The sequence below is a fragment of the Streptococcus cuniculi genome (genome assembly GCF_001921845.1).
Classification (GTDB): Bacteria; Bacillota; Bacilli; order Lactobacillales; family Streptococcaceae; genus Streptococcus; species Streptococcus cuniculi.
This window is the reverse complement of the sequence record NZ_MSJM01000008.1, coordinates 1-57,671: the sequence shown is the minus strand read 5'-3', so window position 1 is coordinate 57,671 and position 57,671 is coordinate 1. Positions and strand designations below refer to the sequence as shown.

Below are 57,671 nucleotides of genomic sequence, written 5' to 3'. Positions count from 1 at the left end.
AATGGCTTTTAAGGTACCATCTTCTTTCATTGCTTTGAGGGCTTCATCTAACTTTTCTTTCAAGCTAGTATCCGCCTTACTCATCACAATTCCTTGCTCGGTTGGATTGTACTTGGCCGTTCCCATTTTGACCTTAATATCTGGGAATTGCTGTGTGATGTATTTGACTGCAATCACTTGTGTGTAGTAATCGTTCGGGATAAAGTCTGTCCGCCCCGTCGATACATCGCGGAGGTAGACGTCGTTGGTCACATTGTCATAAATCACTGGCTCTGCACCGAGCTTTTCTGCAATCTTCATGTACTGGGTTCCTGCACCGCCACCAGCTTTCTTCCCTTTCCAATCGCTCAAATCTGCTGCTTCAATCCCAGATGAGCCATCTTCACGGACAATCATTCCACCGATTGAATATTTGTAAGGAATAGAGAAATTGTATTTTTCAAGACGTTCTTTAGTCGTATCAAAGTTGTTGACAGCGATGTCGACTTTGCCACTATCTACTGCGGTAAAGGCTTCTGCAACACCGATTTCTTGGTATTCAATCTTGATGTCCAAGCGTTTGCCAATTTCATCAAGCATCTCAATTTCATAGCCGACCAACTCATCTGCGTCATTGTGATAAGAGGTTGGGTAAAGAGTCCCTGGAGTGGCTACTTTCAAGACTCCGGCTTCCTTGACCCGTTCCCACTCTGTCTGATTTGCAGAAGAGGTTTTCGTCGTGTTTCCCGAACAAGCAACCAAGGCAAGCGAAGACACGAAGAGGGCTGATGCAACTAATTTTTTCAACATAATGATCTCCTTTTGGTTCATAATCTGACCTATAGACAAAAGGGTATCACAATGAAAGCCTTTTATCAATTATTTTAACTGAAAATTTAAAGCGCTTTACATATCAGTTTTCCTAGCTTTTCAAGCTCTTCTGCTACAGACAAGAGAATATCCTCTTGTCCTTTCGCAGCCGTCAACTGGACACCGATCGGTAGACCTTGTGCCGTTTGATAGACTGGCAGACTGATGGAGGGTTGACCCGTAAGATTTGCCTGTTGCGTAAAAGGAGTCCAAGAAAGGCTCTTTTCAAACATCTGCCAGATGAGTTCCTGCTGCTCCGCCATTTCATACTCGTCCATGTGCCGTAGTTTCTCTTCCAACTCCTGCTCTAAGGCAAATTGTCCATGCTTAGGAGCGACACTAGCCACCGTAGGAGTGAGCAAAAGATCATAATTCTCATGAAAGACAGCCATTTTCGCACTGTATTGATCCCAATCCTGCAACACCTGACTGTAACGATAGGCAGGAATGGTTAGCCCGCTGCGATAGATGGCCCAGGTCATCAATTCCATATCTGCTGGGGTCATTTTTCGTCCCAATCCTTGTTCAATACCAGTAAACATCTGCGCCGTCTCCACACTATTCATCACGTAATACGAACGCATAGCTTCAATACCGTCTAAGGGATATGCAGTCAACTCCGTTACCTGATGGCCTAATTCCTCTAGGGCAGGCAGAAGATTTAAAACTGCCTCTTGCGCTTCTGCCGATACAGGCGTCCCAATCGGTGACTGGAGCGAAAAAGCAATCTTGAGCGGGCTTCTTCGAGACTCAAACAAACTATCCCAAGACAAGGGCTGCAAAGGAAAGGGCGCTTCGACCTGATAGGCCTGCAAATGATAGAGGAGGCTCTTGGTGTCTCGGACAGATTTGGTCAAAGCAAAATGGACAGATGCACCCTGCCAGCCCCGATAGGAAGACGGTCCTACTGGTATCCGACCACGGCTGGTCTTTAAACCTATCAGACCATTAAAACTAGCTGGAATGCGGATGGAGCCTCCACCATCTGACGCTCCCGCCAAGGTCACCATACCAGACGATACGGCAGCGGCCGAACCACCACTAGACCCACCTGCATTGCGGGTCATATCTATTGGCAGATTGACAGGCCCGTGTAAGCGACTATCTGATATATTCTTAAAGCCAAATTCTGGAGTATTGGTTCGCCCAAGCACGATAAAACCTAGTTCTTCCATTCGTTGAGTATAACGATCACTTTTGGACGCTCGGTAATGGGCAAACAGACGAGAACCAGCTATGGACAATTCCCCTTTTTGTTCTTGCCCCAAATCTTTAAGTAAAATTGGAACACCTGCAAAAGGCTGAACGCCTATCTTGAGATTTCTAGCCCGCTCCAACGCTTGTTCATATTGGGTACTCACAACTGCGTTCAAGTCCGGGTTGAGCTTTTCAATCTTATCGACAGTCGCTTTCACGCACTCCTCTGCTGATACCTCCCTATTTCTGATAGCCTCTGCTATAGCTGTCGCATCTTGGTACATCGTATTTCTCCTTGCTTGACGATTCATTCTCCTTGCTTTTAGCCTATCATGAAATGCAACAATCAGCAAGCCTGACAACTTAAGAAAGCAATGGATGTAGCCAGCCAAAAAGAGCTTGAGACAGCCCCAAACTCTTCTTTTTTTATAAATCATCAAAGGCATCCTTGACCTTATCGAAAAATCCTTTTTTCTGTGGATGAACAGCGATATTTCCAGCAGCTGCAAAATCTTTCAAGGCTGCTTTTTGTTTGTCATTGAGATTGGTTGGAGTCACAACGTTAATCGTCACGTATTGATCTCCGACCATACCACCACGTAGGCTCGGAGCTCCTTTGCCTTTCAAGCGGAATTTCTTACCTGTTTGCGTTCCTTCAGGAATCACCAAGTCCACATCGCCATGGACAGTCGGCACATGTACCGTATCTCCCAAAGCTGCTTGAACGAAATTGAGATTGAGCTTGTAGTGAATGGTCGTCCCATCGCGCTCAAACTTGTCTGAAGCCTGCACTTGAATCACTACAAAGAGATCTCCGTAAGGACCACCATTAAATCCCGCTTCACCTTGACCTGAAAGACGGATTTTTTGACCTGTTTCAACCCCAGCTGGCACTTTTACAGTAACCGTATGGGCTTGCTTTTCATGACCTGTACCGTGGCAAGTGTGGCATGGGTCTTTGATTTCTTTTCCGCGGCCATGGCAGACATCACAGGTCACTTGACGGCGCATCATACCGAGCGGCGTTTGAGTATCGACATTGATGACCCCAGCACCATGACAGCGGCCACAGGTCACAGGACTGGTACCAGGTTTGGCACCAGAACCCGTACAGGTCCGACACGTTGCCTCACGATTGTAGCTAACCTCTTTTTCAGCTCCAAAAATCGCCTCTTCAAATTTCAAATTGATACGGTATTGAAGGTCATCACCTTGGCGCGGTGCATTGGGATTGCGGCTTGCCCCACCGCCTCCAAAGAAGCTAGAGAAGATGTCTTCAAAACCACCAAAAACTGCACCGTCAAAGCCACTAAAGCCTCCACCACCAAAACCACCTTGGGCACCAGCAGCCCCAAACTGATCATAGCTCGCCCGTTTTTGAGCATCGCTAAGCGTTTCATAAGCCTCTTGAATATCCTTATATTTTTGCTCCGCTCCAGCTTCTTTATTGATGTCTGGATGGTACTTCTTGGACATTTTCCGATAGGCCTTTTTAATCTCATCTTGCGAAGCGTCTTTTGACACCCCCAGACGATCGTAGAATTCTGTATTGTTCATATAAGATACCAAGCCCGTAAACGGCAAAGTCAAAATAGCAAATGTGACGAAGACGCTCGCGTCTAGGAAACGTTTGTCTTTTTGACACAGACGTTAGGGCGGGTTCAATTATAGTAAGATACCAAGCCCGTAAAAAGCAACGTGAAAATAGGAAATCGGCAGAAAATCCTGATTTTCGAGACGATTTATCTTTTTCACACAGCTTTTAGGGCGGATTCATTTACTTAAACCATATATCCTTTCTTATAAAATATTGGAATAGGAACAAGTTTTCCGCTCGCGTTCAATTACACCAAGATATTAAAGCGCTAAACACAAGCCAAAATAGAAGATTTGACAACGGACGTTTACGTCCTAGGAAAATCTATCTTTTTGGCACAGTCCGTAGCCCGTGTTCATTTCTGAACACTCTTATTCCTTTCTGTTAAATTTGATACAGGAAAGTTATTCCTATAGCATGTTAGGCAGGTTCAACTATACCAAGATATTAAGCCCTTAAACAAAAGGTAAAATAGGAATGTTGAATACCCCTCGTTCTATTTCTTACTAGCAAAGCAGGAGCCAAGAAATCCTCCCTAGCTCCTTGCTATCTTGTGTCTTGCGACGCCAATGTTTGTATGTACAGTAAGTCGACTATCAATAGTGAGTTCCGACTGTGTTCACGAGGGAGTGGGACAAAAATCGTGATTTCGAAGAAATCGATTATCCTCACTCCTTTATTTCTAGGTTCGGGCTAAAATAATCCACTGGATTATTTTACTCCCACCCCCGCAAGGTTGACTAGCTTTCACAATCAAGAATTGTGGAAGGTTGGAAATAAGGGTAGCGAAGAATTGTTCGCTAGCCTCTTCTAATAGAATGTTGATTTATCAACATTTTACAAACCAGACAACTACTGCGCCAAACTGTTAAAACTATGTAACTTAACGAGGTAAGGGACTTTTGTCCCAGCCTCTAAGTTGAACTCGGACTAAACGCTCGGGAAAAAGATAGATATTCCTATTTTTCTTTCGTTCTCTTTACCGTATCCTACGACACTCAAAAACAAAGTCGAGATTACTTTGTTTTTGAGTTAGTAAGACATCTAGGTTGACCGCCTAATAGCGGCAACCGTTAACTGACGAGGACTATATGTCCCGTCAGTTTTGGTGGGTTACTTCTCCGTAAACTCCCCATCAACAACATCATCGCCTGCTTGTCCTGGGTTGGCTGCGCCTTCTGCTCCTTGAGCGGCTTGTTGGGCTGCTGCAGCTTGTTCGTACATCTTAACAGCGAGGCCTTGTGCTTTTTCGTTCAAGTTTTCCAATTTCGCTTTCATGTCGTCCAAGTTGTTAGCTTCTTGAGCGGCTTTCAATTCGTCAAGAGCTGCTTGGGCTGCGTCACGTTCAGCGTCAAATCCTTTGCCTTCTGTTTCTTTGATTGTCTTTTCAGTCGCAAAAATTGCTTGATCCACTTCGTTGCGAAGGTCTACTTCTTCTTTGCGTTTCTTATCTGCTTCTGCGTTTGCTTCTGCATCTTTCATCATGCGGTCAATCTCTTCATCTGTCAAACCTGAATTTGATTGGATAACGATGGTTTGCTCTTTTTGAGTACCAAGGTCTTTGGCTTTAACAGATACGATACCGTTTTTGTCAATATCAAAGGTTACTTCAATTTGAGGAATTCCACGAGGTGCAGCTGGGATGTCTGTCAATTGGAAACGTCCAAGTGTTTTGTTGTCCGCTGCCATTGGGCGCTCACCTTGAAGAACGTGAATATCTACTGCTGGTTGATTGTCTGCTGCAGTTGAGAAGACTTGTGATTTAGAAGTTGGAATTGTGGTGTTGCGCTCAATCAGTTTTGTAAATACACCACCCATCGTTTCAATACCAAGTGACAATGGTGTTACGTCAAGAAGAACAACGTCTTTCACATCACCAGAGATAACCCCACCTTGGATAGCAGCACCCATTGCGACTACTTCGTCTGGGTTGACAGATTTGTTTGGTTCTTTACCAGTTTCAGCTTTCACAGCTTCCACAACAGCTGGAATACGAGTTGAACCACCGACAAGGATAACCTCGTCAATTTCTGAAATAGAAAGTCCTGCATCAGACAAAGCACGGCGAACTGGCTCTTTTGTACGCTCCACAAGGTCGCGTGTCAAATCATCAAATTTTGCACGAGTAAGGGTCATCTCCAAGTGAAGAGGTCCTGCTTCTCCTGCAGTGATAAATGGCAAGCTGATTTGAGTAGAAGTCACACCTGAAAGGTCTTTCTTGGCTTTTTCAGCCGCATCTTTCAAACGTTGCACCGCCATTTTATCTGCTGACAAGTCAATGCCGTTTTCTTTCTTGAATTCTGCCACCATGTGGTCGATGATTTTTTGGTCAAAGTCATCTCCACCAAGTTTGTTGTCCCCAGCAGTCGCAAGAACATCGAATACTCCATCACCTAATTCAAGGATTGAAACGTCAAATGTTCCTCCACCAAGGTCAAATACCAAGATTTTTTCTTCCTTATCTGTCTTATCAAGACCATACGCAAGGGCTGCTGCTGTTGGTTCGTTGACGATACGTTCTACTTCGAGCCCTGCAATTTTACCAGCATCTTTTGTCGCTTGACGTTGTGCATCGTTGAAGTAAGCAGGAACAGTGATAACCGCTTTAGTTACTTTTTCACCAAGGTATTCTTCTGCATAACCTTTCAAGTATTGAAGAATCATGGCAGAAATTTCTTGTGGAGTGTATTCTTTTCCGTTTGCAGCTACTTTTTCAGCGGTTCCCATTTTTGATTTGATAGAAATAATCGTATCTGGGTTTGTTACTGCTTGACGTTTTGCGGCATCACCAACGATGATTTCACCATTTTTGAAAGATACAACAGACGGAGTTGTACGATTTCCTTCTGGGTTTGCAATGATTTTGCTTTCTGTTCCTTCAAGAACAGCAACTGCAGAGTTTGTAGTTCCTAAGTCAATACCAATAATTTTAGACATGTTTTTACCTCTTTATAATTAAATTCCTATTTACAAGCTGATAACTTGTCATTTATTTTCATTTTAATGTATAGAAGTTTAAGGACATTTCGGTCACGCTTAAGCGTTTATCTTTTCTTTTAGCTAGGCAAGGCGGTGCAGGCATAACTGGAGTTAGGCAAACCGCCTTAACGCAGGGATAGAGCAAATGACAGAGCTAGTTATAGACGACCACCATCGCAGGACGCAACACCCTCTCATGCAACTTGTAGCCTTTTTGGAAGACTTGCGCGATGGTGTCAGCTGGGTGATCATCGTCTGCCGGCATGGTTTGAATGGCCATGTGGAAGTTAGGGTCAAATGCCCCGTCTGCTGCCACTTCTTCGATTCCCTCATCTTTGAGTGCTTGAATCAGACTTTCTTGGACCATCTCAAGGCCTTTTTTCACATCATCTGTCAAGCCTTCCACCGCCAAAGCACGCTCTAAGTTATCAAGCGATGGCAAGATTGCCTTAGCCAAGTCCTGACTGCGGTATTTTTGCAGGGTTTGGCGCTCTTCGCTACTGCGGCGTTGAATGTTTTGCATTTCAGCTACGGCACGCAGATACTTGTTTTCAAAGTCTTCTGCTCGCTCATTCGCCAGTTCTAATTCTGATTTTTCTTGAGGGGGTTCTTCTGAAACAACTTCTTCTGTTCCTTCCACTTCCTCAAGTTGTTCTTCTTTTTTAATTTCTTCGGTCACACGAAACCTCCTTTATATTCATTTTGGACTTTTTTACGCTCTCGTATCTTAATGCACCTCATAATGGTTACTGCTTAGATATCGATAGAAATCGGTGAGTTTCATCATGAGGACGCGGTTGACGAGGTTAATGAGACTCATCATGCGGTTGTAATCCACGTTGATCGGTCCGATAACAGACAAGAGACCAAATCCACGGTAGGGAATCAGAAACTTGGTCGTCACGACGGTTAGGCTAGAGAGCGATTGTTCTCGGCTATCGGCTACCTTGACGCTTTGCATTTCATCTTCTGCTAGGTTGCTTCGCATTTCAAGGGCTACCTTTTGCGGAAAATCAAAGAACTGATAGGCTCTGATATCTGCAAAATCCAGCAAGCGAATCTTTCCAGCAGTCACGACATCCTCTGTAAAGAGATCCGAGAAGATGTGTTCAAATAGCTGAAGTACATTATCTGTCGTTACGAAATGCCGTTGGATAATCTGCGGAATCTCGGTTCGGAGCTTATAGTGAATATCGAGCACCGATTTGCCAAGCAGGCGTTCTCGCACCAGGGTTCTGACTTCCATCAAATCTCCACGGAGGAAATTCTTAGGAATGGCGAATTGTCTGGTCAGCGTTTTCGACTCATCCAAGGTCATAACGGCTAAGGCCGCATGCTGACTAAGAACGACAATGTCAAAGGCTGTTAGCTTTTGCTGGCTAGGCTCAACATCGAGCACCGCCACCGTACAAGCTGTCAAGTCAGATAAAATGGTCGCCGCCGTCTGAAAAATATCATCCAAGCGGAAAAACTCTCTGTCAAAACGTCTGACAACCTGATAGACATCTTCTTCAGCCAGACTATCAAAGGTCAAGGAATGCTCGACAAAGTATTTAAACCCCTCTACGCTCGGCATTCGACCACTCGAGGTATGGGCTTTTTCAAGCAGCCCTTTTTTCTCGAGAGCAGCCATTTCATTTCGAATGGTTGCACTACTTGAGGCAATACTTTCTTGGAGAGCTTTTGATCCGACTGGCTCGTGTGTTTTTGTAAAGATTTCAACGATTAAATTGAGAATTTCATGTTGGCGCTCTGTTACCAAAACCTCACCTCCAATCAGGATTCTGTCATTAGCACTCTAACCTTACGAGTGCTAACTCATGATTCTATTATACACCGATTTATCTGATTGTCAAGGTCAAAAAGCCAAAAATTAGCACTCTTTTGATAAGAGTGCTAAAAATCAGTCTCAGGACCGAGATTATAGTCAAATGAATGAACTTTGATACATCGTCACTTTCGACTTGCCGTACTCAAGTACTGTCTGCGTCTCAGTTCCTTGTCTGAAAGTTAATTCATTTGACTATACCAACACCAAACTCCCTACTACCTTCAAAATATTCCAAAATGTTTTCTTCATGTTTTTCTCCCCTTATCCATTTTTACGAACTTCCACCAGCGATACAAGATAATCCCTATCAAGATAGGGTGAAGAAGGACAATCGTATCGGTGATCAGTTTTGTAGCCGTCAGTTGCTCAAACTGTAAGCGATGCAGATTGAGCAAAAAATTGATAACTAAAATAGGTACCACTCCGATAGCAGCTCTCTGATTTGTTTCCTTTTTCATTTTACCCCCTTTCCTCATAACGCTTTCTCAATTTGTAAAAACCAAGCCCGCAGTGCAACAATACAAACAGATAGGCACTTGCTAAGACTCTCCACATCCACAAGGACCAATCATTCACATCTCGAGGATAAAGAGCCTGCCAAAAGACAGTTAGCCCCATCAGCACGACAGCTACAAACCGCCACTTAAAAATTTGTCTAATCATATCAAGCTTCGTCTGTCTATCACTATAAATATCGACTGCTTCTCCGTCTGTGACAGCTTTACGGAAATAGGCAAAATTATTGCCAACACCAACACACTCCCAACCGTAGTCTGCATACAGTTGCTCATACACTTCTCTATCCTCGCCTAATCGTGGCTTAAAATCAAGACGGTAGACAACCTCTTCTGGCCTACAAGGTTCAAAGACAAAAAGACAGCCAAACCGTATTTCTTTAAATCTCCAACCCTTGCGGTGCATGGCTGCCAGGTAGTCTTCTTCCTCTTCAAAATCCGTCAGAAAGAACAGTTTCACTTCTTTTTTCATCATTACAACTCCTTTTTCAAGCGATACAGTGTCCAGAGCTGATAGGCTACAAAAGCAAGCCAGATCAATAAAATAGTACCACTCCAGGCAAATTCTTGCCATCTCCATTCAAAAATGCGCAAAACAGAAGGAAGAGACAAGCAAGGAATAATGAAGGTACTCAAAATGCGGTATCTCACAATTTTCTTCTGATACTGGTAGATACTGTCGCGGTCATTATAGAGGAGCGATTCATCTGGAAGGTCGACTGCGGCTGCAGGTTTTCGCCAAACGACATAAGGTGACATTCCGCAGACCATTTCCCAGCTCGCATCCCGAAAGAAACTCAAATAGTGGTCATCATACTCTGGGAAGAAGCCGACTTCTTTTTTACTAGGCTGATAAACATCAATCCGATAGACCATTTCTTCAGGCTTACAAGAGCTGAACTCCATCTTGCCACTCCAAGATGATACCTGCTTCAAAGCCTGACCCGATAGGTGCATGCGAGTTAAATATGCTTCCGTTTGACTAGGGTCGAATTTGTTAAATTTCTGCTGTTTCATATTTCTCACCTCGGCTGTTTCGATAGAGACGCTCAATCCTAGCTTTTTCGATTTCTAGAATCTCTCGTCCCAACTCCGTTATCAGATAGAGCTTGCGCTTTTCCTCCTCGCGGATAAAGGCAATCAAACCATCTTTTTCCATTTTAGAAAGGGTCCCATACATGGTACCTGGGCTAATTACGACCTGACCTCCTGTCAATTCCTTGGTCTTTTGGGTGATGTCATAGCCATGCCGCTCTTCCTGTAAGGCAAATAAAATATAAAATGCTGTTTCCGTCATTGGAAGATAGACTCGTCTGATTTTTTCTTCCATGCCATTTCTCCTTGTAGTGCGATACATCGAACCTCGATATATAAAGTATATCGCACCTCGATGTATTTGTCAAGAGGGACAAAGAAAAAACGCCAATCATGACGTTTTATTTCCTATCTTTTAATAAAGCAAGGTATTCTTCCAGAACCAAGTCGTGTTTTTCCATGTACTGGGCATTTTCAACCCCGACATAGCGGAAGTGCCAGCTTTCAAAATCAATTCCTGTGAGGTGGCTTTTCCCTTCTGGATAGCGCAAGATAAAGCCATACTGGGGTGCCAATGCTTTGATTTTTTCTGCTACCTCATCTAGTTGCCCTGCTTCCTCACTCATGTCAATGGCAAGACCAGTCTGGTGTTCGCTGGCACCTGGTAGTTGCACTTGAGAACGAACCCTAGCTTCTGCTTCTGCCCGATTAAACCCTCTCGCTTCTAACTCTGCAACTCTCTCGTTATAGAGCTGTTCTTGTTCAGCGCGACTTCTGTAGCCTGATAGCAAGACCTCATCGGGAACAATTACTTGAGCGGCTGCTAAAAAGTCTTTCGTAGCTGTCGCAATTCTGCTATCCACTTGAATATTCCCTACTGTCGCTAAGGATTTTGGCTCTGATTCGAACAAATGATCACGATTGACCAAGACCAATTCCCAGTCATCTAGAGAAGCAGACGCTAAGACATCTTCTTCGGACGAACGTGCAGCCTCCTTTGCTTCTATCGTCGCAAACTTATCAACCATACTTGCCGGATCCAAGTTCCAAAGAAAGAAATTGGTTGCCACAAGAGCAGGTAGGCAGACGATTAAACTCAGTTTAGTCATTTTCTGCTTATTCATCATGCGCTTGAATCACACTCGCTCCAACGTGTCGATAGGACATATCCCCAACTGCTTCGATGCTAAATTGACCATCTTCATATTTCAAAACGGTGACAGAGCCATTATCGAGCGCCAAGTTGGTTGGACGTTCTGGTGCCAATAAATTGACCAAGGTCGCAATGGTCATACCGTGGCTAACAATCAAGGCATTGCCTCCACCTTGCTTTTCAAGGTCTGCTGCAATACTTTCAAAGCCATTCAAAATGCGGTCTTTCAAGACATCCCAAGGCTCGGACCAGTTGGCTGAATCTGCTTCGTGGACACCATTTGCAATCTCTTCAAAGGTCATGGTTCCCGCATCAAGAATACCGCTGATACGTGGCAAGACACCGCTAAACAGTTCTGCATCGTACATGCCTTCAAAGCTACCAAAGCACCATTCGCGAATCCGCTTGTCTTGGTAGTAAGGGATTTTCCCTAAAATACCTAATTCTCTTTGGGCGATAGTAATGGTCTGCACAGTCCGTCCTAAATCGCTTGATACAGCTACTTTAAATTCCAAACCCGCTTCTTTCAAACCAAGCCCTAGCTCGCGAATACCTTCTTCACCAATTTTTGTTAAAGGCGTATCGCACCAACCTTGAATACGACCAATGGTATTAAACATGGTTTTTCCATGACGAGCAATGTATAATCTTGTTTCTGTCATTTTATTCCTCCTCATATTTCCTCATTCTATTATATCAAAAAACGACTGCCTAAGACAATCGTTTCCTATCTTCTAATTCTTAAAACTGTGAATTGGTGCTGGGATTTGTCCACCCCGTGCGATAAAGTCAGCAGATGATGCTTGGTTGACCTTCATGACGGGAGCTGTTCCCAACAAGCCGCCAAATTCAATCATGTCTCCTTCTTTGCCTTTTGGAATAATCCGTACAGCTGTGGTTTTCTGATTGATGACCCCAATCGCTGCTTCGTCCGCAATCATAGCCGCAATGGTTTCAGCAGGCGTTTCTTCTGGAATCGCAATCATATCCAGACCGACCGAGCAAATCGCTGTCATGGCTTCTAATTTTTCCAAATTGAGCGAGCCAGACTGAACGGCTGCAATCATGCCCTCATCTTCTGACACGGGAATGAAAGCACCTGACAGACCGCCGACTTGGTTGCAGGCCATGACGCCACCTTTTTTGACCTGGTCATTTAACAGAGCAAGGGCAGCCGTTGTCCCATGCGTTCCAACCGTTTCAAGCCCCATTTCTTCAAGGACACGCGCTACCGAGTCACCGACCGCCGGCGTTGGCGCAAGACTCAAATCGACAATCCCGAATTTCACACCGAGGCGCTCGCTCGCCATTTGACCGACCAATTGACCGATACGCGTGATTTTAAAGGCTGTCTTTTTAACGGTTTCAGCCACGACATCAAAACTTTCACCACGCACTTTTTCAAGAGCACGCTTAACGACACCAGGTCCTGAAACACCAACGTTGATGACTACATCTGCTTCACCAACGCCGTGAAAGGCCCCAGCCATGAAAGGATTATCCTCGACCGCATTGGCAAAGACGACGAGTTTTGCTGCGCCCATTTCAGAAAGACTGGCTGTTTCCTTGATAATTCGCCCCATGTCGCGCACGGCTGTCATGTTAATCCCCGTCTTGGTAGAGCCGATATTGACCGAGGAGCAGACCTTATCCGTCTCTGCCAGAGCTCGAGGAATAGAGTTGATTAGAATCTCGTCCCCTTTTTGATAGCCCTTTTGCACCAAGGCGGAAAAACCGCCGATGAAATCAACACCGATTTCTTTGGCCGCACGGTCAAGCGCCTTTGCTAGAGGTACATAGTCTGACGCATCAGTCGCTGCTCCAATCAGGGCAATCGGTGTCACGCTGACCCGCTTGTTGACAATGGGAATCCCCAACTCGGCCGCAATCTCATCTCCGACTGCTACCAAATCACGCGCCTTGGTCGTAATTTTTTGGTAAATCTTCTCAGCTGCCCGCTCAATGTCGGTATCAATACAGTCAAGGAGCGAAATGCCCATGGTAATGGTCCTGATGTCGAAATTCTGCTCCTCAATCATGGCGATGGTTTCTGTAACTTGTCTAATATCCATAGGCCACCTCTTAGATGTTATACATGGCTTCAAAAATCGCCGCGCTTTGAATGTTAATCTTGACATTCAAGGTCTCACCAAAGGCATCAAATTCACTGCGCAAGGCTGTAAAGTCTTGTTTCTCATCACTTGATACAACCGCCATCATAGTGAAAAATTCATCTAAGACCGTCTGGGAAATATCATCAATATTGAGCCCCAGCTCTGCAATCTTGGCAGATACCCCTGCCACAATCCCAGTCTTGTCCTTGCCAACAACAGTAATAATTGCTTTCATCCGTCGTTCCTCACGCTTCATTGTAATTTATCCCTACCATTGTAGCACAAAGCCTACCTGTCTGTATAGTTTAATGAAGAAATCCTAAGCAAATCACGGCAAAAACCAAACGTTTGCGGATAGGAGCAAAAAGAAGAAGAGTTTGGGACAAACCCCCACGAGGACAGTCAGGGGAGTGACTGTCAATACTCGAGCCTAAAAATTAGAAAGCGGGGTCTACGAAATCGAACTCTTACGAGTTACCGATTTCTGTCCCACTCCCTATTAGAAGAGGCTAGCGAACGATTCTTCGCTAGCCTTATTTCCAACCTTCCACAATTCTCAATTGTGGAAGCTAGTCACTCATGACAAACGATTTATTTGCCAACATAGGTATGCATTGGGTAGGTCAAGTATTCCACTTCGCGTGCTTTTTCACAGGTCACAAATCCAGCTGGTGCATCAAGAACCGTTGGAATTCGGTTGACAATGGTTGCACACGTATGCGCTACCGTATCAGGCTTATGGACAGAGAAGATCAAATCAGGCTCGCCGATGACTTCAAAATCACACATATCTCCATCTTCTGCACGGTAGACTTTTCCGATACATTCTACTTCTAGTTCGATGCCTTGATGGGTGTGGATGGTCGTTACTGCAGACATCCCGGTCACTTCTCCTGCTGGAATAGTTCGACCAAGCGTTTCAGAATAGATGTCCTCATCTAGGATATAAGGCACGCTCTTTTGGGAAATATCTTTGATGGTCCAGTTCATTTTTGAACAAATGCCTTCAGCAGCATTCCACATGTAAGATGGGAAGCTCTCGGCAGAGGCTATTTCCTTTTCAAAACGCTCCACATCATAGCCCGCACCATGTGCTTCTGCTAGCGCAAGACCGTAATCTTCCACATTGTAGCTAACAGCGCCCTTGATTTTAGTAATCTTGTTGACACCCGCCATCATGAGACACGGCATATTAATCCAGTAAATATCCTGCATGCCAGACCCCATGATGGTCACTCCATGCTCCTTAGCTAAGGTATCCAAGCGATTGGTTTCTGACGGAGAGGTTGTCCAAGGATAGATAGCTTCTTCACAGGTTGAAATGACATTGACCCCATGTTTAATCGCTGTTTCATAGAAATTATACATTTCAGGCATATAAGAGAAAATGGTGACAATGGCAATATCGGCATCGCAGCTTGAAAAGACTGCTTCTGCATCGTTTGAAATGATGACCCCTGTCTTATAGCCTAACTCTGCAAAATCACCGACATCTTGTCCGACAACTGCTGGATTGTTGTCAATCGCACCAACGATTTCTACCCCATGGTCCACCAGATAGCGGAACAACACTTTTGACATCTTGCCGCAGCCATATTGGACTGCACGTACTTTAGAAGTTCTCATGTGAATTCTCCTTTTATTGTTATTTTTTTCACAATTATAGTATAATGTCTCTAGTAACTAGAGAGTCAATAGAGAGTTTGCAAAAAAATGAAAAAAATTTTACGCATCGGAGAATTTTCCAACATCAACAATATTTCTATCCGCACCCTGCGTTTTTATGACCAAATCGGCTTGCTTCATCCCTATCAGATTGACCCTGAAACCAATTACCGCTACTACCACCTCAATCAATCGTCCATCGTAGACGCCATTCAGTACCTGCGCCAGCTTGATTTTTCCCTGGAAGACATCAAGGACATTTTGTCCGATAAGAGTAGCCCGCATCTCCACCAATTGATTGAAGAACGCTATCAGGAGTTGCTACGAGAAAAAGAGGCCTTGGAGCATCGCATTGCAGAAATTGACGCCTTTCGTTCGGGAGCCTTGCTCTATACAGAGCGTAAGACCAGCAAGGTCTTGGAAATAGCGGAAATGCCTGAACGGACAATTTGGACCTTTGACTTGTCGCAAAATATCTACCAGATGACCAAGGAAGAGTATGAGCTTCATCTCCGTTATTTAAAGCAGGAAATCTTCTCCTACAATCCTTTCTATGAACATTTTGGCAAGGTCGGCTCGCTCATGCAGGCAGAGGATTTCAAGCAGCAACGCTGGATTTCCACCCAGTTTGCCCTCCTCCATAATCCCTATCTCCAATCCCCTTCTGTCAAGGAAGTCACATTAGAGGCTGGTCCATATGCTGTCAGCTACTGCACCTCCTTCGAAGAAGAGGTCGAGCGCCTCCCACTCTTTTTTAAACTACTACAAGAAAAAGGACTAAAGCCAGTCGGTCCCTATATCTGTGAAGTAATCCACGAACAGCCAAACCTGTCCGAGCAAGAACGGGACATGTTTATCAAAATGCAGGTCGCAATAAAAACCTAGGTCAGCCTAGGTTTTTGCTATAATCTGTTTCTTATGACGTTTATAGAGAATTCCCAAGAAAAGCCAGCGAAAGGCATTATCCAAGAGCGTACCTGCCCAGATACCAGGAAGTCCGAGCTGCAAAGTCACCCCAAGAAGATAGCCCAGACCAATCCGAATCACCCACATGCCCATCGTTGTCGCATAAAAAGGGAGCTTCCCATTGCCCAAGCCCTGCCACACGGCGGTGTAGATGACTGTCCCAGCTGTAAAAGGCACCCCCAAGAGTGAAAAGAGGACGACAAGAAGACTTGCTGCGACTGCACCGCTATCCTGCGTATACAGATACGTTAAGGGTCTTCCAAAAGCAAACATCAACAGCGCAACAGGTAACATCAAGCCGATAGCAAGCCAGTAGGTCTTTCGTGCAGTTTGATCAATCGCCTCTTGATTTCCCTGCCCCAAGCTACGCGCCACCAAGAGAACGGTGGCTGTGGCAATCCCAAAGGCTGGCATGTAGTTAAACTGGGTCAGGACTTCGCCAATGGCATTTCCAGCCACCGCCTCTGTCCCAAAGCGCACCACCAGCGCAATGATGACCACATCACCCGCCCGCATCATGAGGCGTTCCCCCGCAGCAGGCAGGGACAGACTAAGCAAGTCCTTATCCAAGCCCCAGCTTGGTCGAGCAAAGGAAATGGAGAGTGACTTCCACAAGACAAGAACTCCAACCAAGCGTGCCAAAACAGTCCCTAGAGCCACACCAACAATGCCCCAATGCAGACCAAAGATAAAGAGGCTGGAGAAAATGGCATTGAGCAGATTGGTCAAGAGACTGACATACATGGGCAGTCGAGGATTGCCTGTCGTGCGCACCAAGGCACCAAGACTCGTCATGAGGCCCAAGAGGACAATGGTCCCACCTACAATGGCTAAAAAGAGACCACCCACCTCTGCTACTGCTGTCTCTGTCCCTAGTAGGCGCAACATATCCCGCCCAAAGATGAGAGAAATCAAGCCCAGCACAAGGCTTAAAAAGAAGGTGATTTTCAGAGCTTCTGTTGCGTGATAGGACTGCGAATCCGCATCACCTGCCCCCATACTACGTGCTAAAACACTTGAAATAGCGGCACCTAGAGCAATAAAAATCGCTTGATAAATGGCGATGATGTTGCCCGCAACTGATACACCCGAAATGGCTACCAAGCCGAGACTAGCCACAAGGTAACCATCCACCATGCCCATGAGCATTTGTAAAATATTTTCTGCCATGGCTGGCAGCGCAATTTGCATTATTTTTCGATTATCTACCATATCATAAAGGAGCTTGAAAAAGCTCCCTCCTTTTTATTCTTCGTTGACAAATGTGACGGATTTTTATCTCCTAAAGGCCTAGGTAGCGTTCCACTTCTGCCTGCATGTCACGCGCCGCAACAACTGTCTTGTGGCGGACGGTAGCTGTTTCTAAACCGTCCACTGCTAGTGGAAGTGCCACACCTGACAATTCCTGCAATTGCGCAAGCGCCGCAAAATCACTCAAGCCTGTCTCGCCTGTCACCGCTTCAACCGCAACGACTGGGAACTTATAAGGACTAGCCGTTGAGGCAATCACAGTCTTGGTTGCATCTTTTGTTTCAGCCACATATTTTTGGTACACGCTGGAAGCGACCGCTGTGTGCGGGTCTTCGATGTAGCGCGAGCTGTCATAGATCCGTTTGATTTCTAGAGCAGTCTCTTCTTCGGTCGCACATTCTGCTACAAACCAGTCAAATATCTCTGCTTCTACCGGCTGCACCTCATACTGACCATCTGCCGCCAAGGCGGCCATCAATTCAGCTGTTTTTTCGGCATCATTTCCCAAAAGGTGGAAAATCAAACGCTCCAAGTTGGACGAAACCAGAATATCCATGGACGGGCTCGTTGTCACCTTGAAGGCGCGTTTCTTGTCATACACCTTAGTCTTAAAGAAGTCTGTCAAGACATTGTTTTCGTTGGACGCACAAATCAGTTTTCCAACTGGCAAGCCAATCTGCTTTGCATAAAAGGCTGCTAAGATATTGCCAAAATTCCCTGTTGGCACGGTGAAGTTGACCGCCTCTCCTGCTACAATCTCACCTGCTTTGACCAACTGTGCGTAAGCATAGACATAATAGACAATCTGTGGCACGAGGCGCCCGATATTCATGGAGTTAGCAGATGAAAACTGCAATTGCTTGTCTGCTAACTTGGCACGCAAGGCCTCGTCATTAAACATCTCCTTGACATTGGTCTGCGCATCGTCAAAGTTCCCGTCAATCGCCACCACATGCGTATTGTCGCCAGTTTGAGTGGTCATCTGCAATTCCTGCACCTTGCTGACGCCGTCTTTTGGATAAAAGACGATAATCTCCGTTCCTGGAACATCAGCAAAACCAGCCATCGCCGCCTTTCCAGTATCGCCTGACGTCGCAGTCAAGATGACGATTTTGTTTTCCAAACCGTGTTTTTTAGCAGCAGTTGTCATCAAGTAAGGCAAGATAGACAAGGCCATGTCCTTGAAGGCAATGGTGGAGCCGTGGAACAATTCCAAGTTATACTGGCCGTCTAACTTGACCAAGGGCGCAATACGCGCATCGTCAAACTTGCTATCGTAGGCATTGTTGATACAGTAGTCTAGCTCTTCTGCCGTGAAATCGTCCAAGAAAGCCCCCAAAATCAGCTTGGCCACTTCCTGATAAGACAGGTCTTTCAAGCGATCAAAGTCGAGGGTTAGATGGGGATAGGTCAGGGGCGTGAAAAGGCCACCGTCTGTTGCCAATCCCTGCAAAATCGCTTGGCTAGCCGTTACTCGATTGTTCGCATCGCGTGTTGATTGATATACTAATGTCATGCTTTATCCTCAAACTCTTTTTTTCCATTTTATCATAATTTGTCAGAAAATTGAAAGAATCTAAGAAAAAACCAGATGAAAATCCGGTTTTTCATACAATTCTTCAAAAAAGATGCGTCACATGGACGAGCGTTTGCGAATCACACTTCCTAACACCCGTTTCTTGGGTACAGCAGGCGCAAGGCGCGTTCCAAAGATGATATTGCAGAGCCAGATAAAGAAAGCAAAGACCAATATCGGAATGATACAAGTCGTCACAATCAGCACAGCTACCGCATCCACCATATTGCCAAAGGCTGTCTCAAATTTCTCCAACAAGCCCTGAGCTGCTCCCGTCACCTTTTCCCAGAGAGAACTCTCGCTTTGCTCCGATGCCGTTTCCGACACTTCCTTGGCAGCCTCAATAGTCTGGTTAATCGAGGTCTGGTAGGTGGATTCTATCTTGTTTGACACAAAGACACTCGTAGGAATGATAAACAAAATGACTGCCGCAAAAAGAGACAGACGCACTGCCAGCTGCTTAAGCCTATCCTTTTTCAAATAGACATTCCCTGCAAACAGGACACAGGCCGCTGGAATCAGCCATTTAAAGGCTACAATACCGGTAATAGACACCAAATATTTTTGCAACCAAATGCCAGCATATACGATGAGGAGATAGTCTGCCAAGTCAGCTATATTTTCCGCTAGAGGAGTTCCAACGTCCCCAGGAATCAAGGTAATAGCTGTGGAAGTCGTCCCCGTCAGAGCTGTCAAGGTCAGAACCGTTTCTTTTTTCTCATCTAAGGACAAGATTGACTGGGCATTCATCTTTAGGATGAACTGAGAATCCGCTAGGATACACACAGAAATCAAGGCCAAACACAAGAAGAACCCCACCATCAGCTGCTTCTGATACCGAACTATCCAGTTTACAATTTGCATACACCATGCCTCCCATCTGTCGTTGATAAAGTAGCCCTAGTATATCATACCCGCTTTATTTCGTCTACTTGATGGGGTCTTTAATGGAGGTCTTTAATGCGCACCAATATGCTCTGCATATCTTTTTCATGGTAGTCTGCTTGCGATTGATCCACCGGCATCCGACTTTCCTCATAGGCAATGACTGCTAGACCTGCCGCTTTTGCTGCTGCAATTCCAAAGGCAGAATCTTCAATTGCCACCGCATCTTGGGCGGACACACCGAGCTTAGCCAAGGTCGCCAAATAAATAGCTGGATTGGGTTTACTTTCGGTAAAGGCTTCCCCGCTGACCAAGGTGTCGAAATAGGACAAAATACCACAGGCTTCTAACACTTCCTCAATATGGTCCTTGCGTGAGGACGAAGCAACTGCTAATTTGATGCCTTTTTCTTTGGCATAGTCCAAAATCGCCACTATATCTGCCCGAAACAAGGATGGATAATCCAACTGCTGGTAGCGTTCTTTGGCATAGTCCTCTAGCTGGTCACTGATGTCGGCCAAGGACAAATCGCTCCCTGACAAGTCCTTGATGGCCTGTGCCAAATGGGCATAGGAGCGCCCAACTAATGTTGGAAACGCGGCTTCATCGACTGCTCCCGCTACAGGAGAAATCCTTTTTACAAATTCTTTCTGAAGTTGAAAGTCGATATACTCCGTATCCACTATCACTCCATCCATATCAAATATTATCGCTTGAATCATCTTGTCCCTCTTATAGTCATTTCGTTTTAATCTATTACATCGTTAACTCGTCTTGCTTCTGAATAAACTTTGCTACATCGTCATTTTCGACTCGCCGTACTCACATACTGTCCGCGTCTTCCGTTCCTTATCTGAAAGTTCATTCATTGGACTATGCGTTTGTAATCGCTTTCTTATCATTATAACACAAAAAAAATGAGAGCAGAAGGTCTCTACATCTCATTTTCGTCTACATCTTCCGTCACTTGTAAGGCCGAGAGCGTGTTGGTGAATAATTTTACAGTAGGCTCTTCATTTAGTTAATTAAGGAAGGAAGAAAAGCATGCTCCTTTACTCACAAATGGCATCTAGCCAAAATGAAAAGACATACGGCTTAGTTGCTTCAAGTAAATATTCATCATGAACTGGTGCTCCCCATGAATTATCTCCTCCAACCCCCATTTGGGCTGCTAATAAGCGAATCCAAGTGAAACGGGACGGTGCCAACTCCTCTTGGTGGGTAGCTTGCTCTAACTCATAGGCACTATATGGCAGTACGCTCATTTCAAATGGGGTTTCTGCTGCGGTAAAACGTAAACCGCAGCCACGTGAATTCGTCACTTCTAACCATCGAACTTGACATCGATTGCCTGTTTCTTGGGGAACTAAATAGGGCTGTACATTTTGTTGAGCTGTTGTATCAAAAATCCCTAACCGTGCTCCGGAAAGCCGATCAATATAATTTTCTTCTGGTCCATAACCATAATAACGAACGTAGTTATAAGAAGATTTCACTTTAAAATCAATGCCATATAAGGGTAAACTTGGCAATCCTGCATAGCCCGGATATTCTCCCTTCACTCGAATACGACCATTCCTATCAACTGTATACGCAACCGTATGAAGAATGTTTTCTCCAAGTGGCAATTGATGAGTAAATTGAACCGTGACCTCGGTAGCAGATTCTTCTACAGAGAAATTGATACATTTTTGATATAAACTAGCCCCTAACCAGCTGCCTCTGTCAAATCCATGCTTCACTCCTCGGTCATTATCCGTTAGAGCACGCCAAAAGCTAGTTTTAGGAGTTCTGATAATAAATTCCGTACCATTTTTAACGTAAGAAACAAGACCTCCTTCAATGACCGAGAATAAAATGTCAAAATTATAGCCATGAACTCCAATATGTCCATCCCCTCTGACAACACGAAAATCGGCAGGATTTTCTTGGGAAGCTGCAGTTGCTTCTATACGATGTATCAATTGACCGCAACTCAATTCATGACCTTTAGAGGCCCATAAGGTATCTTTTTGTAAATGCTGAGTTACCTCATACGTATACTCTCCAGCTACTGTCTGTGTTGGATAATCGATCACTACGTGCTTTGTTTCTCCAGCTAAAACGGTGACTTGAAATTCAGTTTGCCAAATCAACTCTCCATCTCGCTTTAAGCTAGCTACGAAATAAGAGTCCGTTGTATCAGCAAACAGGCGTTGATTATGGATTGTCACTCCTTCTATATCTGGCTTTAAGACTATATTAGCATATAGTTGTTTCACCTCTTGTAATTTTGCAGTCGGTTTTCGATCCGCAAATACTAGACCATTTCCACAAAATTCAAAGTCTGTAGCACGATCTCCCCAATCACCACCGTAGGTGAGAACTTTTTCACCAAACTCGTTCTGTTTGAAAATCGCTTGGTCAATATAGTCCCAAATAAATCCACCCTGATACTGTGGATAGCGCTCCGCCAATTCGGTGTAAAGGTGTAGCCCCCCTAAAGAATTGCCCATGGCGTGCATATATTCACATAAAATAAACGGTTTTGAAGGATTTTCCTCAAGATATTTTATGACATGATGAGGCGTGGTGTACATTTGTGATTCAACATCACTTGCTTCATCAAACTCTCTGTTCCAAAAAACACCTTCATAATGAACAATTCGTGTATCATCTACCTCATGGAAAAAATCTGTCATCGCAGTGATACAGTCGCCTGCATAAGATTCATTCCCACAAGACCACATTAAAATGGACGGATGATTTTTATCTCGCTGGAACATATTGTTTGCACGATCTAACACATTCTCACGCCAAATCGGAATACTTCCAGGAACATTCCAAGAAGGTTCTACTCCAACAGGTTTTTGCCAAGAGCCATGACTTTCTAAGTTGGCCTCATCAATGACATACAAACCATATTCATCACAGAGCTCATACCAACGACTTTGATTTGGATAATGGGAGGTTCTAACAGCATTGATATTATGTTGCTTCATCAAGCGAATGTCCCAGAGCATCTCTTTTTCTGTTATCGCACGCCCTCTTTCAGGATGAAATTCATGACGATTCACTCCCTTAAAGACAATTCGCTTCCCATTCAAATACATGATGTTATCTTTGATTTCAAATGTTCTAAAACCGACTTGTTGTCGGACAACTTCTATGATTTTTCCATCTTGAACAAGTTGTAATTCCAGTTGATAAAGATGAGGACTTTCCGCACTCCAAGCCAGTACATTAGAAAGTTCTTGCTCTAAAACGATAGTTTCTTGAGCTGACTCATCCTGTTGATAGACAACCTCTCCGTCTGCATTTTTTAATGTTGCACAGAGCCGAACATTTGTCCTATCTCCGACAATCTGTGCTTTTACTTGCAAATATCCATCCTGATATTGATGAACCAAACTGGCTTTCACAAATAAATCTTGCACATGAACTTTTGGAATCGCATAGAGATAGACATCCCGAAAAATACCAGAGAATCTCCAAAAATCTTGATCTTCCAACCAGCTTGCACTCGAACGTTTATAAACTTCTACAGCTAGTTTATTTATTCCTTCTCTAAGGTAATCTGTAACATCAAATTCCGAAGGGGTAAACGAATCTTCACCATATCCTACAAATTGACCGTTTATCCATACATAAAAAGCAGTTTCTACACCTTGAAACGATAAAACTACTTGCTTCCCATGTAGTGCCTCCTCCAACTCAAACTCTTTTACATATGACCCTACTGGATTATACTCCCTTGAGATAAATGGAGGGCGTAACGCTTCTTGACCATCCCAAGGATAGAGAGAATTGATATATTGTGGTGTATCGTAACCCTGCAATTGTATATGCCCCGGCACCTGAATCGTATCAAAGGACCGAACATCATAGTCTAATGTATAAAAATCCTGAAGTCTCAAACTCGGATTTTTAGCATAGGCAAACTTCCAACTTCCATTCAACGATTGTTTTAATGGACATATCTTTGCATCTGCTTGCGCGACTGTCTCATAATACGAATGCGCCGAATGCGCCGGAAGGGTATTCACGCTAAATATTTCTGGATTCTCCAGCCACTCCAAACTAGCTTCGTCATATTTCATAATTTTCTCTTTCTAATATTTATTCATTAAACCTTTAAAAACATAGTGATTGAAATATCATTAAATGGATATTTTGCAACACATCCCTACTCTAACATCGAATTTGAAACAGTTTCTACACCTATCCAATCAGCTTTTTGCTAGCTATTTTCTTACAAAGCCCAATGCTCGATCGACTTGTTCTAGCTTAAAAGATGCTAATTTAATATAAGACAAATCTTGAGTAACTGCTCCAGACCAATTAGCTGAAAATTCTCTATCCCAATGCCCGTAAGAATTAAGTAAGAACAAACCGTCCGAAGTAACTGTTAATCCTGCATAACCAGTATCCCCAGACTTTGGACTATTCGTCCAATCTTCAGCAATTCTAATCCTGTATTGCCCCTCATGGCCATTCATTAAATCATCATAGGTGCCAATCCAAGCGATCCAATCTCCGGCTACCCAATCATCATTCTCCACTTCACCACTACAATTAACATCCAATATCATTTCGCGGAATGTTATGAGCAAACGCTGGCTACTTGGGTCATATATGATTTTGTGTCGCTCTCCCAGTAAAGCAGCAGAGACTTCTTTAGGTTTCGTCCACGTATCACCTTCATCATCAGAATAAAACATCACTGAACCATGACGATGACTCTGTGTCCGAGCTAATCCTACTATTCTTTTTCCGTCTGGCGAACGAAATAGTCCTACTTCACAAATTTGATATTCCTGTTCTAGATTCCGGTAATGAACTAAGTACGGTTCTGGAGTAGACCACTGTTCATTCCCTTCTGAATCAAATGTCAAATAAGTTCTGTAATTTACAAAATGGATATCATGGTATACTCCCATCCATTTATCCAATTTCCTCCCTTTAGCGTCCCTTAATTGAATTAAGCTCGCCATAGCAACTAACGAATGGTTTTGTTCACCAGTCTTAAGTGTAGGGTGAAAGGTACGATACTCCTCCCACGTTTGTCCCTTATCATGAGATAGAGAAGTCCTCCACCCCCCTTGATTATTTCCATGCCAATCAGGAAGGCCTGTGATCATGATTAATTTCGTCTGACCATTCAATAAATCTAATTTATATAGCGTAGGAGTTTCATATGAGGACTTCCACGAAAGAGGAAGATCCTTCTTTTCCTCCCAAGTTTGTCCACGATTGCGACTTATCCTCATCACTATCGGACCAGCACCATGACCAATAGGATAAACAGTTATCAAAGTCTCATCATCATCTAGTAACAGCATGTCCGGCTGCCCCAAATACTGTCGTTCCGTGCCAGGTGCTCTTTCAATATCTGATAAATTTTCTCTCGGCAGAGAATACTCTGGTATTGAAAAGCTATATTTCTTGTTTTCCTTATTGTTCATTACGATTCCATTTCCACAATACTTCATCTCATAGGATATTGTTCAAATATTCTATTATTTCATCAGCTACATCATGCAATTTTTGTTTAAACTCCCGCATATCCTCCGCTAACTCTTTTTTGCCTTTTTCAGTCAAGTATAAAGAATGATGTTCGTACGTAGGCTTTATCGTTTTTAATAACAGATTAATATGATTCTCATATATCGGTGCTATTTTCTTCAACATAAGTATCTTATTGACATCACGCACTCCTTCTGCCAGCTTTTCTAAGCGCAGACTCGACTTTGACCTAGGATGAGGCGCTGTTCTCTCATCTGGAAAAATTAAAAAAGTATCTCCAGCTTCAAAAGCATTGTGTGTCGTATCCTCTAACGGATTTTCAACCCAGGAATCATACGCCCATCGCAGATACCCTTTTACTCCAACCGAAGCAGCATATAGCATCGTCCAATAACTTTCACCAGGATCACTCAACGAGAAATTCCCAGGAATGTGTCCCGTACACGTGTACATTGTTGTCCGTAAATTTAACTTTTCACGTTCTTTTATCAGGTTTTCAAACTCAGTCAAATACGCCTTAATAGCAACTGAACCAACTGTTAAATCAGTCACTCTCATTGCTAAAGGTTTCTTACTGACAAAGCTATCCATCGCTCCAGCTATTTTAAAAGGTAGCCCGTCATCTCCTACTACACTCTCTATAAGGTCAAAAGCCTGCTCATGGAAACCACGTTCATCAATGCCGATGTAAATAAAATCCTTCCAGCCTTTTTCTTCTACATGACACATGAAATCCTTCAAAAACATTCGCCACACTATCTCATAAGCCGTTGTCCCAACTTGTACATCAAGCACTTTATAAGTCTGATGTCGCTCATCAAAATAACGAATGCTATTTGTCCAAGGTACCAAACTATAAGCAACAATCTTATCGCCTAACCCTAAGGTACGATTAAAAGTAACCCATTTATCAAAATCTGTATAATCAAAAGAAAAAGAGCCATCTATAGAGCATATCCACTTTACCATAGAGGGAAACTTTAACGTATTCTTACTATAAGTTTGTCCACCCCAAGCCTCATCAACTATTGTGACCGTAAGAGCGTGACCACCTATTTCCTTATATTTTTCCATATGCGGTCGAAGCACTGCAAAATGTTCTTCAGAAAACGGAAAAAGGTTGTAATATTCTGCTACTGCATAGGGATTTTGCCACAGCTCAATATCAAAACCTTCATTTTTGAAATCTACAACATCATATAAGACAAGATCTTGTACTTTTAAAGAATAGAAAAACTCTAATGGTTTTTTTAGCTCATCAGCTACAATCTTAATTTTCCCACAATAGTTCCCAGCAACTGTATCTTTTGGAATGTTTATCGTAATCCAAATATTTTGCAAATGATAGGCATGTATGTCAATCGGATGCGACGAATACAAAACTTCCGTAGCTTCTTCACGGTTCCCATCTGGTATCGGGCGTGTCGTACTACCATATCCTAACATACCCGTATACGCCATAACTGATTTTACAAAGGTTGCTGAAATATGTTCGGATGTCAAACATTTATGTCCATCTACAAAGTCATCTATCAAAACAGAAACATTGTGCAAATCCTGATCTTTAGCAACTACAGTGATCTGGGATACTGCTATATCATTTCTCCATGCTACTATTTGTTGTGAACGACAACTTTTCTCTACACAGCTATTGTAATCGACCTGGCGATATTGACGATTAGAATCTGTGAAACTCCCAACTAAGAGTTCCTGATTCTGCAATTCCTCCTGCGACTTCCTTGCAAAATCTTCCTTATCTTGCTCAATGGTTTTTGGGGTCATTATTTATATCATCCTTGCTAATACAATAACCTTAAAAAGGTATATCGAGTTATTCCGTCACTTGTAAGGCCGAGAGCGTGTTGGTGAATAATTTATGCCGCGCATCCCGATCCAAATCAATATAGTAGGCATAGAAAATATCAATGACCACGAGCACCGGAAACTGCGGGGAAATCATCGTGCCCTGCGCCAGATTTTTCTTGATGGCAACCAGCACCAATTCGTCACAATTATCACGCAATTCCTGCCGATTTTTTGAAGTCAAGAGAACCATACTAGCGCCAGCTTCACGCGCATCACGCACCGCATTGATAATGCTCATGGACTCACCTGAAACAGAAATGCCAATCACCAGACATTCTTCATTTAAGGTCACACGGTTCATCCGAATCATGTGGTCGTCGGTGACCGCCTTACAGGCCATTCCTAGCCGCATAAAGCGAAACTCAATTTCCCGCGCTACAAGACCTGAACTTCCCTGACCATAGATGTAGACCCGCTTGGCATTGTTCAAGAGATGTCCTACCCGCACAAACTGCTCTTCATCAATCAAGGAGTAGGTCTTATTCAACAGCTCACCATAATCCGACAAGACATGCTTGGTCAAATCTCGATTGACATGGGGCGAATCCGTCGTTGAACTGACTTCTTGAAAGGCATAGACAAACTGCCGATAGCCTGTAAAACCGCATTTCTGGGCAAAGCGTGTCAGAGAAGGCAGGGAGACATAGAGCTTTTCAGACACCGTTTTGGCAGACAAATCATCTTCTGCCACAGCTTCTGCGAGAAAATAATCCGCAATCTTCCGCTCAATATGCGTGAAATCACTGTAAACCGCTTCAATCATCGGAACCACATTTTTCTCTAATGATACCATGCCTCTTTCCTTTCTGACCTAATAACTAGGCTTTTCGAACTTCACTTTTCTGCTTGAAATGATAGTAAGCGCCAAACATACCAGCTGTATTCTGGTGTTGGGCAAAGACAATCTTGGTCTTTTCTGCGATACTTGATACGAGATTAGCTGTCAAAGCCTCTTGAATTTTCGGTTTCAAAATCGCTTCTTGTCCCATGATTCCACCGCCTAAAATCACAACCTCTGGATTGGCTACATAGCAAATATTGGCAATCCCTTTGGCAAGATAATGCACCATGCGATCCACACCTTGCTTGCAGAGCGGATTGCCCTTTTCAATTTCTTGGAAAATCCGTCGTCCGTTCCAATCTGCCACATCGTCCCCATGCGCTTCTGCAACGTAGCGAACCAAGGCAGTCGTTGAAGCCAAATCTTGGAAACTGCCTTCTGGCAGATGGAGATAACCCACCTCGCAGGCTGAATTGCTAAAGCCATGAAAGACTTGGGAGTCAATCAAGAGACAACCCCCGATGCCTGTTCCCACGGTCAAGCAAACCGCCACCTTTGCTCCCTTGCCACTACCCGAGATGACTTCTGCCAGCCCCGCGCAGTTGACATCATTTTCGATTTCACAAGGAATGCCAAACTGGGCTTCCAAGTCCTTTTTAAACTGGGTGCCAGCATAGTTTGGAATTTGCGGACCTGCATAGAAAATCTCTCCCTTATCAGGATCGACCATCCCTGCTGAGGAAATGCAAATCCCAGACAGACTGACTGTTTCAAGATAGCCAGATACAATCCCCGCCACCTTTTCCAAAATCGCAGGCCCACCCTTATGAGCCTCTGTCGGCATTTCATGGCTTTCAACCAACTGATCGTTTTCATCAATCAAACCGTATTTGATACTGGTCCCACCAATATCAATGGCAACATATGTTTTCATGAGCCACCTCTTCTTCTCACAGGAAACCAATTCCCGCAAGTTTTTTCTTATAAGAACCGTTCCTTGGTTTCACGAATCAAGCGTGCAGCTTCTTCAACAATCTCTTTATCGTCTTCACAAACTGGAGTAAGAGGCGAACGTACACTACCCAAATTCAAGCCTTCATTGATACGCAAGACTTCCTTGATAACGCCATACATATTGCCACGCGCAGCGGTCAAGCGTCCAATAATCGCGTTAATAGCAAATTGGAGTTCTTTAGCCGTCTCCAAGTCCTTATCCGCAATCAATTGATCGAGTTTGAGGAAGAGTTCTGGCATGGCACCATAGGTACCACCGATACCACCAGCAGCCCCCATCAAGCGACCGCCCAAGAACTGCTCATCTGGGCCGTTGAAGACCACATGGTCATCTCCACCAAGACTGGCAAAGGTTTGAATGTCCTGCACTGGCATAGAGGAATTTTTCACCCCGATGACGCGCTCGTTTTTGAGCATTTCCTTGTAAAGGCTCGGTGTCAACGCTACGCCCGCCAACTGCGGGATATTGTAAATCACAAAATCTGTATTTGGAGCTGCCGCGCTCATGTCATTCCAATACTGGGCAACCGAGTATTCTGGCAGGCGGAAGTAAATCGGCGGAATCGCTGCAATCGCATCAACCCCAAGGCTTTCTGCGTGACGTGCCAATTCGATACCGTCTTTAGTATTGTTGCAGGCAACATGGGCAATAATGGTTAGTTTGCCCTTGGCCACTGCCATGACTTCTTCTAAGACCACTTTCCGGTCTGCCACACTTTGGTAGATACATTCGCCAGAAGAGCCGTTGACATACAAACCTTGCACACCTTTTGCAATGAAGTACTCGGTCAAGCTACGAACACCTTCACGACTAATCTCACCATTTTCATCATAACACGCATAAAATGCGGGGATAATTCCATGATATTTTTCTAAGTTTTTCATTTATTTCTCATTTCTTATTATATTTTTAGAAAACAGCCACTTTAAACACTACTTTCTTAACTGGCAAGTCATTTACACGAATTTTAGGCTGGTGCAAATCCTCTGGAAATAGAATGATACAATCACCAACTTGCAACTGAATAACTTGTTCTGCAACACCATCATACAATTCAGCATCAATTTCTACATCATATGGATCACGAACAACAACTTTGTCTGCCGAGGTCACAGCAATACATTCTGTATTTTCCACCACTACATGAACATCTATATAATTGTGATGGCCTTCAAAAAAATCTCCTGTTGTTCCATCCGCAACATATCGAAAACAATTGCCGTACAAAAATTCCCCTAAAATATCTAAAGGACCTTCTTGAAAAGAAGACATATCACTTTCCTCTATAAATAAACCCAAGTCTTTAAAATATGGATTTAAATCAACATATCTGGAAAAATGACTCAATTTTGTAATTATCATCTTAACACCTCATTACCCCACCTTCCAAACATTACTGGAAAGGAAACGGGACAATACCTTTATAAATAATAGCTGTATAGCGTGGTCGTACTTCTACTTGAATTGTACCCAGTTGATCTCTATCAAGATCGTTTAACCAAGCTATTCCTTGAGATTGCTCAACAGATCTTATCTTACTCCCACTCTTATCAACAAGAGATAAGGTGATACTTCCAATAGGAACTTGCAACCTCTCTTCTAATTGCTGAATATTCACTCCTACATTTTCCTGTGAATGGAGCAACAATGCATCCACAATGTCAACATTTACAGTTGGAAGCTCTGCTCCATACCATGTATCAGAAAACAGACTTTCCTCCCATAACCCTAGTCCATCTAAAATATCCTTCGCCATCATGATATGACCATTCGGTCCCGGATGAAGAGGAGGACTATCACTCATGATGCAATACTTAGCATCCCATAAATAAGGATAGGTATCCAATATCGCCGAGAAGGTATCATAGTGATCAATGAGTATCACCTCTTCTTGAGTAGCTAATTTTTGTACCTGATTAGCATATTCAATGATATTCTCATATCTAAGGGAAGGAGGGGGAGTCCTTAAAATAATTGTACTCCCTCTTTTGCGTAACAAATGGACCAGTTCTTTCAGTTCGTTATAATAGGCAGCAGGCGAAATCTGTTGACTATCATTCGTTCCCAACATCAAACAAACAATATCTGGTTGATAACGATTGAATCGTTGCTCAAAGTGTGATAGTGTTTCAGAGATGGTCGAACCTGACACTGCTGTATTTAGAATGACATCTTCTCGCCTTCCCAATACATCATGTAAATACTTTTCAATAATCTGTGGTGTGCTGTCGTATCCAAAAGTCCACAAGGCTCCATGAGTAATGGAGTCTCCCATAAATAGCCAATTTAGAGACTCTTTGCTTCTAAACACACTCTCTAGGCTAGCAATTGTATTTTTTTGTTGGGGCAGACTTTCAGAAATACCGCCTGTTCCAAAAATTGTTTTTAGCTGAATTTGCCTCCCGCTAATCTTTGTTTTTAGCGTGTAGTCTCCGACTAAAAACTTTCTGGGGATAAACGCCTTATTTTCAATCCCCTTTTGCTGCACTTTCTGATTTCCTGTCTCAAGTACATACTCCCAGATTTCCGATTGAAACTCTTTTGGTAAGGAAACACAAATCCCATCGTCTGTAGGAGAAATCGTAGGAGAAATCGCTACATAGTGAGCCGTGTGGCAACGGTTAACGAACTCCAAAGATACATCTTTACCTGGATAATGCTCTGATGTCCCAATAGTTGCCTCACTAAGTTGTCTCCCTATCTCTAAGTGACCATACGCATTTAGATATAAATCATCTGTTAGACAAGTAGATTTAAAAGATTCTGTCTTTGTTAATTCATCATGACGAACAACCACAATGTTATCATAGGCTTTTTCACTCTTGTAACGATTAACAACAGCTAAAACAACTTGAGCATAGTCTGCAATTAAGCTATTGAACCATTCGTCTTTCGTTGAATGACAAATTTGAATAACCACTTTACAAGTTCTATACTCCAATGCTAAAACTCGCACTAAAAATTCGTCTAGTTCCTTTTGAAATTCTTGAAGGTAGTCTTTTCCCTTAAGAATATCTTCGTAGCCAATATGGTACGAAACAATATTTGGATGATATTGCTGAATATGTTTTTCAAAATTCCCTAGCAACTTTTTCAATGTCAATCCAGCTTTTGCAGAGTTAAAAACATATCGCTGCATCGTTGCAATTTGAGCAGAACGTTCTAAATCTTTAGCTCTCCGTTCCCAACGAAGGTATTCTTCAAAATGTCCCACATAATTTCTACAACCTTGTGTCTGGCTGAATCCACCAACAGCACTTTCACCACCCGTAACTACCCAAACGAGGCTTTCGTTACTTTGTAAAAGTCTCCGAACAGACTCACCCATCTGAAAAACTGGACTTTTCATAACAACATTCCCTTGTCTACTCTCGGATAACGTGCACCAAATTAGCGAACTCTTGTGTCTAGTTCATTCAAATGTTGAATCTCATCCACAAATGCTTTTGTAATTAACTGTGGACGTGTAATAATCGAACCAACAACTACACTATGGGCACCAATCTCTAACACCCTCCTTGCCTTCTCAGGAGTATCAATATTTCCTTCAGCAATCAAAGGATGCTTTATTTGATCCAACGCTAAGCGAATAATTTCAAAATCATTCTCTTCAATCCTATCGCCCTTGCTCTGCTTCGTATAGCCAACCAATGTAGTTCCAATAAAATCAAACCCCAGTTGATCTGCAAATACCATTTCTGAAACTGTCGAACAGTCTGCCATTAATAATTGATCCGGATATTTTTCTTTGATTTTCCTAAAAAATTCTTCCAAACTTTCGCCATTAGGCCGGCTAGAACTCGTTGCATCTACGGCAATAATATCTGGCTTCGCAGACATCAATTCATCTATCTCTGTCATTGTTGCAGTAATAAAAGCATCTGCATGATCGTAATCTCGTTTAATAATACCAATAATTGGTAAATCTACTTCTTCTTTAATTGCTTCAATGTCTATTACAGAGTTTGCTCGAATACCAGCCGCACCTCCTTGACAAGCAGCCAATGCCATCTTTCTCATGATATACGGACTGTGTAACGGTTCATTCTCTAAAGCTTGACAGGAAACAATTAATTGCTTATATATTCTTTCCATATTTCCACGTTTCCTATTTTACTAAATTCTCCAAAATATCAGACCACTCTATTTTCTGATAAAGCAGATGATAATAGTTATAAGGTTTTTCTGTATGCTCATATAAGACCCCAAACTCTGTTGGACCAACTTGTTGCAAGGCGTTATAAGCATACTCTCCTTCCTGAATTAAGGAATATCCTAACCAGTGTAACTCACCTTCTGGCAAGACCTCTGCTACACGAATCACTCCATTTGTTCGTGCAGGACCGTTAGCATTAGCGACCAGTACATACTCTTTATTATCCTGTACAGTCTGAACAGCGGACAATTGACAATAAACATCCACTTGGTCTGGATACTCATCAAATCGAGTCCAGCTCTGGCCACCATCTACACTAGTTGCTACTTGAATATGGCCATTTAAATTTCTTGTAAATAATTTAATACGCCCATCATTTAATTCCACTGGCACCGCCTCTGTGGTTTGCGCTAATTCATCAGTAAACGTAGCCGATTGAATGACTTCTCCTGTTGACAACACACGATCATCATTGACAGAAGCTCCACACTGCCAAGTTTGTCCATGATCATCTGAGAAAATGATTCGCGCCGCTTGACTTTTCAGCTCTTTAGTATCGTTTGTTGTATAGATAGGAGCCACTAGTCTACCTTCATGTTCACCCTGTTTTAACGCAATACCTACTCCAGGTCCCATTCCTAAAAATGCCATCCATGGTTCATATATTTGATCTGTAATGTCCCTAGGGCAAGACCAAGTTTGTCCTTCATCATCACTATGAGAGAGCCAAATAAATGATTTTGAAGTAATCGTAAACGGATTGTCTGAACGAAGACGATGGAAAATATTTCCTCGCAACCGCTCTCCTTCATATAAGTCACCTAAATCAGTATAGAGTGGCTCATCGCTCTGCATCACAACCTTGAAAGAAGTTCTCTCTCCTTCTGGTGAAAACACAACGCCACCTTCTCTAACCGTATAGGGCTGTTCCACGCCTTCCTTATAAATGTTTAAGTAAGCTCGTCCTTCAATATGGGTATAACGATCATACGGATTCTCTGCCTCTAACATACCAAATGTCCCACGGCCTTCTACCCACATATCATATAAGGCGAAAATACGTTCTGTAGATGGATCTTGTAACAATACCATATCAATATTGAAAGGTGATCTTAAACCTGGATCTTCTCCTTGTAAATTTTCACGTAGGTCCAGCAACGTAATTGGGTTTTCCCAAGTTTCACCATTGTCATGACTCCGGCGGACAACCATGTCAATTTTCCCCCAATCAGAGCTATGCTCCCGCCTACGATCGGCTCCAGCAATCAACGTGCCTTTCTTTGTCTTCAATAAAGCAGGAATTCGATAACTAGCAATACCTTCGCTATTCTTTTCCCCATCCTTTCCACATTCAAAAACTGGTATTATTCTTCTATTTTCCATGAATATCCTTTCTCATAAATAAAAACACCAAAGCCCTTCGTTGAACAACACTCTTTCATTTGTTATGTCAATTTAGGCTTTGGTAACGTATTACACCTTAAATCATCTTAAATGAAATAGATTGGTAAGGTATTATTCTACTTTTCCTTCTAAAATATCAGATACTTTTGGTGCTTTTTCAAGTTCTTTCAACATCTCTTCACCACCGCTGGACAGATATTGTTTCACATAGTTGTCCCATTCCTTATCAATATCTACTTTTCCAGTCAATGCATTGATGCGGAATTCTGAAACAATTGTGTCTAATTGAGCACCATAAGATTCTTTTAACTCAGCTTCTTTTGTCTCACCAAACAAATCCCAACGATATGGACGAATTAAATATTTTTCTACATTTTCAGGCTTATTATAAAATTGATCCATCAACTCTAATGTTTTTGGCATAGTTAAAAATGTAGCGTACTTATCATAATATGTGCGTTGGCTGTATGCCCACAAACCTAACTGACCTTCATAGAGATCTACGCCTTCTTTCATAAGCACTGTAGAATCTCCTTCTTTTCCAGCCCACTCAGAGTCTTTTCCAGGTGTTCCATATCGTGAAAAGAGGCCTTCTTCTGGATTATAGTCAATCGTATCAAAGATTTGTAGATAGCGCGCCAACTGCTCATCTGTCACGTTGGCAGAAATAAGCATTTCATTTCCTGTCAATAGAGTCACTGGTGTATAACCAACATGTCCTGCCTTACCTTCTGGACCTACTTCATAATTGATGACAAGAAGTTTCGCATTCGGATCATTCCCTAGAATATTATGAGGGGCACGTCCTTCCGTCCAAGGTTCTTGTGCAATATAAGCACGTTGCGCAACAGAGTAACCAACTTTTCCTTCTTTATATTTTTCCCACGTAGCTTTCGTATCTAGAGTAGGCCACTCTGGATCTATAAGCCCTTTTTGATTCCAGTCGGCCATTTTCTTCAAGAATTCTCGGTAAGCATTAGAAATAACTGCTGGTTTTAACTCACCATCTTCCATCATGTTATAGCCAATACCCACACCATAAGCTCCTAGCAAAGTAACGCCCCAGTTCATATTGTCGTTACTTGGTAAAATGCCGTAGGTATCTTTTTTACCATTACCATCTGGATCTTTTTCAACAAAGTCTATTAAAATCTTTTCAATTTCATCAATTGTATAGCTTTTATCTGTTCTATAAATTCTTTCAAAGCCATTTGAATCACCAATTGGTTTTGCATCTTTAGGAATTTCATATCCTAATTTTTCAAGCCAATCTAGGCGTAGTGTACCAGACCATAATAGCCCTTTCGTATTACCAGCATATGCCGCCAAACCTGTGTATTCATCTGGATTTTCTGGACTTCTATTCAGTTTCCATCCTAGACCACCATCAACCGTATCCAGCATTTTAGCATAATTTGGAGCATATTTTTCAATCATCTCCCGAGGAATAGTCCTAGTCACTCCATCATTATAATAATCATTTGGAGTTCGATTAGTACCTGTAAATGAGAAAGTATCTGGTAAATCGTTAGAAGCAACTAACAAGGAAGATTCTGATTTGTTCCAAGTATCAATTTTTACATTGTTAATTTTAACATTAAACTTTTCTTCTAACTGTTTTTGTACCCAGTTATCATCTTCTATCTTTCCTCGTGTAAAAGCACCAGATAAAGTCAGTTCTACCTTATCAGAAAAATCACCAGGTTCTGGTAACCCTTCTAACGAAGCACCACCACTAGCGCCCGAATTGCTTGCTTTACCACAAGCTGCCAACATCGCTGTCAGCATCAATACCGATACTGACTTCGTCATTCTTTTTGTCATTCTATATTCCTCCTTATTGATAGTGACAAATGAGTTTATTGATAGCTTTTAATGCTACATATGAAACAAAATAAGAAAATACAGCAACTAAAATTACTGGGGTTAGAACCGGAACGATTCTAGTCATAAACAAGAATGCGAATAGTAATAACAAAATAAGTAAAGTGTGACCTGGAGATAGGAAGATAATTAACAAAGCCTGTCTCCATGCTTTTCTTTCATCTAAATTTAAATGAGAAAGCATCACTAGCATATATAAATTCAACAGTACAAAGAAAACTATCAATGCATACGCTAAACCTACGAAATAAAATGCAAAGCTATTTTTCAGCAATAATGTTGAGCGAAGGTAGAATATCAACATGGCACCTATGCCAATGATTAAATATCCCATTTGATTAGCTCTTTTGAAATTCTGATGATATTCTATTTTAAATTGTTGAGCCAACGATGTCGTATTGTTCTTCATAATCAGCTGTCTGTGCACATAAAACATCGCTCTTGTTGCTGGAAAGAGCCCTAATACAACTCCCCCTCGCAAGCTATAGAATATCCATAACAATTGAATCTGGCACATATCAGCAAGCCAATTCATGCATTTCATTGCTAGACCATTTGGATGAAAGATTCCTTCCATACTTTGTTTACTCCTTCACTCCTCCTAGTTGCAAACCTTGAATAAAGTATTTTTGCGCAAACGGATATACCGCTACGATTGGACCTATTGATACCATAACTGTCGCCGCACGAACATTAGAAAGTAATAACTTCGCTGATCCTGCACCTACTCCTGAAACTTGAGATTCCATTTTTGTAGGATCGACATCTATCAACATGTTACGAACAATCGTTTGCAACACATCTAAGCTCTTATCCTTCACGTATATTTGTGCTGCAAACCACTCATTCCAATGGTATACCGCAGCCCACAAAGCAATCGTTACTAAGATTGGCTTAGATAGAGGTAAGATAATACGAACTAAAATTTGAAATGGAGTTGCTCCATCAATAATTGCGGATTCTTCAATCTCCTTACTAATTCCTTTAAAGAAATTTCTTAAAATGATAATGTAAGAAGATCCTACTGCTGCAGGTAAAATGAGCGCCCATCGAGTATCTAATAATCCTAAATCGCGAATCAATAAATAGCGTGGAATCATCCCACCATTCATATACATGGCTAACACAAACATCCCCATGAAGAACCACCGAAATGGTAAATCATCTCGAGATAGTGGATAAGCAGCCAACACTGTTGTTGTAACAATTAATAATGTTCCTAAAACAGTTCTAATAATCGTATTGACATACGCAACACCTACATTCCCGTAAGAAAAGATATACTCATAAGCCTCTGTAGACCATTTTCTTGGCCATAGTGAAATTCCTAAACCAGATGTCGTACTTGCCTCACTAAAAGATAGAACAATTTGATTCCACAATGGGTAAAGAATTGATATCATCAATAGGACCATAAAGGCCATATTACATATATCAAATACCGTTATTTTCTTTTTTAACATATATTACCTCCCATTCTATAGAATCTTACGACCTGTTAACTTTTTAATCAATAAATTCGAGCAGACAACTAAAACCAATCCTACTACGTTTTGGAATAATCCCACTGCTGTAGAGTAGTCAAAATTAAAGCCTATCAAACCAACTCTATATACATACGTATCGATAATATCTGCAACATTGTATACCGCTGGATTATACAAATTTAAAACTTGGTCAAATCCTGCATGCAATACTGAACCTATCCGTAATAGAAACATTACCAAGATAACTGGCATAATACTAGGAATCGTAACGTAACGAATTCTTTGAATACGACTCGCACCATCCAAATCAGCCGCTTCGTATAAAGCTGGATTTACTCCCGTGATAGCTGCTAGATACACTATTGAACCGTATCCAATACTCTGCCAAATATCTGACATAATTAGCATAGGAACAAATGTAGCTTCCTCCGATAAGAAATTAATCGGACGTACTCCAAAGAGCCCAATCACCGCATTGACAATTCCCCTTTGCGGAGAGAACACTTCTATCATCATCGCAGCAATTACTACCCATGATAAGAAATATGGCAGATAAGAAATGGTCTGTGCTATCTTCTTAAATCTTGTGAATTTCAACTCACTGAGCAAGATAGCTAACAGAATCGGTGCAGGGAACCCGATCAATATTTTTAAGAAACTAATAATCAATGTATTTTTTATCGCCCTTAAAAATAGAAAATCAGAAAACATTTTCTTAAAGTGAGCAAAATTATTCCAATGACTTCCTAAAATTCCTAATCGTGGTGTAAATTTCTTAAACGCTATTAGAACTCCATACATCGGTCCATAACTAAAAATAATTAAGAAAATCAGCGGAATGCATAACATCAACAGAAATGGAATATTCTTTTTAAAATCTTTCAACAATTTCTGACGATTCTTAGTCGCCTTTTCTATCCTCATATTAACCTCCTCATATTTTATATTTGATCACAAAATTAAAGCGCTTTCTTTTCTCTGGTAAAAACAAGGCTTCTATCGCCTCATTTCACACAAGAAAAATTGCTTATGTAAATTCCGTAACTAGTGATTTGCTTTCAAAATGTGTGCCACAGAGCCAGTTGAACACCTTATTGTTGGCATAGACAAACATGCCTTCGTGGGCGTATTCTGGCATGAGATGGTACTCTTTTTCACATTCTAAGCGATTGTACATGGCAAATTGGGTGATGGGATGGCAGACATCATCATCAAGGCCTGTAATCATCTTGACCGAACCCTTGATACGGTGGGCAAGATTTTTCACATCAATATAAGCCAGTGTCGCAAAGACCTCCTCTTCTGTTTCATGGAAAGGATCATGGAATTTGAAATAGCGGAAGAGCTCATCGTAAGCCTCGCTAGTGTTTCCAATCTCTAGGACCCGTCTGAAATCACAGAGGAAAGGATAGATAGCCACCGTATTTGTAATCCGAGGATTGAGCGCCGCTGCCACAAGTGCCAAAGCACCACCTTGCGAACCACCGTAGCTTGACAGACGTGTCTCGTCTACACGCTCAAAACCTGCCACCAGTTCCACCAGACTGTAAATATCGAGATATACATCCTTGTAAAAGAGATGTTCTGGCCCATCAACGACACCACGGATAATCTGACCTTTGACTGTATTTCCACGAACATTTCTAGCTCCGTCCAGCGAATAACCAGACTGACCGCGCACATCCATGGAAACCATGCCATAGCCAGCCGTCGTATAAGCCAGCATATCAGGCCAATCCAAACCACGCCCCATATAGCCATGGAAATGGAAGATTACCGGGACTTTCTCTGCCCCTTTTGGCAAGACCATACGAGCGTAAATCTTTCCGCCATTTGTCCCATCAAATTGGATTTCGTAGCAATCGATGGTATCAAGACCAAACTCTTTTTCTACCAAGCGATAGTCCACAGAAAGTTTCAAAGCTGCAATGGCCCGATTCCAAAAATCATCAAAATCTGCCGGTACCTCATCGCGTCCGCGATAGGTTTGCATTTCCTCCATTAACAGGGGATCTCTCATCTTTTTAATCCCTTTCTACAGTTTATGTAAGCCTTTACATTCAGTATACCACTTTGTAAAATATTTTCAATAATATTATCAAAAACAGAAAGTATTTTCTAAAATTTCTTGCTTACGGCTGTGACAGCCACAATTCATGACATTTCACGAAACTACTTTCTACCACTAAAAATAGGACAGAAAGACTTCTGTCCTATTTTTATAGAGTTTGAAACATCAACGAATCTGGATGTCTCCGAGAACAAGCCAGCCAGAATCCGTATAATCACCTGCATTATCCAACTGAATAAACTGTCGAAATTTTTGAAGAAAGATAGGGTAATCCAAACAGGGGTCATTTATCTTACCACAAGAAACATCTACATCCGCATATTTATTGCTTCAGCTTCAAAAACCAATTGAGGGGTTGCCTGCTGGCCACAGCTAGCCGAGCAGAGCACTCGAAACGCCAATTGAATCTTTCTTTCTCTAGCCCCTTTATTACCCAGAAAAAGCCCTGCAAGCAATAACGCCTCTTGATAGACCATCACTTGCAAAGCCTCTCTTCATCTGACAGGAGAGCAGCATTAAGATTTTACTGCATTTCCTTTTTCTCTTTCTACTTTTAACTTATCTTCCATTCTAAAGAATGGGTAGTAGATAAGCATGTTAATAAGAATAGTGACAATTTGAATGACCGCTCCACTAATCCTACCTCCAGAGGCCAAGAAACCTGCAATGACTGGAGGCGTCGTCCATGCCACTACTGCACCAACTGGTTTTGCCACCAGACCAAAATACATGGAATAATAGGTTACAACAGTCGTCACTACTGGAGCCAGCACAAACGGAATTGCCATGCGAATATTTAAAATTGTAGGAAAACCAAATAGGATCGGTTCTGCTACCTGGAAACTAACAGGAGCAATGGACAATTTGCCAAGTGTTTTATTTTCCTGACTTTTAGAAAGGAAAAACGTCAAGATAGCTAAGGCCATCACACAACCTGCACCACCGGAAAAAACAAAGTTATAAAGAAATTCGTAGGTAATAATATTTGGCAACTCTTCTCCTGCTTTATAAGCCAAACGATTGGCTTCAGAATTTTGAAGCAATAGAGGTTCCAAAATAGGTCCTGTTACCTGTGCTCCGTGCACACCGAACATCCAGAAGAAACATTGGACAAAAACAACAACTAAAATTCCTGGCAGGGTTTTAGTCATTAACTCTAAAGGTTTGGCAACAGTATCGGCAACCAAGGCATGAACATTGTCAATACCTACCGCATGTAAACCAATGAGTATCATTAGCCACATTGTGATAATAAAGACACCTGGAATGATCGCTGAAAATGCTCTTGCTACATTTGGCGGAACAGTATCTGGCATCTTTAATACAATATTCTTCTTTACAAAGACGGTAAAAATTTCAGTTGTAATCAAAGATGTAATAATCCCTACAAAAAGCCCTGCTGTCCCCAGATATTTCAAAGGGAAACCATTTCCTGCCTCCGCAGACACAATTGGTGTCAAAAGAACAAAAGATGCGACTGATAACACTCCAGCTGATAGGCGAGCGACATCATACCGCTTGGCCAAATGATAGGCTACTGCAAATGTAACGACCAAGCCTGCAATACCAAAAGTAGCATCTGTGGCCTTCCACAAAAATGCCGCCACTCCAATTTCAGATAGCCAAGTAGAAAAACTTGAAATCGGGAAATCTGCGAGTAACATAAAGATAGACCCTACGATAATAAGAGGCATAGCTGTTGCCATTCCGTCTCGAAGAGCAATTAAATGCCGCTGATTACTAATCTTTGCTGCTATTTTTTGAACTGTTTGAACATTCATAATCAATACCTCTAAAATTTAACTAATCCAACTATTTGCACTTACCGGATAACCGAACGCGCTAACATCGTTAATTGATGTCTACGACCACGAATAGCCTGTCCCATTGCAAAAATATTTTCTGGCAAGGCAACTCCATTAAATGAGTCACCAATATGTTGTAAATCTGCTCCACATGCTTTGGAAGCTAGAGCAATTTTCTTAATGGTTTCAATATCAGCCGAATCTTGACTTGTCCCATTCGCTGTCAACACCAAAACCTTAGACGCAATTGACTTCCCTTGATTATACGCCTTAACATAGTCTACAATTTCCTTCAAATCTGCCTCCATAAAATGAGGGACAGTATAAGGAGCAGGTACTAATAAAATATCAACCCCTGCGTGAATAAACCGCTTTGCAATTTCCAAATTCATCACGGCTTCATCAACGCCTGCTCCATGCATTTTTCCTGCAACAATCAGGCCTTTAAAGTGCTCCTTAGCAAGTCCCAAGGCATTAAATATCGAGTCATTACTCACTCCTGTACCAGGGTTGCCAGTTAGACAGATAAAATCAAAGCCCAGTTCATTCGCTTTTTTCAAGGTTTTAGGTGAAACAATTCTACCAATCGAAATTTCCGAACGCGTTTCCATCATTTGCGCTTCTAAGTCCACCGGCTCTAAATTGACACCAATGCCACAACCAACAGCTCTTTTAATCCAAGCAATCGGATTCTCCCCAATATCTTCTGGAATCTCCTTAATAACGGGATGGAATAAATCTAAAGCATTGAACATAATCAAATCAGCCCCTGCTGCTCTTTCAATTTCTGCATTTGAAACACCAGCCAAAAAAGAACTATGACTCGGAACATTCTCTGCCATAATGGTTCTACCTTCAGAAGCCAATATAGCTTGCTTTAAATCCATAGGAGAAGCCTTAAAAAAATCAGATGCGACATAATCCAATAATCGCTTACCCATAGAAACCTCCTTTTTAAATTTGTTATAACAACTTGTTGACAAATTAAGTATACACCGAATTGCAAGCGCTGTCAATCTTTTGTGTCATTTTTTTGACTTTTTGAGCAAAAAATCAGATAATAGAGCTATGATATTGTCATAACAAATTGCTTAAGGAGAACTCCTATGCGGGACACTTCAACGAAACAATCACTCTATTATCAACTATTTGACAGCTTAGTGGAATATATTCAAAACGAACTTTCGCCGAATGACCAGCTCCCAACAGAAAAAGAAATTGGTGAAGAATACTCAGTCAGTAGAACGACTGTCCGCCTAGCCATGCAAGAACTCGAAAATCGGAGCTATATCTATAGAATCCAAGGCAAAGGCTCCTTTGTTTCTAGCTTAAAGCAAGAAAACCACAATTCTTTTTATTCTCTCGACTTCAAAAATCATTATGACGGGCTAGAATCTTCTGATTTTTCTACCAACATCATCTCTTTTTCAAAGATAGAAGCTCCACTAGCTTTAAAACAGCTCTTTGGCTTACACCATCCATCAACCTTGTTAAAGATTCAACTAGAACACCAATTAAACGCCGAGGTTATTGCAAAAGAAACGATTATTATAAAAGAACACTGCTTCCCATTTTTAACAGCAGATTATCTATCAGAATTTGGATTTGATCAAGCCATTCGCGACGGAGAAATTCTTATCAAAGCTATTGAAGAATCTTATGATATAACCTCCTTCTCCTCCACGTCACCCGTCAACGATGCCTTAAAGCTAAAAAAATCATTTTACAGTCATAACAATGAACTCATTTTAATTTCTACACGAACCATTCTCATCCATCAATTTGCCTATACGAATTTCCTTTGGTCAAACCAATAGGACATGACCTTCTATCTCGTCTGACGAAAAAACATAAACAAAAACGACTGCTCAAAATTGAGTAAGTCGTCTTTGTTTTTTTACGCTTGTTAACGATTGTACAATTCGATGATTTCCTTGGCTAAATCAAGAAACGTAATGGTATTCATTAAATGATCCTGACTGTGAATTGTTAATAATTGAATAGGGATTTCCTCGCCTGCCGCTTCTTGAGTAAGCATACTTGTCTGCGCTTGGTGCGCCTTCACTAAGGTCTGATGCCCTTGCTTCATCAATTCATCTGCTTTGCCTTTGTCTCCCCGCTTAGCTTCCTGAATTGCTTTCATAGCAAGCCCCTTGGCTTCACCACTGTACATGATTAACTGCATGATGATTTCTAAATCTTTTTGACTAATATTCATTTAGATACAATCCTTTTCTTCTATTCCAACAATGTTTTCGCCATTTCAATAACTTTGGCACCGTTCATCATGCCATAATCCATCATATTGATGACAGCAATCGGAATATGAGCTAGATGTGAATCATTTTTCAATTCTTCTTCCATATAGCTGACCTGTGGGCCCAATAAGATCAAATCCGCTGGATTCTTTTCGATTTCTAAAATTAACTCGCTGACCGAAACAGCATAAATAATTGCTTCAAACTGTTGAGCTTGAGCAGCCTCCTGCATTTTAGTCACTAATAAACTAGTGCTCATCCCAGCAGAGCATGCTAATACAATTCGCTTCATAAGTAAACTCCTTTATTGATTTTTTCGACAAGTTGTTATAACAAGTATAACGCTTTCATAAAAATAAAGCAAGTTTTTTACTAAAAAGATGGTCGTTTTCTTAGCGAACAAAGCGAGATAAACATCACACTAAGAAAAGACAAGTCATCCGTATGGAACAAAAAGTCAGGTACAGAGATTACAAGGTACTATCTCAATGATTCTCATCCCTTCTTATCGTTTTAGGGAGTACCTGGCCACTCCTTTGGTCACTAGTCTACCCAGACTACTTTCTACCACTAAAAATAGAGGCAGGGACAAAAGTCTCTTACCTCGTTACGTTACATAGTTTTAACAGTTTGACGCAGTAGTTGTCTGGTTTGTAGAATGTTGATTTATCAACGTTCTACAAACCTAGTCAACCTTGCGGGGGTGGGAGTAAAATAATCCAGTGGATTATTTTAGCCCGAACCTAGAAATAAAGGAGTGAGGATAATCGATTTCTTCGAAATCACGATTTTTGTCCCACTCCCTATCTATTTTATTGGGGAACGATCACGATTATTTGATGCGACCTGGGCGTTCTTTGTAGCCGTAGTAAGCATCCTCAATGATTTCTTGCATGTGATCTACCATTGGAAGGCGCGGATTCGCAGGCGTACATTGATCTTCGTAGGCAAGAAGAGCCAACTCGCGTGAGTATTTCTTCAATTCTTTTTCATCAACGCCTTGTTCTTTCAAGTTCATCTTGATGCCGACACGTTCACCAAGGTCGTAGACTGCTTTTGCGTATGATTCTACTGCTTCTTCTGGAGTTGAAGCTGGCAAGCCTAGCATACGAGCAATTTCTTGGTAGCGCTCATCTGCACGGTAGTAGTTGTATTTAGGCCATGTTGCAGCCTTAGCTGGACGTGTACCGTTGTAACGGATAACGTATGGAAGCAAGATGGCATTGGTACGACCGTGCACAGTGTGGAAACGTCCACCGAGCTTGTGGGCAATCGAGTGAGAAATTCCAAGGAAGGCATTGGCAAAGGCCATACCAGCCATTGTAGAAGCGTTATGCATTTTCTCACGAGAAGCAAAGTCTGCATTCTTCACAGAGTTTTCAAGGTTTTCAAAGACGAGTTTGATGGCTTGAAGCGCAATACCGTCTGTATAGTCATTGGCCATTTGTGATACGTAGGCTTCTGTCGCGTGGGTCAAGACGTCCATACCAGTATCTGCTGCTACAAATCCTGGAACAGTCAAGACAAGAGCTGGGTCTACAATCGCAATTGTTGGGGTCAATGAGTAGTCAGCAAGTGGGTATTTGCGGTTGTTCTTCTTATCAGAGATAACGGCAAACGGTGTCACTTCTGAACCTGTACCAGATGTTGTTGGGATACCAACGTATTTGGCTTTTTGACCTAATTCTGGGAAGCGGAAGGCACGTTTACGGATATCCATGAATTTTTGTACCAAGTCGCGGAAGTCCACTTCTGGTTGTTCATAGAAGAGCCACATAATCTTCGCAGCATCCATTACCGAACCACCACCGATGGCAATAATGGTATCTGGCGCGAATGATTTCATCGCCTCTGCACCGCGTTCAACAGTGGTAATATCTGGATCTGGCTCAATATCTGAGAACACTGTGTACATGACTTTATTGGTGCGCAATTGCAACTGTTCGATGACACGTTGAACAAAGCCGAGTTTGACAATCAATTCATCTGCCACAATCATGACACGTTCAACGCCCGCCATTTTTTGGAGGTATTGAATTGAATCACGTTCAAAGTAAATTTTTGATGGAACTTTAAACCATTGCATATTATTTCTCCGTCTTCCCACTTTTTTAATGTTCAATAAGTTCAAAGCACTTACGTTATCACTGATTGAGTTACGGCCATATGAACCACAACCGAGTGTCAATGATGGGAGGAAGGCATTGTAAACATCACCGATTCCACCGAAGGTAGATGGAGAGTTCCAGATGACACGGATAGCTTTGACGCGTGTTCCAAATTCTTTTGCCAAATCTTCATCTTCTGTATGGATAGCAGCAGAGTGTCCAAGACCATTAAATTCAACCATTTGGCTGGCTTTTTCCATACCATCTTCACGAGATTCTGATTTCAAAACAGCGATAACTGGTGAGAGTTTTTCACGAGTCAATGGCTCATTTGGTCCTACTTCTGCAACTTCAGCAGCAAGGATATTTGTTCCTTCTGGTACCTTAAATCCTGCTTGCTCTGCAATCCATGCCGCTGGTTTCCCAACGATGTCCGCATTCAATTTTGCTTCGCCACAGTTTTTGCTGTTGGCTTTGGCACCAAAGCAGAACTCTTCTAGGAGAGCTTTTTCTTTCTTATTGACAAAGTAAACATGGTAAGATTTGAATTCTTTTACAAAGTCATCGTAGATTTCTTTATCGATAATCACCGCTTGCTCAGAGGCACAGACCATCCCATTGTCAAATGATTTAGACATCACGATGTCATGGGCTGCTTGGCGGATATTGGCTGATTTTTCAACATAGGCTGGTACGTTCCCCGCACCTACCCCAAGAGCTGGTTTTCCACATGAGTAAGCCGCACGCACCATGGCATTACCACCTGTTGCAAGGATTGTTGCGATGCCGTCATGTTTCATCAACTCAGAAGTTGCTTCCATAGATGGTTTGGTAATCCATTGGATACAGTTTTCAGGTGCTCCTGCTGCCACCGCTGCTTCATAGACGATGCGCGCTGCATGCGCAGAAGATTCTTGAGCAGATGGGTGGAAGGCAAAGATAATTGGATTACGCGTTTTAAGGGCAATCAATGATTTAAAGATTGCTGTTGAAGTCGGGTTCGTAGTTGGCGTTACACCACAGATGACACCTACTGGCTCTGCAATCAAGGTCAAACCTGTCACTTCATCATCTTCAATGACCCCAACTGTTTTCACACCACGCATGTTGTTGACAACGTGCTCACAAGCAAACAAGTTTTTGGTAGCCTTATCTTCAAAGACCCCACGTCCTGTTTCTTCTTGAGCGTGTTGAGCCAAGACACCGTGTTGATCAAGAGCTGCTACGGATGCTTTTGCAACGATATAGTCTACCTGCTCTTGGTTCAATTGACGAAACTCTTCAAGGGCAACCAAGCCTTTTTGAACAAGCCCATCTACATGTGCACGAGCTTCTGCTAATTTTTCCTCTGGTGATACTTTTTTCTCAGCCATCTATGGTTCCTCCAAAATTGTTTTCTGTTAACTTTTTGTTTGTTAACTTTTTCACAAATATATTCTACACTTTTTCTTGCAGTTTGTAAAGACTTTGTTAAAGATTTCACAAATTTTTTATTGAAATTTTGTGATTGTTTTTTTAAATACCCCGCAACATAACGATTTTCACTTCGATATTGTGATTTTTTTCTCAAACTTTTTTTATTTCACAAATAAAAAAACAGGGAGTGGGACAAAAATCGTGATTTCGTAGAAATCGATTTTGTAGTCCTCGCTCTCTAGTTTCTAGGCTCGGGTATCAACAGTCACTCCCCTGACTGTCCTCGCTCTCTAGTTTCTAAGCTCGGGTATCAACAGTCACTCCCCTGACTGTCCTCGCTCTCTAGTTTCTAAGCTCGGGTATCAACAGTCACTCCCCTGACTGTTGATATCCGCAAGGTTGACTTGCTTCCACAATCGAGAATTGTGGAAGGTTGGAAATAAGGCTAGCGAAGAATCGTTCGCTAGCCTCTTCTAATAGAATATTGATTTATCAATGTTTTACAAGCCCGACAACTACTGCGTCAAGTTGCTCAAATTATAAAAATAAGGAGGTTGGGCACTTTTGTCCCCGCCCCTGTTTTGAATGTTTAGTGACTAATGTTTTCTTCATATCCAACTCCTTTTAAAATGATACCGGTTGTGATATCAATAATGAAAAGTTTTATAAAATATATAATTTTAAAATACTCTTAAAAATTTTTTATCAAGCCCATCTCGGCTCAACATGACTGATAATCGCTCCAAAAGAAAAAAGCTGAATGAACAGCTTTTCTTCATGTAAAAATAGAGAACGATGGTATCTCATTTCTCATATTCACTTCCTTTTTTTTTGGGGGGGGAAAACAAGAACCAAAACGATAGTAGAAAATAGAGGAGGAAGTACGTAACTAGTTTCACTCATAACGACAGTAAAGCCCATACTAGAAAGCAGTTTGAACACCAATAGATTGATGAAAAACAAAGCTATAAACAAGAGTGAAACTTGTAAAACCTTTTTCATTTTTCAGCCCCTTTCAATTAGTGAACAATCTTGTCAAATATTTCTTTAAAGTTGGTTTGCAGTTCGTCTAGACCTACCGTTATTTCTTCCCGCGTTTGGTTGTTTTTTACAGTTACTTGTCCCTGCTCTACTTCGCTTTCGCCAAGAGCAATGACCGCAGTCGCTTGCAGTTGATCAGCGGATTTGAACTGGGCTTTGAGCTTGCGGCCTAGGTAGTCACGCTCTGCCTTGAAACCTTGATTGCGCAGAGCTTGGGTCAATTCTAAAGCCTTGCCATTGACTTCTTGGCCTAAAACAGCGATATAAACATCCAACTCCTCTGCTACTGGAAGCTCTACTCCCTGCTTTTCAAGCACCAAGAGCAGACGCTCAAGTCCCATTCCAAAGCCAAACCCTGGCGTTGCTGGACCGCCAAAATACTCTACCAAACCATCATAGCGACCGCCTGCACAGATGGTCAATTCGCTACCAGCAATCTCGGTTACAAACTCAAAAATCGTGTGGTTGTAGTAATCGAGCCCACGAACCATATTGGTATTGATCACATAGTCAATGCCCACGGCCTCTAGCATCTCACGGACGCTGTCAAAATGCGCTTGGCTTTCCTCGTCCAAGTAGTCCAAGATAGACGGCGCATTCTCAACCGCCACCTTGTCCTCTTTTTCCTTGCTATCGAGGACACGCAGCGGATTTTCTTCCAAACGGCGCTGGCTGTCTTTTGATAAACTTTCCTTGAGCGGTGTCAAATAGTCAATCAAAGCTTGACGATAAGCTGCGCGGCTCGCGCTACTTCCCAAGGTGTTCAAGTGCAGGGTCATATTTTGAATGCCGATTTCCTTGAAGAACTGTGCCGCCATTGCAATGGTTTCCACATCTGTCGCAGGATTGCTAGAGCCAAAACACTCCACCCCGATCTGGTGAAACTCACGCAGACGCCCTGCCTGCGGGCGCTCATAACGGAACATGGAGCCCATATAATACAGCTTGACTGGCTTTTGCACCTCGGGAGCAAAGAGCTTATTTTCTACATAAGAACGCACCACAGGAGCTGTTCCTTCAGGACGAAGCGTGATGTGGCGGTCACCCTTGTCGTAGAAATCATACATTTCCTTGCTGACGATGTCTGTCGTATCTCCAACTGAGCGGCTAATTACCTCATAATGCTCAAAAATCGGCGTGCGAATTTCTTGGTAGTTGTACTTGCCAAAGGTTTTACGGGCAAAGTCTTCTACGTACTGCCACTTGGCGGATTCTTTTGGTAAAATATCTTGGGTTCCTTTAGGTTTTTGTAATTTCATGTGTTTCTATCCTTTTCAGAGTATCATTCCCCCTATTTTATCACATTTCAGGGGACAAGAAAAGACAGACTTCAGAGTTCCTAGACAAGATGTCCCAGACTTGCTATACTAAAAGATACTATTTGCCAGAAAGGGGATTAGCATGGAAACCTACTATCTCAACAAGCCTACTGAAAAAGACCTACCTTTCCTTGAGCAGTTTAAGCAGGAATTTGTAGAAAAGCACCAACATCTAAACGGTGGTTCACGTTTGATGGAAATGCCTATACTCAAAGAGTGGCTCGTCCACATCAAGCAACAAGAAGAACAACCACGTCCTGACCGCGCCCCCTCAACAACCCTTGTTTTCAAACGTCAAAATGAAGATAAAATCATTGGGATTGTCAATATCCGCCATCATATCAAGCAGGATTTCCTAGTGAATACAGCTGGTCATATCGGCTACTCTATTGCACCGAGCGAACAAGGAAAAGGCCTTGCAAAAGTTCAACTCGCACAAGCGCTAGATTTTTGTCGAAATTTAGGATTATCAGAGGTTTTAGTGACTTGCGCAACTTGGAACGTCGCTTCCAGAAAAACAATTCTAGCCCAGCCTCATTGTCGCTACGAAGACCAGAGGTTGTCGCCTGATGGTGATACCATGGAACGCTACTGGATTCAATCAGCACCTGATGGACACATGTAAACGATTTTTTTGAAAAAAATCTGTCAAGTAACTTTACTTTACAAAAGAAATATGATATTCTAGTACAGTTGGCAAAAGCCAAATGAATAGGATAGTCTTTCTATTTTCATTTAGCACTAGGCAATGTATCGCAGGCATAACTGGAGTTAGGCAAGGTGCATGAACGACGTAATAAGTGAAAATAGACGGACTATGAAACGAAACGAGCTATGCTCGTACCACTTATAACGGAGGATAGAAAGAAATGGCAGTACCTGCACGTCGCACATCAAAAGCGAAGAAAAACAAACGTCGCACACACTACAAATTGACAGCTCCAACTGTGAAATTTGACGAAACTACTGGAGATTACTCACGTTCTCACCGTGTATCTTTGAAAGGATACTACAAAGGACGTAAAATCGCTAAAGCTGCTGCAGCTGAATAATAGAAGGGAGATACCATGCGCGTAAACATTACACTTGAACACAAAGAATCTGGTGAACGCTTGTACCTTACTTCTAAAAACAAACGTAACACTCCAGACCGTCTTCAATTGAAAAAATACTCACCAAAATTGCGTAAACACGTGATTTTTACTGAAGTTAAATAATTGAGTAAACCAAAAGCCTATGAAATCAACGTTTCAAAGGCTTTTTGACTACTTTTTTGTGAAATAAAAAAACTATATTCAAAAGCAAAACTCTAGCTTTCACGGCTAGAGTTTTTTCTTATAATTAACTATAAAAAGATGTGTCAATTAACTATCCTTATTTTTAAGCGCCTCTATAATTTGTTGAGTAGATTGAACGTTTTGGTTATTAATCAGTTGAGCGCTTAATTGATTGTTAATAAAAACATTTCGATCATCATTATATTTGTTAATTTGTGCGATAACCTTATCAGCGAAATCTTGAGCATGATGTGCTTCAAAGAATGGTAGCGGAATTGTAACGGAACGCCCATTATTTTCATAACGAAAAACGGTAATAATACCTGAAGCAATAACCAAACCACCGATAGCCAAAATAATTAGACCACCTAAAAAACTTTCTCCAAACATACTAAAACCTAGCAAACAAAGAACTAAACCTCCTAACATACGCCCCAATTTGTAAGAACTACTTGTATAAACATTGGAAACATTCCCCAATGGTGTTGTGTGCTTACGACGACCAGCAGGTACAAGACCAAATAATACTGTATTTGGAATATCAATCATGACATTATGCGCATCAACATCCATTTTTCCTTTAATCCAAGGCGTTGCCACTGATACAGCGAATAACTTTTCAATTTCTTTAGTAACTTGCATTTTATATTTTCCTCTTCTATTTTATTTATTTTTATTTTAAATTGCTCCATCAAGAACAAATTTTCCATTTAATTCCTTACCGTAATAGATTGTTCCTTCATAATAGACATAAATTTCTGTTTCATCATACGCTGTAAGCGTATGCTTCTCATCCTTAAGTGTAACAGCATATTTAGCATTAATCCGTTGATTATCACTAGTGTAGACATCTGAAAAATCACTCAATGCTTTAATCGTGTAGGTGTCGATAGGTACTTTACTTCTTGCAAATTGCAAAACATCATTAGCACTCTCAATTTGTTTCAAGATTTTTTCTTTAGCAAAACTATTATTTAAGTTTGTTGTTAAGAAAGAATCTACATTTGATGATTTAGGTACTTCAACTTTGTCTATTGTCAACTTTCCAGAATCAATGACAAAATATGGAGAAGGATCAGGTAGTGTTTTAGAGTAATCAAATGTCTTTGTCAAAAATATTTCATAATCTGAAGTTGTATCTATAACGCGATCATAGGTCCCATAACTGAGAGTACTAACTAGAATCCCTTTGACAAAATCAAGGTTACCGTTTTGATCAAGATAAGGAAAAATATCTTGATCATTTAAGGGAGCGAAATACAATTGCCCATACTTCTCAACTAGCACACCACGAGTAAAGTGAAAATCACTAAATTCATACAACTTCCCATCAATTGTAGTTTCAAGTTGCTTTGACTGTTGTCTATTTGAACTATCTAGATACGGTCTAGGATCTGCCTTGGGAAGGATAGTCTCTTCATCTCGTGGAAAAAGTTCACGAGAAAGCATAAAATAAGTCCCATCTTCGTTGATTTTAACTTGATATTCTTTCGTTGACCAGCTATTAGCAACTACCCCCGAATACGTTCCAACTGCACTCTTAACCATTGGTGATAACTCAAAATCAGTAATTTTACTAGTATCAATCGTTAGGTAATCATCAGCATTGAAACTAGATTGCTCTGTATCTGAAGATGATTCGCTAGTTGAAATTGAGACTTCTGATGATGAATCCATAGATGGCTGTTCTGCCGACTCTTGTTTAGGTGAGCAAGCTATTAACAAAGTAGTTGCTAAAATTCCAGTAGTAAGTAGAGTAATCCACCGCCTTGTTTTCATATTAAACTCCTTTTTTTATTTGAGAGAATACCATCATACTCTCCCTTTTATAGACTATTTTACCACAAAATTTTGTTTATGGACTAATTTTTTGTATTTTTTTGCTTAAAACATGGTTATTTTATAGTTTAAATACCTGTATCATTGATTTATAGATGAGGTGTTACATGAAATCAATCCAATTACAAAATTATATAGGACGTAGAATTCGCCTAATTCGCAAAGAACAAGGTCTAAGTCAACAACAGTTAAGCGAAAGAGCCGGCGTTGGTATTGACTATATTTCAAACCTTGAAACCAAGGGATCAAATATCAAAATTGATACACTTGAGAAAATCTTAACAGCTTTAGATACTGCACCTTCAGTTCTATTTGAAAGCCGTGTTACCCCTCAAAATCCCCAATTAGAAACATTAGCTGACCAACTTGCTGAATTACCCAAAGCAAGTCAAGAACAACTTCTAGAAGCCTTTCAGCTCCTAATAAAAACTGTCAAAGATAAACCAAACCGCTAAGATATTATCCTAGCGGTCTTTTTTATCTAAAAACTCTCTTCACCTTCCGATGACTACATGAAAGAGCCATTTTTCTTCTCCTCACCGCCAGGTCTCTTCGTCTGGCAGCAAGCCTTTTTTCTTTATTTTCGAAACATGTCGATTACCTCGAACATAAAAGCAAAGCGGTGCTTCTCTCCACTTATCTGTGCATGTTACCCCGATTCGAGCGCGCTGCTCAATGTGCACGGGCGTTGCGCCCGCTTTGAGATACAAGTCACATTGATCGATGGGCTGACCATCAAAGACCTTGGTGATATTGGCGCGGCGAGTTAATTTTCCAGGGCCGTTGGCTTGGGGAATATCGCCGTCCACTTCTAAGGCACGAATCAATACTGCCTCTGGCACATCTCTTTCTTTTGTCACCAAATTTAGCATGTTATGCCCATGAACTTGATATACATACCAATGCCCGGCCTCCAGATACATGGATTCATTTTTCTTGGTCCGCCTACCTCCTGCGCTGTGCGAAGCACTGTCCTTTACTCCTACATAGGCCTCTGTCTCTACAATTCTACCAATGAAACACTCGCCTACATACAACTCCATCCCAAGTAATGCTTTTGCTGTAGCAATCGTATCATGCGCCATTAGATATTCAAACTGATTTTCCATATATCAACCACCTACATTATGAAACAAGCAATCTGCTTTCAACGGACACAAGGAACACCTAGGCTTTTTCCTACAAATCCTTCCGCCCAATTCATCAATCATCGCATGAAATTGCTGCAATTGACCGATGGATAGCCTTTTTATATAATACTCCCTAATCTGTGGCATGTCATTGTAATGCTTGAACTCCATGCCGAGACAACGCCCCAGTATTCTTCTAGCGTAGGCATCAGAAATAAACCGTTTATCCTGTGCTAGATATAACAAGATGACATCTGCGGTTTCATTGCCAATTCCTTTAATGGATACAAGCCTGTTTCGAAATGATGCTGGATGCACATTCTTTATCTCCTCAAAGCCACCATAGGAGTCTATCAAAGTCAAGACTTCCCGTATCGCAAGGCTCTTTTGGACATAAAAACCACTTGGATTGATTTTTTCCTGCAACTCTTCTAGTGGTAAATGAAGCATGGCCTCAATGGAAAGACAGTCTTTTAGATTGTCAATCGAGTAGCGGACGGTCGTAAAGCTAGTGTTTTGAACTAAAATCATGCCGATAACTTTTTCTATCGGACTATCACCAGGATACCATCCCAACGGATCAAAAAAACAATCTAATGCTTGGAAAATCTTCCATAAAATTTGCTCATTCTTGTTCATTTTTATTCCACTCAATCGCGCGACCCTGCTTGAGATATTCTTGGCCAGTATTATCCTAAGCTGGATCAGTCTCCAACCATAACTCTAAGAAAGGATAAATAGCTTCTTGACATCCTTTCTATTCGTATTTTACCATAGTTTTTTAGCTGTGTACATGAATAATCGGCTCCTAATGTTCGCGTTGCTGAATAGCCACCCCCTTACTCTTACTATCTGTTCATGGTATAATACTTAAGCAATGCTTAACCTTGAGCAGTCCTGTTGCTGGAAAGGAGGTGTTGCACATGGACGTAACCTCAGACGTCTTACTTGCTATCATAGCAGATATAATATCCGGTATATTGCTCTATTTCATCTGCAAATGGCTGGATAGCAAGGACAACTAGTGTTGTCAGCCTAAAAACGCCCGTTCATCTAAAAAGCCCGTAGGTAGTAACGATACCTATGGGCTTTGGCGTTGCTATGAACGTACCTCAGTAACCTTATTATGGCATTAATCCTGTAATTTGTCAACTATAGTCAAATGAATGAACTTTCAGACAAGGAACCGAAAGACGCAGGCAGTACTTGATACTCTTCGAAAATCCAAAGCAGACCTTGTTGACTTGGTTTGATGAACTTCAGTTCTATCTGCATCGGCATCGCCTAGTCTGCTCTTGATTTTCATTGACTAGGAGTACGGCAAGCCGAAAGTGACGATGTATCAAAGCTCATTCAAAAGACTATATTTCAAGGCCGGGGTCCTATAAAACACATAGATAACCATCTCTTCTCACTCGCTATTCTTATCCACTCGTGCTATAATACTAGCAACTATCGTTAGGAGGCAAAAATGGACATTCGGGAATATCAGGATTGGGTCAGCAAGTTTTACAAGGAGCGCAATTGGTACGCCTACAATCCCTTTATTCGGACTAATTTTCTCTGCGAGGAAGTGGGAGAGTTGGCGCAGGCTATTCGGAAAATGGAGATTGGGCGTGATCGGCCAGATGAACCCATCAGCAATCAGGAAGAAAATCTCGGCCACATTCGTGAGGAGTTAGGCGATGTTCTGGACAACCTCTTTATCATCGCGGATACCTACCAGATTTCGCTTGAAGACATCATGACCAGTCACAAGGAAAAATTAGAAGAAAGGTTTAAGGGACAATGAAAGTAACGGTTTATTGTGGAGCAAGTTTGGGGCAGGACCCTATCTACCAAGAGGGAACGATTGCCCTTGGGAAGTGGATTGGAGAACGGGGACATACTCTGGTCTATGGCGGTGGTAATACGGGTCTTATGGGTTTGGTTGCTGATACGGTTCTGGCACACGGTGGACGGGTGATTGGCATCATTCCAGAATTTCTCAAAGAACGTGAGCTCGCTCACCCCCGCCTATCAGAACTCCATACCGTTGAGACTATGTCTGAACGCAAGCTCGCTTTAATTCAGTATGCGGACGTCTTTATCGCACTGCCTGGAGGGCCTGGCACCTTGGAAGAAATCAGCGAGGTCATCTCCTGGGCAAGGATTGGAAAAAACGACAAGCCCTGCATTCTCTTTAACATCGCAGGCTACTATCAGGCCTTAGAACAATTCTTTGATACCATGGTAAGCGCAGGATTTTTGACTCAAGAAGATCGTGAAAAGACTCTTTTTTCGGATAATGTGGAGGAAATGGAACAATTTATCGCAACCTATCAACCGCCCGCAGCACGTGAATATCGATCAGAATCTTAAAAAGGGAGTGGGATTAAACTCCCTTATCTCGTTACGTTTCATAGGTGTAGCAGATTGACGCAGAACCTAGACCAACCCAAGATCTATTTAAACAAGTTATAGTCCAATGAATGAACTTTGATACATCGTCACTTTCGACTTGCCATTCGATTTTTCGATTTTGGCGAGCGGAGCGAGCCTCATCAGCTACTCTTCGCTTCGGAAATGTTGAGACTTAGCTCAACATTTATAGAGTGGATTGAGAAAGGATTAGGATAAGGCTAGGCTACTCCCTAGGCTTTTCTCACCACTGCGTATGTGCTTGGTGCTCCTCCATACTGCTGTCGCATTCAATGCTCATCTGATAAATTCCATACCTGTGTAAGATAGAGCGGGCCAATTTCTTGCTTTCTGGCATCTGCTCCTGCTCTTCCACCTGCAAATGTAGCATGGCACAATGTTCTCGTCCGTCCAAGGTCCAGATTTGCAATTGCAACACTGCCTCTACAGCTGCAATCTGACACAATTCTGTCACTATTTTTTCCCTATCCACCTCCTTGGGACTTGCTTCTAGGCAGATAGCCAAATTCTCCCAGAATTGGCCAAGAGCCTTATACAAGATAAAGCCAGCAATCAGAAGGGAGAAGAGAGGATCTAGGATATACCAGTCTGTAAAGCGGAACACAATAGCCAGCACAAGGACTAGGCACCATCCCAAAATGTCTTCTAGGAAATGCAGGCTGAGGATTTTTTCATGCTGGGTATGCCCTTTTTCTACAATCCCCTTGGCAACAAGATTCACAATAATCGCCGCAATCGCTAGGAAAAACATGCCTTGGTGGTCTACCTTTTCTGGTGCAAAGAGTTTGGGAATATTTTCAATGCTCACTAGGATAGAGCCTACAATGAGAATGCCAGAGACAAGGAGCGCTCCTAATAAACTGTAGCGTTTGTAGCCCAAGGTGTAGCGAGTATCGGCTTTCTTTCTTGCATGGGTCTCAACCACAGCTGAAAGACCGATAGCTAGGGCATCGCCAAGGTCATGGACAGCATCAGCCAGAATCAAACTTGAATGAAAGACGAGACCACAGACTGCTTCAAGAAGAGCAAAGGCCAGGTTCAGACAACAGGCAATCCAAATGTTCTTATGGGCGGGCATATCTTTTTCCTCCGAATTAAGGTATGATATAAGAGCGTTAAAAAATCGACAGAAAATTAGGGAGACGGATGAAGAAATCGTATTTCTAGGACGGCTCGTCTATTTTCCGAGATTTTAGCTCGCATTCAAATAACATGATATAAGAGCGTTAAAAAATCGACAGAAAATTAGGGAGACGGACGAAGAAATCGTATTTC

The 57,671-nt window shown here is 42.0% G+C and carries 54 protein-coding genes (1 of these 54 running past the window's edge); 8 read left to right on the top strand and 46 right to left on the bottom strand.

Annotated features, from left to right (window positions below; all coding sequences use genetic code 11):
- The 15 genes from BU202_RS08940 to BU202_RS08870 all read right to left on the bottom strand — a co-directional run.
- A protein-coding gene (locus BU202_RS08940) for a transporter substrate-binding domain-containing protein (RefSeq protein WP_075105439.1) crosses the window boundary here: on the bottom strand, window positions 1-789 show its 5' portion. 90 nt of this gene lie to the left of the window's left edge; the window shows 789 of its 879 coding nt (coding positions 1-789); its start codon is at window positions 787-789; its stop codon lies beyond the left edge, outside the window.
- Between the two features lie 86 nt (window positions 790-875).
- Entirely contained in the window at window positions 876-2,330 is a 1,455-nt protein-coding gene (locus tag BU202_RS08935) for an amidase (protein WP_075105438.1), read from the bottom strand.
- A gap of 142 nt (window positions 2,331-2,472) precedes the next feature.
- On the bottom strand, window positions 2,473-3,603 hold the full coding sequence (gene dnaJ, locus BU202_RS08930; RefSeq protein ID WP_075105437.1) for a molecular chaperone DnaJ: 1,131 nt from the start codon (window positions 3,601-3,603) through the stop codon (window positions 2,473-2,475).
- 1,153 nt (window positions 3,604-4,756) lie between these two features.
- Window positions 4,757-6,580, bottom strand: a complete 1,824-nt coding sequence (dnaK, locus tag BU202_RS08925) for a molecular chaperone DnaK (protein WP_075105436.1) — start codon at window positions 6,578-6,580, stop codon at window positions 4,757-4,759.
- Between the two features lie 196 nt (window positions 6,581-6,776).
- Complete coding sequence (grpE, locus tag BU202_RS08920) at window positions 6,777-7,301, bottom strand: nucleotide exchange factor GrpE (RefSeq protein WP_075105435.1); 525 nt, start codon at window positions 7,299-7,301, stop codon at window positions 6,777-6,779.
- A 48-nt stretch (window positions 7,302-7,349) separates the two neighbouring features.
- The gene (hrcA, locus tag BU202_RS08915; protein ID WP_075105434.1) at window positions 7,350-8,384 is read right to left on the bottom strand and encodes a heat-inducible transcriptional repressor HrcA; all 1,035 of its coding nucleotides are present in this window, start codon (window positions 8,382-8,384) and stop codon (window positions 7,350-7,352) included.
- A gap of 314 nt (window positions 8,385-8,698) precedes the next feature.
- Window positions 8,699-8,911, bottom strand: coding sequence for a hypothetical protein (locus BU202_RS08910; protein WP_075105433.1), 213 nt, complete (start codon window positions 8,909-8,911; stop codon window positions 8,699-8,701).
- Between the two features lies 1 nt (window position 8,912).
- Entirely contained in the window at window positions 8,913-9,443 is a 531-nt protein-coding gene (locus BU202_RS08905) for a DUF2812 domain-containing protein (protein ID WP_075105432.1), read from the bottom strand.
- A complete protein-coding gene (locus tag BU202_RS08900; protein WP_075105431.1) occupies window positions 9,443-9,985 on the bottom strand; it encodes a DUF2812 domain-containing protein in 543 nt (180 codons plus the stop codon). Before BU202_RS08900 ends, BU202_RS08905 begins: the two co-directional genes overlap by 1 nt.
- Window positions 9,966-10,298: a PadR family transcriptional regulator gene (locus BU202_RS08895; RefSeq protein WP_083605793.1), complete on the bottom strand. Its 333-nt coding sequence runs from the start codon at window positions 10,296-10,298 to the stop codon at window positions 9,966-9,968. The genes BU202_RS08900 and BU202_RS08895 overlap by 20 nt, the downstream gene beginning before the upstream one ends.
- A 106-nt stretch (window positions 10,299-10,404) precedes the next feature.
- A complete protein-coding gene (locus BU202_RS08890) occupies window positions 10,405-11,112 on the bottom strand; it encodes a M15 family metallopeptidase (protein WP_089503462.1) in 708 nt (235 codons plus the stop codon).
- Between the two features lie 7 nt (window positions 11,113-11,119).
- Window positions 11,120-11,818 carry a histidine phosphatase family protein gene (locus BU202_RS08885; protein WP_075105428.1) on the bottom strand — a complete coding sequence of 233 codons (699 nt, stop codon included), beginning with the start codon at window positions 11,816-11,818 and terminating at the stop codon, window positions 11,120-11,122.
- 72 nt (window positions 11,819-11,890) lie between these two features.
- Window positions 11,891-13,228 carry a PFL family protein gene (locus tag BU202_RS08880; protein WP_075105427.1) on the bottom strand — a complete coding sequence of 446 codons (1,338 nt, stop codon included), beginning with the start codon at window positions 13,226-13,228 and terminating at the stop codon, window positions 11,891-11,893.
- Window positions 13,229-13,238: 10 nt separating this feature from the next.
- On the bottom strand, window positions 13,239-13,505 hold the full coding sequence (locus BU202_RS08875) for an ACT domain-containing protein (RefSeq protein WP_075105426.1): 267 nt from the start codon (window positions 13,503-13,505) through the stop codon (window positions 13,239-13,241).
- Between the two features lie 356 nt (window positions 13,506-13,861).
- Complete coding sequence (locus BU202_RS08870; RefSeq protein ID WP_075105425.1) at window positions 13,862-14,896, bottom strand: NAD(P)H-dependent amine dehydrogenase family protein; 1,035 nt, start codon at window positions 14,894-14,896, stop codon at window positions 13,862-13,864.
- Between the two features lie 87 nt (window positions 14,897-14,983).
- On the opposite strand from BU202_RS08870, the gene BU202_RS08865 reads away from it, so the two are divergent.
- A complete protein-coding gene (locus BU202_RS08865; RefSeq protein ID WP_075105424.1) occupies window positions 14,984-15,820 on the top strand; it encodes a MerR family transcriptional regulator in 837 nt (278 codons plus the stop codon).
- 6 nt (window positions 15,821-15,826) lie between these two features.
- Here the strand turns inward: BU202_RS08865 and BU202_RS08860 are convergent, their stop codons facing one another.
- From BU202_RS08860 to BU202_RS08760, 22 genes are all read right to left on the bottom strand, one after another.
- Window positions 15,827-17,113, bottom strand: a complete 1,287-nt coding sequence (locus BU202_RS08860) for an MATE family efflux transporter (RefSeq protein ID WP_075105423.1) — start codon at window positions 17,111-17,113, stop codon at window positions 15,827-15,829.
- A 70-nt stretch (window positions 17,114-17,183) separates the two neighbouring features.
- Complete coding sequence (gene thrC / locus BU202_RS08855; protein WP_075105422.1) at window positions 17,184-18,668, bottom strand: threonine synthase; 1,485 nt, start codon at window positions 18,666-18,668, stop codon at window positions 17,184-17,186.
- A 117-nt stretch (window positions 18,669-18,785) separates the two neighbouring features.
- Entirely contained in the window at window positions 18,786-19,592 is an 807-nt protein-coding gene (locus BU202_RS08850) for a hypothetical protein (protein WP_083605791.1), read from the bottom strand.
- Between the two features lie 80 nt (window positions 19,593-19,672).
- On the bottom strand, window positions 19,673-20,335 hold the full coding sequence (locus tag BU202_RS08845; RefSeq protein WP_075105421.1) for an HAD family hydrolase: 663 nt from the start codon (window positions 20,333-20,335) through the stop codon (window positions 19,673-19,675).
- Window positions 20,336-20,665: 330 nt separating this feature from the next.
- Window positions 20,666-23,692, bottom strand: a complete 3,027-nt coding sequence (gene lacZ / locus BU202_RS08840; protein WP_075105420.1) for a beta-galactosidase, LacZ type — start codon at window positions 23,690-23,692, stop codon at window positions 20,666-20,668.
- A 144-nt stretch (window positions 23,693-23,836) separates the two neighbouring features.
- Complete coding sequence (locus BU202_RS08835; protein ID WP_075105419.1) at window positions 23,837-25,057, bottom strand: sialidase family protein; 1,221 nt, start codon at window positions 25,055-25,057, stop codon at window positions 23,837-23,839.
- A gap of 28 nt (window positions 25,058-25,085) precedes the next feature.
- On the bottom strand, window positions 25,086-26,900 hold the full coding sequence (locus tag BU202_RS08830; RefSeq protein ID WP_075105418.1) for a DUF4091 domain-containing protein: 1,815 nt from the start codon (window positions 26,898-26,900) through the stop codon (window positions 25,086-25,088).
- Between the two features lie 49 nt (window positions 26,901-26,949).
- On the bottom strand, window positions 26,950-27,777 hold the full coding sequence (locus BU202_RS08825) for a MurR/RpiR family transcriptional regulator (protein ID WP_075105417.1): 828 nt from the start codon (window positions 27,775-27,777) through the stop codon (window positions 26,950-26,952).
- A 25-nt stretch (window positions 27,778-27,802) separates the two neighbouring features.
- Window positions 27,803-28,699: an ROK family protein gene (locus BU202_RS08820; RefSeq protein WP_075105416.1), complete on the bottom strand. Its 897-nt coding sequence runs from the start codon at window positions 28,697-28,699 to the stop codon at window positions 27,803-27,805.
- 47 nt (window positions 28,700-28,746) lie between these two features.
- The gene (locus tag BU202_RS08815; RefSeq protein WP_075105415.1) at window positions 28,747-29,664 is read right to left on the bottom strand and encodes a dihydrodipicolinate synthase family protein; all 918 of its coding nucleotides are present in this window, start codon (window positions 29,662-29,664) and stop codon (window positions 28,747-28,749) included.
- A 25-nt stretch (window positions 29,665-29,689) separates the two neighbouring features.
- Entirely contained in the window at window positions 29,690-30,142 is a 453-nt protein-coding gene (locus BU202_RS08810; protein WP_075105414.1) for a YhcH/YjgK/YiaL family protein, read from the bottom strand.
- Between the two features lie 31 nt (window positions 30,143-30,173).
- Window positions 30,174-32,129, bottom strand: a complete 1,956-nt coding sequence (locus BU202_RS08805) for an SGNH/GDSL hydrolase family protein (protein ID WP_075105413.1) — start codon at window positions 32,127-32,129, stop codon at window positions 30,174-30,176.
- Window positions 32,130-32,170: 41 nt separating this feature from the next.
- Window positions 32,171-32,875 (bottom strand): N-acetylmannosamine-6-phosphate 2-epimerase, encoded by a 705-nt coding sequence (locus tag BU202_RS08800; protein ID WP_075105412.1) that lies wholly within the window; start codon window positions 32,873-32,875, stop codon window positions 32,171-32,173.
- Between the two features lie 13 nt (window positions 32,876-32,888).
- On the bottom strand, window positions 32,889-34,319 hold the full coding sequence (locus BU202_RS08795) for a sialidase family protein (RefSeq protein ID WP_075105411.1): 1,431 nt from the start codon (window positions 34,317-34,319) through the stop codon (window positions 32,889-32,891).
- A gap of 132 nt (window positions 34,320-34,451) precedes the next feature.
- On the bottom strand, window positions 34,452-36,164 hold the full coding sequence (locus BU202_RS08790) for a type 2 periplasmic-binding domain-containing protein (RefSeq protein ID WP_083605789.1): 1,713 nt from the start codon (window positions 36,162-36,164) through the stop codon (window positions 34,452-34,454).
- A 13-nt stretch (window positions 36,165-36,177) separates the two neighbouring features.
- On the bottom strand, window positions 36,178-36,801 hold the full coding sequence (locus BU202_RS08785; RefSeq protein ID WP_075105410.1) for a YesL family protein: 624 nt from the start codon (window positions 36,799-36,801) through the stop codon (window positions 36,178-36,180).
- Window positions 36,802-36,808: 7 nt separating this feature from the next.
- Window positions 36,809-37,687, bottom strand: coding sequence for a carbohydrate ABC transporter permease (locus tag BU202_RS08780; protein ID WP_075105409.1), 879 nt, complete (start codon window positions 37,685-37,687; stop codon window positions 36,809-36,811).
- A 15-nt stretch (window positions 37,688-37,702) separates the two neighbouring features.
- Entirely contained in the window at window positions 37,703-38,635 is a 933-nt protein-coding gene (locus BU202_RS08775) for an ABC transporter permease (protein ID WP_083605788.1), read from the bottom strand.
- A gap of 103 nt (window positions 38,636-38,738) precedes the next feature.
- The gene (locus BU202_RS08770) at window positions 38,739-39,731 is read right to left on the bottom strand and encodes an acetylxylan esterase (protein WP_075105408.1); all 993 of its coding nucleotides are present in this window, start codon (window positions 39,729-39,731) and stop codon (window positions 38,739-38,741) included.
- Between the two features lie 359 nt (window positions 39,732-40,090).
- Window positions 40,091-40,258, bottom strand: coding sequence for a hypothetical protein (locus BU202_RS10600; RefSeq protein ID WP_208604253.1), 168 nt, complete (start codon window positions 40,256-40,258; stop codon window positions 40,091-40,093).
- Window positions 40,259-40,297: 39 nt separating this feature from the next.
- Entirely contained in the window at window positions 40,298-41,563 is a 1,266-nt protein-coding gene (locus tag BU202_RS08765) for a PTS sugar transporter subunit IIC (RefSeq protein WP_075105407.1), read from the bottom strand.
- Window positions 41,564-41,604: 41 nt separating this feature from the next.
- Window positions 41,605-42,528, bottom strand: coding sequence for a DUF7916 family protein (locus BU202_RS08760; protein WP_075105406.1), 924 nt, complete (start codon window positions 42,526-42,528; stop codon window positions 41,605-41,607).
- A gap of 165 nt (window positions 42,529-42,693) precedes the next feature.
- On the opposite strand from BU202_RS08760, the gene BU202_RS08755 reads away from it, so the two are divergent.
- Entirely contained in the window at window positions 42,694-43,404 is a 711-nt protein-coding gene (locus BU202_RS08755; RefSeq protein ID WP_075105405.1) for a GntR family transcriptional regulator, read from the top strand.
- 89 nt (window positions 43,405-43,493) lie between these two features.
- Here the strand turns inward: BU202_RS08755 and BU202_RS08750 are convergent, their stop codons facing one another.
- The 4 genes from BU202_RS08750 to hisS form a co-directional block, all read right to left on the bottom strand.
- Complete coding sequence (locus BU202_RS08750; RefSeq protein ID WP_075105404.1) at window positions 43,494-43,805, bottom strand: PTS sugar transporter subunit IIA; 312 nt, start codon at window positions 43,803-43,805, stop codon at window positions 43,494-43,496.
- Between the two features lie 20 nt (window positions 43,806-43,825).
- On the bottom strand, window positions 43,826-44,137 hold the full coding sequence (locus tag BU202_RS08745; RefSeq protein ID WP_075105403.1) for a PTS sugar transporter subunit IIB: 312 nt from the start codon (window positions 44,135-44,137) through the stop codon (window positions 43,826-43,828).
- Between the two features lie 540 nt (window positions 44,138-44,677).
- Window positions 44,678-47,326: a bifunctional acetaldehyde-CoA/alcohol dehydrogenase gene (adhE, locus tag BU202_RS08740; RefSeq protein WP_075105402.1), complete on the bottom strand. Its 2,649-nt coding sequence runs from the start codon at window positions 47,324-47,326 to the stop codon at window positions 44,678-44,680.
- 1,062 nt (window positions 47,327-48,388) lie between these two features.
- Window positions 48,389-49,669 carry a histidine--tRNA ligase gene (gene hisS, locus BU202_RS08730; protein ID WP_075105400.1) on the bottom strand — a complete coding sequence of 427 codons (1,281 nt, stop codon included), beginning with the start codon at window positions 49,667-49,669 and terminating at the stop codon, window positions 48,389-48,391.
- Between the two features lie 142 nt (window positions 49,670-49,811).
- Between hisS and BU202_RS08725 the strand changes: the two genes are divergently transcribed.
- The 3 genes from BU202_RS08725 to rpmG all read left to right on the top strand — a co-directional run bounded on the left by BU202_RS08725 (window position 49,812) and on the right by rpmG (window position 50,946).
- Window positions 49,812-50,354, top strand: a complete 543-nt coding sequence (locus BU202_RS08725; protein ID WP_075105399.1) for a GNAT family N-acetyltransferase — start codon at window positions 49,812-49,814, stop codon at window positions 50,352-50,354.
- A gap of 244 nt (window positions 50,355-50,598) precedes the next feature.
- On the top strand, window positions 50,599-50,781 hold the full coding sequence (gene rpmF, locus BU202_RS08720; protein ID WP_075105398.1) for a 50S ribosomal protein L32: 183 nt from the start codon (window positions 50,599-50,601) through the stop codon (window positions 50,779-50,781).
- A 15-nt stretch (window positions 50,782-50,796) separates the two neighbouring features.
- A complete protein-coding gene (gene rpmG / locus BU202_RS08715; protein ID WP_002262412.1) occupies window positions 50,797-50,946 on the top strand; it encodes a 50S ribosomal protein L33 in 150 nt (49 codons plus the stop codon).
- Between the two features lie 147 nt (window positions 50,947-51,093).
- Here rpmG and BU202_RS08710 read toward each other — a convergent pair whose 3' ends face one another.
- Together BU202_RS08710 and BU202_RS08705 are read right to left on the bottom strand one after the other, a co-directional pair.
- Window positions 51,094-51,648, bottom strand: a complete 555-nt coding sequence (locus BU202_RS08710; RefSeq protein WP_075105397.1) for a hypothetical protein — start codon at window positions 51,646-51,648, stop codon at window positions 51,094-51,096.
- Window positions 51,649-51,684: 36 nt separating this feature from the next.
- Complete coding sequence (locus tag BU202_RS08705; protein ID WP_075105396.1) at window positions 51,685-52,785, bottom strand: hypothetical protein; 1,101 nt, start codon at window positions 52,783-52,785, stop codon at window positions 51,685-51,687.
- Window positions 52,786-52,952: 167 nt separating this feature from the next.
- Here BU202_RS08705 and BU202_RS08700 point away from each other — a divergent pair, with 167 nt between their 5' ends.
- Window positions 52,953-53,300 (top strand): helix-turn-helix domain-containing protein, encoded by a 348-nt coding sequence (locus BU202_RS08700; RefSeq protein ID WP_075105395.1) that lies wholly within the window; start codon window positions 52,953-52,955, stop codon window positions 53,298-53,300.
- A gap of 81 nt (window positions 53,301-53,381) precedes the next feature.
- On the opposite strand, the gene BU202_RS08695 is transcribed toward BU202_RS08700, so the two are convergent.
- Entirely contained in the window at window positions 53,382-53,954 is a 573-nt protein-coding gene (locus BU202_RS08695; RefSeq protein ID WP_075105394.1) for a DNA-3-methyladenine glycosylase, read from the bottom strand.
- Window positions 53,955-53,957: 3 nt separating this feature from the next.
- Window positions 53,958-54,614 carry an endonuclease III domain-containing protein gene (locus BU202_RS08690; protein WP_075105393.1) on the bottom strand — a complete coding sequence of 219 codons (657 nt, stop codon included), beginning with the start codon at window positions 54,612-54,614 and terminating at the stop codon, window positions 53,958-53,960.
- A gap of 832 nt (window positions 54,615-55,446) precedes the next feature.
- Between BU202_RS08690 and BU202_RS08685 the strand changes: the two genes are divergently transcribed.
- Window positions 55,447-55,767 carry a MazG nucleotide pyrophosphohydrolase domain-containing protein gene (locus BU202_RS08685; protein WP_075105392.1) on the top strand — a complete coding sequence of 107 codons (321 nt, stop codon included), beginning with the start codon at window positions 55,447-55,449 and terminating at the stop codon, window positions 55,765-55,767.
- Window positions 55,764-56,336: an LOG family protein gene (locus tag BU202_RS08680; RefSeq protein WP_075105391.1), complete on the top strand. Its 573-nt coding sequence runs from the start codon at window positions 55,764-55,766 to the stop codon at window positions 56,334-56,336. Before BU202_RS08685 ends, BU202_RS08680 begins: the two co-directional genes overlap by 4 nt.
- A 283-nt stretch (window positions 56,337-56,619) precedes the next feature.
- Here BU202_RS08680 and BU202_RS08675 read toward each other — a convergent pair whose 3' ends face one another.
- Window positions 56,620-57,474, bottom strand: a complete 855-nt coding sequence (locus tag BU202_RS08675; protein ID WP_075105390.1) for a cation diffusion facilitator family transporter — start codon at window positions 57,472-57,474, stop codon at window positions 56,620-56,622.
- Window positions 57,475-57,671: the final 197 nt, after the last annotated feature.

Excerpts from the sequence above, each read along its gene's own strand:
- BU202_RS08935 (WP_075105438.1), bottom strand. The coding sequence starts at position 2,330 with ATGTACCAAGATGCGACAGCTATAGCAGAGGCTATCAGAAATAGGGAG.
- dnaJ (WP_075105437.1), bottom strand. The coding sequence starts at position 3,603 with ATGAACAATACAGAATTCTACGATCGTCTGGGGGTGTCAAAAGACGCT.
- dnaK (WP_075105436.1), bottom strand. The coding sequence starts at position 6,580 with ATGTCTAAAATTATTGGTATTGACTTAGGAACTACAAACTCTGCAGTT.
- BU202_RS08910 (WP_075105433.1), bottom strand. The coding sequence starts at position 8,911 with ATGAAAAAGGAAACAAATCAGAGAGCTGCTATCGGAGTGGTACCTATT.
- BU202_RS08905 (WP_075105432.1), bottom strand. The coding sequence starts at position 9,443 with ATGATGAAAAAAGAAGTGAAACTGTTCTTTCTGACGGATTTTGAAGAG.
- BU202_RS08900 (WP_075105431.1), bottom strand. The coding sequence starts at position 9,985 with ATGAAACAGCAGAAATTTAACAAATTCGACCCTAGTCAAACGGAAGCA.
- BU202_RS08895 (WP_083605793.1), bottom strand. The coding sequence starts at position 10,298 with ATGGAAGAAAAAATCAGACGAGTCTATCTTCCAATGACGGAAACAGCA.
- BU202_RS08890 (WP_089503462.1), bottom strand. The coding sequence starts at position 11,112 with ATGACTAAACTGAGTTTAATCGTCTGCCTACCTGCTCTTGTGGCAACC.
- BU202_RS08885 (WP_075105428.1), bottom strand. The coding sequence starts at position 11,818 with ATGACAGAAACAAGATTATACATTGCTCGTCATGGAAAAACCATGTTT.
- BU202_RS08880 (WP_075105427.1), bottom strand. The coding sequence starts at position 13,228 with ATGGATATTAGACAAGTTACAGAAACCATCGCCATGATTGAGGAGCAG.
- BU202_RS08875 (WP_075105426.1), bottom strand. The coding sequence starts at position 13,505 with ATGAAAGCAATTATTACTGTTGTTGGCAAGGACAAGACTGGGATTGTG.
- BU202_RS08870 (WP_075105425.1), bottom strand. The coding sequence starts at position 14,896 with ATGAGAACTTCTAAAGTACGTGCAGTCCAATATGGCTGCGGCAAGATG.
- BU202_RS08865 (WP_075105424.1), top strand. The coding sequence starts at position 14,984 with ATGAAAAAAATTTTACGCATCGGAGAATTTTCCAACATCAACAATATT.
- BU202_RS08860 (WP_075105423.1), bottom strand. The coding sequence starts at position 17,113 with ATGGTAGATAATCGAAAAATAATGCAAATTGCGCTGCCAGCCATGGCA.
- thrC (WP_075105422.1), bottom strand. The coding sequence starts at position 18,668 with ATGACATTAGTATATCAATCAACACGCGATGCGAACAATCGAGTAACG.
- BU202_RS08850 (WP_083605791.1), bottom strand. The coding sequence starts at position 19,592 with ATGCAAATTGTAAACTGGATAGTTCGGTATCAGAAGCAGCTGATGGTG.
- BU202_RS08845 (WP_075105421.1), bottom strand. The coding sequence starts at position 20,335 with ATGATTCAAGCGATAATATTTGATATGGATGGAGTGATAGTGGATACG.
- lacZ (WP_075105420.1), bottom strand. The coding sequence starts at position 23,692 with ATGAAATATGACGAAGCTAGTTTGGAGTGGCTGGAGAATCCAGAAATA.
- BU202_RS08835 (WP_075105419.1), bottom strand. The coding sequence starts at position 25,057 with ATGAACAATAAGGAAAACAAGAAATATAGCTTTTCAATACCAGAGTAT.
- BU202_RS08830 (WP_075105418.1), bottom strand. The coding sequence starts at position 26,900 with ATGACCCCAAAAACCATTGAGCAAGATAAGGAAGATTTTGCAAGGAAG.
- BU202_RS08825 (WP_075105417.1), bottom strand. The coding sequence starts at position 27,777 with ATGGTATCATTAGAGAAAAATGTGGTTCCGATGATTGAAGCGGTTTAC.
- BU202_RS08820 (WP_075105416.1), bottom strand. The coding sequence starts at position 28,699 with ATGAAAACATATGTTGCCATTGATATTGGTGGGACCAGTATCAAATAC.
- BU202_RS08815 (WP_075105415.1), bottom strand. The coding sequence starts at position 29,664 with ATGAAAAACTTAGAAAAATATCATGGAATTATCCCCGCATTTTATGCG.
- BU202_RS08810 (WP_075105414.1), bottom strand. The coding sequence starts at position 30,142 with ATGATAATTACAAAATTGAGTCATTTTTCCAGATATGTTGATTTAAAT.
- BU202_RS08805 (WP_075105413.1), bottom strand. The coding sequence starts at position 32,129 with ATGAAAAGTCCAGTTTTTCAGATGGGTGAGTCTGTTCGGAGACTTTTA.
- BU202_RS08800 (WP_075105412.1), bottom strand. The coding sequence starts at position 32,875 with ATGGAAAGAATATATAAGCAATTAATTGTTTCCTGTCAAGCTTTAGAG.
- BU202_RS08795 (WP_075105411.1), bottom strand. The coding sequence starts at position 34,319 with ATGGAAAATAGAAGAATAATACCAGTTTTTGAATGTGGAAAGGATGGG.
- BU202_RS08790 (WP_083605789.1), bottom strand. The coding sequence starts at position 36,164 with ATGACAAAAAGAATGACGAAGTCAGTATCGGTATTGATGCTGACAGCG.
- BU202_RS08785 (WP_075105410.1), bottom strand. The coding sequence starts at position 36,801 with ATGGAAGGAATCTTTCATCCAAATGGTCTAGCAATGAAATGCATGAAT.
- BU202_RS08780 (WP_075105409.1), bottom strand. The coding sequence starts at position 37,687 with ATGTTAAAAAAGAAAATAACGGTATTTGATATATGTAATATGGCCTTT.
- BU202_RS08775 (WP_083605788.1), bottom strand. The coding sequence starts at position 38,635 with ATGAGGATAGAAAAGGCGACTAAGAATCGTCAGAAATTGTTGAAAGAT.
- BU202_RS08770 (WP_075105408.1), bottom strand. The coding sequence starts at position 39,731 with ATGAGAGATCCCCTGTTAATGGAGGAAATGCAAACCTATCGCGGACGC.
- BU202_RS10600 (WP_208604253.1), bottom strand. The coding sequence starts at position 40,258 with ATGGTCTATCAAGAGGCGTTATTGCTTGCAGGGCTTTTTCTGGGTAAT.
- BU202_RS08765 (WP_075105407.1), bottom strand. The coding sequence starts at position 41,563 with ATGAATGTTCAAACAGTTCAAAAAATAGCAGCAAAGATTAGTAATCAG.
- BU202_RS08760 (WP_075105406.1), bottom strand. The coding sequence starts at position 42,528 with ATGGGTAAGCGATTATTGGATTATGTCGCATCTGATTTTTTTAAGGCT.
- BU202_RS08755 (WP_075105405.1), top strand. The coding sequence starts at position 42,694 with ATGCGGGACACTTCAACGAAACAATCACTCTATTATCAACTATTTGAC.
- BU202_RS08750 (WP_075105404.1), bottom strand. The coding sequence starts at position 43,805 with ATGAATATTAGTCAAAAAGATTTAGAAATCATCATGCAGTTAATCATG.
- BU202_RS08745 (WP_075105403.1), bottom strand. The coding sequence starts at position 44,137 with ATGAAGCGAATTGTATTAGCATGCTCTGCTGGGATGAGCACTAGTTTA.
- adhE (WP_075105402.1), bottom strand. The coding sequence starts at position 47,326 with ATGGCTGAGAAAAAAGTATCACCAGAGGAAAAATTAGCAGAAGCTCGT.
- hisS (WP_075105400.1), bottom strand. The coding sequence starts at position 49,669 with ATGAAATTACAAAAACCTAAAGGAACCCAAGATATTTTACCAAAAGAA.
- BU202_RS08725 (WP_075105399.1), top strand. The coding sequence starts at position 49,812 with ATGGAAACCTACTATCTCAACAAGCCTACTGAAAAAGACCTACCTTTC.
- rpmF (WP_075105398.1), top strand. The coding sequence starts at position 50,599 with ATGGCAGTACCTGCACGTCGCACATCAAAAGCGAAGAAAAACAAACGT.
- rpmG (WP_002262412.1), top strand. The coding sequence starts at position 50,797 with ATGCGCGTAAACATTACACTTGAACACAAAGAATCTGGTGAACGCTTG.
- BU202_RS08710 (WP_075105397.1), bottom strand. The coding sequence starts at position 51,648 with ATGCAAGTTACTAAAGAAATTGAAAAGTTATTCGCTGTATCAGTGGCA.
- BU202_RS08705 (WP_075105396.1), bottom strand. The coding sequence starts at position 52,785 with ATGAAAACAAGGCGGTGGATTACTCTACTTACTACTGGAATTTTAGCA.
- BU202_RS08700 (WP_075105395.1), top strand. The coding sequence starts at position 52,953 with ATGAAATCAATCCAATTACAAAATTATATAGGACGTAGAATTCGCCTA.
- BU202_RS08695 (WP_075105394.1), bottom strand. The coding sequence starts at position 53,954 with ATGGAAAATCAGTTTGAATATCTAATGGCGCATGATACGATTGCTACA.
- BU202_RS08690 (WP_075105393.1), bottom strand. The coding sequence starts at position 54,614 with ATGAACAAGAATGAGCAAATTTTATGGAAGATTTTCCAAGCATTAGAT.
- BU202_RS08685 (WP_075105392.1), top strand. The coding sequence starts at position 55,447 with ATGGACATTCGGGAATATCAGGATTGGGTCAGCAAGTTTTACAAGGAG.
- BU202_RS08680 (WP_075105391.1), top strand. The coding sequence starts at position 55,764 with ATGAAAGTAACGGTTTATTGTGGAGCAAGTTTGGGGCAGGACCCTATC.
- BU202_RS08675 (WP_075105390.1), bottom strand. The coding sequence starts at position 57,474 with ATGCCCGCCCATAAGAACATTTGGATTGCCTGTTGTCTGAACCTGGCC.